Annotated in this window: 45 protein-coding genes, 2 tRNA genes and 1 pseudogene (1 of these 48 only partly in view); 7 read left to right on the top strand and 41 right to left on the bottom strand. The window is 70.7% G+C overall.

The window, feature by feature from the left end:
* Positions 1 to 119: 119 nt before the first annotated feature.
* The 4 genes from hemW to lepA form a co-directional block, all read right to left on the bottom strand.
* Positions 120 to 1,352 carry a radical SAM family heme chaperone HemW gene (gene hemW, locus U9R90_RS28265; RefSeq protein ID WP_411059507.1) on the bottom strand — a complete coding sequence of 411 codons (1,233 nt, stop codon included), beginning with the start codon at positions 1,350 to 1,352 and terminating at the stop codon, positions 120 to 122.
* Between the two features lie 109 nt (positions 1,353 to 1,461).
* Entirely contained in the window at positions 1,462 to 3,492 is a 2,031-nt protein-coding gene (locus U9R90_RS28270) for a SpoIIE family protein phosphatase (RefSeq protein WP_411059508.1), read from the bottom strand.
* A 209-nt stretch (positions 3,493 to 3,701) separates the two neighbouring features.
* Positions 3,702 to 5,591 (bottom strand): AMP-dependent synthetase/ligase, encoded by a 1,890-nt coding sequence (locus tag U9R90_RS28275; RefSeq protein WP_411059509.1) that lies wholly within the window; start codon positions 5,589 to 5,591, stop codon positions 3,702 to 3,704.
* 204 nt (positions 5,592 to 5,795) lie between these two features.
* Positions 5,796 to 7,661 (bottom strand): translation elongation factor 4, encoded by a 1,866-nt coding sequence (gene lepA, locus U9R90_RS28280; protein WP_411059510.1) that lies wholly within the window; start codon positions 7,659 to 7,661, stop codon positions 5,796 to 5,798.
* 204 nt (positions 7,662 to 7,865) lie between these two features.
* Here lepA and rpsT point away from each other — a divergent pair, with 204 nt between their 5' ends.
* Positions 7,866 to 8,132 (top strand): 30S ribosomal protein S20, encoded by a 267-nt coding sequence (gene rpsT, locus U9R90_RS28285; protein WP_411059511.1) that lies wholly within the window; start codon positions 7,866 to 7,868, stop codon positions 8,130 to 8,132.
* A 1,069-nt stretch (positions 8,133 to 9,201) separates the two neighbouring features.
* Here the strand turns inward: rpsT and U9R90_RS28290 are convergent.
* From U9R90_RS28290 to U9R90_RS28305, 4 genes are all read right to left on the bottom strand, one after another.
* Entirely contained in the window at positions 9,202 to 10,047 is an 846-nt protein-coding gene (locus U9R90_RS28290; RefSeq protein WP_411059512.1) for a DegV family protein, read from the bottom strand.
* 76 nt (positions 10,048 to 10,123) lie between these two features.
* Positions 10,124 to 10,972, bottom strand: a complete 849-nt coding sequence (locus tag U9R90_RS28295) for a hypothetical protein (protein WP_411059513.1) — start codon at positions 10,970 to 10,972, stop codon at positions 10,124 to 10,126.
* Positions 10,973 to 11,142: 170 nt separating this feature from the next.
* A complete protein-coding gene (gene leuS, locus U9R90_RS28300; protein ID WP_411059514.1) occupies positions 11,143 to 13,998 on the bottom strand; it encodes a leucine--tRNA ligase in 2,856 nt (951 codons plus the stop codon).
* 377 nt (positions 13,999 to 14,375) lie between these two features.
* The gene (locus tag U9R90_RS28305) at positions 14,376 to 14,831 is read right to left on the bottom strand and encodes a pyridoxamine 5'-phosphate oxidase family protein (protein WP_411059515.1); all 456 of its coding nucleotides are present in this window, start codon (positions 14,829 to 14,831) and stop codon (positions 14,376 to 14,378) included.
* A gap of 126 nt (positions 14,832 to 14,957) precedes the next feature.
* Between U9R90_RS28305 and U9R90_RS28310 the strand changes: the two genes are divergently transcribed.
* Positions 14,958 to 15,743 carry an arylamine N-acetyltransferase family protein gene (locus U9R90_RS28310; RefSeq protein ID WP_411059516.1) on the top strand — a complete coding sequence of 262 codons (786 nt, stop codon included), beginning with the start codon at positions 14,958 to 14,960 and terminating at the stop codon, positions 15,741 to 15,743.
* Positions 15,744 to 17,013: 1,270 nt separating this feature from the next.
* Here the strand turns inward: U9R90_RS28310 and U9R90_RS28315 are convergent.
* From U9R90_RS28315 to U9R90_RS28330, 4 genes are all read right to left on the bottom strand, one after another.
* A tRNA-Ala gene (locus tag U9R90_RS28315) sits at positions 17,014 to 17,086 on the bottom strand.
* Between the two features lie 144 nt (positions 17,087 to 17,230).
* Positions 17,231 to 17,464: a hypothetical protein gene (locus tag U9R90_RS28320; RefSeq protein ID WP_411059517.1), complete on the bottom strand. Its 234-nt coding sequence runs from the start codon at positions 17,462 to 17,464 to the stop codon at positions 17,231 to 17,233.
* A gap of 3 nt (positions 17,465 to 17,467) precedes the next feature.
* Positions 17,468 to 17,644: a hypothetical protein gene (locus tag U9R90_RS28325; RefSeq protein ID WP_411059518.1), complete on the bottom strand. Its 177-nt coding sequence runs from the start codon at positions 17,642 to 17,644 to the stop codon at positions 17,468 to 17,470.
* Positions 17,645 to 17,727: 83 nt separating this feature from the next.
* Positions 17,728 to 19,131, bottom strand: a complete 1,404-nt coding sequence (locus U9R90_RS28330) for an MFS transporter (protein ID WP_411059519.1) — start codon at positions 19,129 to 19,131, stop codon at positions 17,728 to 17,730.
* A 219-nt stretch (positions 19,132 to 19,350) separates the two neighbouring features.
* On the opposite strand from U9R90_RS28330, the gene U9R90_RS28335 reads away from it, so the two are divergent.
* The gene (locus U9R90_RS28335; RefSeq protein ID WP_411059520.1) at positions 19,351 to 20,301 is read left to right on the top strand and encodes a helix-turn-helix transcriptional regulator; all 951 of its coding nucleotides are present in this window, start codon (positions 19,351 to 19,353) and stop codon (positions 20,299 to 20,301) included.
* Here U9R90_RS28335 and U9R90_RS28340 read toward each other — a convergent pair.
* From U9R90_RS28340 to U9R90_RS28365, 6 genes are all read right to left on the bottom strand, one after another.
* Positions 20,283 to 20,355: transfer RNA gene (locus U9R90_RS28340), tRNA-Ala, on the bottom strand. The two genes, U9R90_RS28335 and U9R90_RS28340, sit on opposite strands and share 19 nt — an antisense overlap.
* Before the next feature lie 164 nt (positions 20,356 to 20,519).
* Positions 20,520 to 21,179, bottom strand: a complete 660-nt coding sequence (locus U9R90_RS28345; protein ID WP_411059521.1) for a histidine phosphatase family protein — start codon at positions 21,177 to 21,179, stop codon at positions 20,520 to 20,522.
* Complete coding sequence (gene rsfS, locus U9R90_RS28350) at positions 21,176 to 21,619, bottom strand: ribosome silencing factor (protein WP_411059522.1); 444 nt, start codon at positions 21,617 to 21,619, stop codon at positions 21,176 to 21,178. Before rsfS ends, U9R90_RS28345 begins: the two co-directional genes overlap by 4 nt.
* A 176-nt stretch (positions 21,620 to 21,795) precedes the next feature.
* The gene (locus U9R90_RS28355; RefSeq protein WP_411059523.1) at positions 21,796 to 23,499 is read right to left on the bottom strand and encodes an LCP family protein; all 1,704 of its coding nucleotides are present in this window, start codon (positions 23,497 to 23,499) and stop codon (positions 21,796 to 21,798) included.
* Positions 23,500 to 23,515: 16 nt separating this feature from the next.
* Positions 23,516 to 24,151: a nicotinate-nucleotide adenylyltransferase gene (gene nadD / locus U9R90_RS28360; RefSeq protein WP_411059524.1), complete on the bottom strand. Its 636-nt coding sequence runs from the start codon at positions 24,149 to 24,151 to the stop codon at positions 23,516 to 23,518.
* A gap of 112 nt (positions 24,152 to 24,263) precedes the next feature.
* Positions 24,264 to 24,413 carry a hypothetical protein gene (locus tag U9R90_RS28365; protein ID WP_411059525.1) on the bottom strand — a complete coding sequence of 50 codons (150 nt, stop codon included), beginning with the start codon at positions 24,411 to 24,413 and terminating at the stop codon, positions 24,264 to 24,266.
* Between the two features lie 210 nt (positions 24,414 to 24,623).
* On the opposite strand from U9R90_RS28365, the gene U9R90_RS28370 reads away from it, so the two are divergent.
* Complete coding sequence (locus U9R90_RS28370) at positions 24,624 to 25,694, top strand: M48 family metallopeptidase (protein WP_411059526.1); 1,071 nt, start codon at positions 24,624 to 24,626, stop codon at positions 25,692 to 25,694.
* A 30-nt stretch (positions 25,695 to 25,724) separates the two neighbouring features.
* Here the strand turns inward: U9R90_RS28370 and U9R90_RS28375 are convergent, their stop codons facing one another.
* The 5 genes from U9R90_RS28375 to proB all read right to left on the bottom strand — a co-directional run bounded on the left by U9R90_RS28375 (position 25,725) and on the right by proB (position 30,805).
* Positions 25,725 to 26,816, bottom strand: coding sequence for a hypothetical protein (locus tag U9R90_RS28375; RefSeq protein ID WP_411059527.1), 1,092 nt, complete (start codon positions 26,814 to 26,816; stop codon positions 25,725 to 25,727).
* A gap of 166 nt (positions 26,817 to 26,982) precedes the next feature.
* On the bottom strand, positions 26,983 to 27,606 hold the full coding sequence (locus tag U9R90_RS28380) for a hypothetical protein (protein WP_411059528.1): 624 nt from the start codon (positions 27,604 to 27,606) through the stop codon (positions 26,983 to 26,985).
* Between the two features lie 69 nt (positions 27,607 to 27,675).
* The gene (locus U9R90_RS28385; RefSeq protein WP_411059529.1) at positions 27,676 to 28,968 is read right to left on the bottom strand and encodes a glutamate-5-semialdehyde dehydrogenase; all 1,293 of its coding nucleotides are present in this window, start codon (positions 28,966 to 28,968) and stop codon (positions 27,676 to 27,678) included.
* Positions 28,969 to 29,065: 97 nt separating this feature from the next.
* A complete protein-coding gene (locus U9R90_RS28390; protein ID WP_411059530.1) occupies positions 29,066 to 29,545 on the bottom strand; it encodes a hypothetical protein in 480 nt (159 codons plus the stop codon).
* A gap of 132 nt (positions 29,546 to 29,677) precedes the next feature.
* The gene (gene proB / locus U9R90_RS28395; protein WP_411059531.1) at positions 29,678 to 30,805 is read right to left on the bottom strand and encodes a glutamate 5-kinase; all 1,128 of its coding nucleotides are present in this window, start codon (positions 30,803 to 30,805) and stop codon (positions 29,678 to 29,680) included.
* Between the two features lie 301 nt (positions 30,806 to 31,106).
* On the opposite strand from proB, the gene U9R90_RS28400 reads away from it, so the two are divergent.
* Positions 31,107 to 33,218 carry a hypothetical protein gene (locus tag U9R90_RS28400; protein ID WP_411059532.1) on the top strand — a complete coding sequence of 704 codons (2,112 nt, stop codon included), beginning with the start codon at positions 31,107 to 31,109 and terminating at the stop codon, positions 33,216 to 33,218.
* Positions 33,219 to 33,394: 176 nt separating this feature from the next.
* On the opposite strand, the gene obgE is transcribed toward U9R90_RS28400, so the two are convergent.
* The 17 genes and pseudogenes from obgE to folC all read right to left on the bottom strand — a co-directional run bounded on the left by obgE (position 33,395) and on the right by folC (position 55,688).
* Positions 33,395 to 34,831, bottom strand: a complete 1,437-nt coding sequence (obgE, locus tag U9R90_RS28405; protein WP_411059533.1) for a GTPase ObgE — start codon at positions 34,829 to 34,831, stop codon at positions 33,395 to 33,397.
* A gap of 117 nt (positions 34,832 to 34,948) precedes the next feature.
* Positions 34,949 to 35,206 (bottom strand): 50S ribosomal protein L27, encoded by a 258-nt coding sequence (gene rpmA, locus U9R90_RS28410; protein WP_411059534.1) that lies wholly within the window; start codon positions 35,204 to 35,206, stop codon positions 34,949 to 34,951.
* A 14-nt stretch (positions 35,207 to 35,220) separates the two neighbouring features.
* On the bottom strand, positions 35,221 to 35,541 hold the full coding sequence (gene rplU, locus U9R90_RS28415; protein ID WP_128555456.1) for a 50S ribosomal protein L21: 321 nt from the start codon (positions 35,539 to 35,541) through the stop codon (positions 35,221 to 35,223).
* Positions 35,542 to 35,809: 268 nt separating this feature from the next.
* Positions 35,810 to 40,270 (bottom strand): Rne/Rng family ribonuclease, encoded by a 4,461-nt coding sequence (locus tag U9R90_RS28420; protein ID WP_411059535.1) that lies wholly within the window; start codon positions 40,268 to 40,270, stop codon positions 35,810 to 35,812.
* Between the two features lie 228 nt (positions 40,271 to 40,498).
* Positions 40,499 to 41,266 (bottom strand): TIGR03936 family radical SAM-associated protein, encoded by a 768-nt coding sequence (locus U9R90_RS28425; protein ID WP_411059536.1) that lies wholly within the window; start codon positions 41,264 to 41,266, stop codon positions 40,499 to 40,501.
* Between the two features lie 46 nt (positions 41,267 to 41,312).
* A pseudogene (locus U9R90_RS28430) lies at positions 41,313 to 42,388 on the bottom strand (hypothetical protein).
* Between the two features lie 21 nt (positions 42,389 to 42,409).
* Positions 42,410 to 42,946, bottom strand: a complete 537-nt coding sequence (locus tag U9R90_RS28435; RefSeq protein WP_411059537.1) for a GNAT family N-acetyltransferase — start codon at positions 42,944 to 42,946, stop codon at positions 42,410 to 42,412.
* Positions 42,947 to 42,990: 44 nt separating this feature from the next.
* Positions 42,991 to 44,916, bottom strand: a complete 1,926-nt coding sequence (locus U9R90_RS28440; protein ID WP_411059538.1) for a TIGR03960 family B12-binding radical SAM protein — start codon at positions 44,914 to 44,916, stop codon at positions 42,991 to 42,993.
* Between the two features lie 38 nt (positions 44,917 to 44,954).
* Positions 44,955 to 46,535, bottom strand: a complete 1,581-nt coding sequence (locus U9R90_RS28445) for a CHAD domain-containing protein (RefSeq protein ID WP_411059539.1) — start codon at positions 46,533 to 46,535, stop codon at positions 44,955 to 44,957.
* A 53-nt stretch (positions 46,536 to 46,588) separates the two neighbouring features.
* Positions 46,589 to 47,782, bottom strand: a complete 1,194-nt coding sequence (gene rodA / locus U9R90_RS28450) for a rod shape-determining protein RodA (RefSeq protein WP_411059540.1) — start codon at positions 47,780 to 47,782, stop codon at positions 46,589 to 46,591.
* Positions 47,782 to 50,019, bottom strand: coding sequence for a penicillin-binding protein 2 (mrdA, locus tag U9R90_RS28455; RefSeq protein ID WP_411059541.1), 2,238 nt, complete (start codon positions 50,017 to 50,019; stop codon positions 47,782 to 47,784). Before mrdA ends, rodA begins: the two co-directional genes overlap by 1 nt.
* A gap of 51 nt (positions 50,020 to 50,070) precedes the next feature.
* On the bottom strand, positions 50,071 to 50,742 hold the full coding sequence (gene mreD / locus U9R90_RS28460; RefSeq protein ID WP_411059542.1) for a rod shape-determining protein MreD: 672 nt from the start codon (positions 50,740 to 50,742) through the stop codon (positions 50,071 to 50,073).
* A 6-nt stretch (positions 50,743 to 50,748) separates the two neighbouring features.
* Positions 50,749 to 51,690, bottom strand: coding sequence for a rod shape-determining protein MreC (gene mreC, locus U9R90_RS28465; protein WP_411059543.1), 942 nt, complete (start codon positions 51,688 to 51,690; stop codon positions 50,749 to 50,751).
* 199 nt (positions 51,691 to 51,889) lie between these two features.
* Positions 51,890 to 52,909: a rod shape-determining protein gene (locus U9R90_RS28470; protein ID WP_052580008.1), complete on the bottom strand. Its 1,020-nt coding sequence runs from the start codon at positions 52,907 to 52,909 to the stop codon at positions 51,890 to 51,892.
* Positions 52,910 to 53,274: 365 nt separating this feature from the next.
* Positions 53,275 to 53,688 carry a nucleoside-diphosphate kinase gene (gene ndk / locus U9R90_RS28475; RefSeq protein WP_411059544.1) on the bottom strand — a complete coding sequence of 138 codons (414 nt, stop codon included), beginning with the start codon at positions 53,686 to 53,688 and terminating at the stop codon, positions 53,275 to 53,277.
* A 119-nt stretch (positions 53,689 to 53,807) separates the two neighbouring features.
* Positions 53,808 to 54,161 (bottom strand): DUF4233 domain-containing protein, encoded by a 354-nt coding sequence (locus U9R90_RS28480; protein WP_411059545.1) that lies wholly within the window; start codon positions 54,159 to 54,161, stop codon positions 53,808 to 53,810.
* Between the two features lie 6 nt (positions 54,162 to 54,167).
* Positions 54,168 to 55,688 carry a bifunctional tetrahydrofolate synthase/dihydrofolate synthase gene (gene folC, locus U9R90_RS28485; RefSeq protein WP_411059546.1) on the bottom strand — a complete coding sequence of 507 codons (1,521 nt, stop codon included), beginning with the start codon at positions 55,686 to 55,688 and terminating at the stop codon, positions 54,168 to 54,170.
* 101 nt (positions 55,689 to 55,789) lie between these two features.
* Between folC and U9R90_RS28490 the strand changes: the two genes are divergently transcribed.
* Both U9R90_RS28490 and U9R90_RS28495 read left to right on the top strand, forming a co-directional pair.
* Positions 55,790 to 56,797, top strand: a complete 1,008-nt coding sequence (locus U9R90_RS28490; protein ID WP_411059547.1) for a rod shape-determining protein — start codon at positions 55,790 to 55,792, stop codon at positions 56,795 to 56,797.
* A gap of 96 nt (positions 56,798 to 56,893) precedes the next feature.
* On the top strand, positions 56,894 to 57,508 hold the full coding sequence (locus U9R90_RS28495; protein WP_411059548.1) for a hypothetical protein: 615 nt from the start codon (positions 56,894 to 56,896) through the stop codon (positions 57,506 to 57,508).
* Positions 57,509 to 57,594: 86 nt separating this feature from the next.
* Here U9R90_RS28495 and U9R90_RS28500 read toward each other — a convergent pair whose 3' ends face one another.
* On the bottom strand, positions 57,595 to 57,671 hold the end of the coding sequence (locus U9R90_RS28500; protein WP_411059549.1) for a valine--tRNA ligase. 2,551 nt of this gene lie beyond the right edge of the window; 77 of the gene's 2,628 nt are visible here — the last part of the coding sequence; the start codon falls outside the window, past its right edge; the stop codon is at positions 57,595 to 57,597.

Raw genomic sequence — 57,671 nt, forward strand, 5'->3', positions numbered from 1 at the left:
GCCGGCCGGGCTGATTTATCAGCCCGGCCGGCGTTTGAGGCCATCTTTTCGCCGTCCGCAGGACTTTCGGGAAGGGGCGGGGTGGGGGATCAATCCCTGACCGCCACCCACCACGACCGTCAGTCGACCAGGTCCCGGACCACCGCATCCGCGAGCAGCCGCCCCTTCAGCGTGAGGACCGCGCGCCCCGCGTCGTAGGCCGTCGGCTCAAGGAGACCCTCCGCGAGCCGACGCCGAGCCGCCGCCAACCCCTCCGCCCGCAGCAGCGACAACGGACACCCCTCCCGAAGCCGCAGCTCAAGCAGCACCCGCTCCACCCGCCGGTCCTCATCCGACAGCACCTCACGCCCGGCCCCCGGCGACCGCCCCTCCGCCAGCGCCTGCGCGTACGCACCCGGATGCTTGACGTTCCACCACCGCACCCCGCCCACATGGCTGTGCGCCCCGGGACCCGCGCCCCACCAGTCGGCCCCGCGCCAGTACAGCTCGTTGTGCAGGCAGCGCCCGGCATCGGTGGTGGCCCAGTTGGACACCTCGTACCAGGAGAAGCCCGCCCGCGACAGCGTCTCGTCGGCGATGAGGTAGCGGTCCGCGTGGACGTCGTCGTCGGTCATCGGGACCTCGCCGCGTCGGATTCGGCGGGCCAGCTGGGTGCCCTCCTCCACGATGAGGGCGTACGCGGACACATGGTCGGGCCCGGCGCCGATCGCCGCGTCCAGGGACGCCCGCCAGTCGTCGTCCGACTCCCCCGGTGTGCCGTAGATCAGGTCCAGGTTCACATGCGAGAAGCCGGCCGCGCGCGCCTCCGCGACGCAGGCCTCGGGCCGCCCGGGTGTGTGCGTGCGGTCCAGGACCTTCAGTACGTGCTGCCGGGCGCTCTGCATCCCGAAGGAGATCCGGTTGAAGCCGCCGGCGCGCAGCTCGGCGAGGTAGGCGGGGTCGACCGACTCGGGGTTGGCCTCCGTCGTCACCTCGGCGTCGTCCGCGAGCCCGAACTCGTCGCGGATCGCGCCGAGCGCCGTGACCAGGTCGGACGCGGCGAGCAGCGTCGGCGTACCGCCGCCGACGAAGACGGTCCGCACCGGGCGCGGGTCGTCGCCCAGGATCTTGCGGGCGAGGCGGATCTCCTCGACGAGGATCGAGGCGTAGTTGTCGCGCGAGGCGAGCGCACCACCGGTGCCGCGCAGCTCGCTCGCGGTGTAGGTGTTGAAGTCGCAGTAGCCGCAGCGGGTCGCGCAGTACGGAACGTGCAGATAGAACCCGAGGGGCCGCTCGGCAGCGCCGGTCAGCGCGGATGCGGGCAGCGACCCGTCGTCGGGCACGGGTTCACCATCAGGCAGTACGGAGGGCATGACCCCATTGTCCGGTACGACGACGAACCCCGTCGCCAGGCCGCCGCTACCCCAGCCCGCCGCTTCTCCGGTCCGCCGCTACCCCGGTCCGCCGCTACCTGGCCCGCCGCTACCTGGCCCGCAGCACCAGCAGCGCCAGATCGTCGTCCGGCGGCTCGTCGGAGAACTCGTACACCAGGCTCCTGATCCGCTCGGCGACCAGCGGCGCGCTCAGCCCCGCGCAGCCGCCGAGCGCGGTGACCAGGCCGTCGCCGTCGTCGAACTGGCGGCGTCCCGAGCGCCGCTCGGTGACGCCGTCGGTGACGCAGAGCAGGGTCTCGCCGGGCGCCAGGACGAAGGACTCGCTGGTGTACGCCGCGTCCTCCAGGACGCCGAGCAGCACCTGCGGCTCGGCCACGGCCCGTACGCCGCCGCCGGGCCCGAGGAGCAGCGGCAGCGGGTGCCCGGCGCTGGCGAGGGTGCAGCGTACGCCGTCGTCGGACGGCACCAGCTCGCCGTAGAGCAGGGAGAGGAAGCGGGTCGGGGAGCCGTCGTCGTGCAGTCCTTCGATGCCCGCGGCGGCGACCGCGCGGGCGGCGGACTCGGTGGCCTCCAGGGCGTCGTCGAGCAGCAGTTCGTTGAGGCGGTCCATGACGTCGGCGGCGCGGTAGCCCTCGCGGGCGAGCAGGCGCAGCCAGGGGCGGGCGAGGCCCGTGACGACGGCCGCTTCGGGGCCGCTGCCGCAGACGTCGCCGAGCGCGAAGCACCAGCGGCCGTCGCCCGCGGGGAAGATGTCGTAGAAGTCACCGCCCGCGAGGCCCTTGTCGCGGGGTTCGTAGACGACCGCCGTCTCGATGCCGGGCACTTCGGCTACGGCGCTGGGCAGCAGACCGCGCTGCAGTACGCGGCTGATGGTGGCCTGCCGGGTGTACTGGCGGGCGGCACCGATCGCCAGGGCGACGCGGCGGCTGAAGTCCTCCAGGAGTGCGGTGTCCTCGTCCGGGAAGCGCGCCAGTCCGGTGCGTCCGATGAGCAGGGTGCCGAGTCGGCGGCCGCCCGCGACCAGGGGGCTGAGGAGTGCCGTGCCGGTGGGCTCGCCGGTTCCGTAGGCGGGCCAGGGGACGGGGATGGATCCGGCGTGCGGCGGTCCTGTGAGGTGCGGCGGGTCCTTGTCCAGGGCGCGGCTCAGCTCCTCGATGCGGCTCTCGCTGCCGTGCCAGACGCGGGCGAGGCGGGGCTGCCTGGTGGGACCCGCCGAGGTTATGCCGGCGCGTGCGCTGTCGTCGTCCAGCCATACGGCGCACCAGTCGGCTAACCGCGGCACCAGGAGCTGCCCGGCGAGCACGGCGACCAGCTCTTCGTCGAGCTGTCCCGCGAGCAGGTCGGACGCCTCGGCGAGGAAGGTGAGGGCGGCGCTGTCGCCCCAGCCGCTGGGGGCCGTGTCGAGCCTGGGGGCCGTATCGGGCCTGGGGGCCGAGTCCGCGCCGGGGGCCGGGTCCGGGATCCCCGTGCTCCACGATCCGCATCCGCGCGCGAGGGCCTGCTCACCGGCGTACGACTCGATCTGCCGGGCGGCCGGGGTGCCGTCCACGGGCAGCCGGGCCCAGACGGTCTTGGACCCGGTGCGGTAGGTGATGCCCCACGCCTCACTGAGGCAGGCGACGAGGTGCAGGCCGCGGCCGTGGTCGGCGGTGGCGGCGGACGGCTCGGGCGCGGCGAACGGCTCGGGCACGGCGGCCTGGCCGCGCACGGCGCGGGCGGGGTGGTGGTCCCGTACCTCGATGACCAGGGCCGCGGCGTCGTCGGCGGGCGGCTCCGGGTCGTCGCTGGGCGGCTCCAGTCGGCAGTCGACGTCGACGGGGGTGCCCGCGTGCACCACGGCGTTGGTGACCAGTTCGCTGACGACGACCACCGCGTCGTCGACGAGCCGCTCGCTGATCCGGTCCGCCGCGAGCAGGTCGTGCTCACGCCAGCCCGCGAGGGCCGCCCGTACGAACCGGCGGGCGGCGCCCGCGGCGAGCGGGTTGCCCGGCAGCGAGGTGTTCGCCGCCGCGCGCACGCCAAAGGGACGTGCGGGTGACGAGGACGGGTGACCGGCGGTCTCCCGTTGTCGTGGAATGGGCCCCACTCTGCAAGCTCCTGAGCACTCCGGCGTATACATCTCAGGCGACCAGGACAGAGTGACAGATTGGACCCGCCCAAAAGCACCGAGTCACCAAAGTGGACCGTTCCGAGCGGCAACAACGGCATGATGGGCGGGAAAACAATCACTTACGGACATCGGGCTCCCCGGCCGGGGAACTGTCGGCGGAGCGGCGGCGCGGACGCGACCAAGGTAGGCCTCGCGCCCGCGCCGGGTGCCAGGGCTTGTCAGTCCTCGCGCGCGCCCGCGTACATCTCGTCGATCAGCGAGCGGTACTCGCGCTCGACGACCGGGCGCTTCAGCTTCAGGCTGGGCGTCAGTTCGCCGTGCTCCACGTCGAGGTCACGCGGCAGCAGCCGGAACTTCTTGATCGTCTGCCAGCGCTGCAGCCCCTCGTTGAGCCGCCGCACATAGCCGTCGACCATCGCGACCGTCTCCTGAGCGGCCACCACGTCGGCGTACGTCTTGGCACCAAGGCCCTGTTCCTCGGCCCACGCCATGATCGACGCCTCGTCGAGGGCGATCAGCGCGGTGCAGAAGTTCCGGTCCGCGCCGTGCACCAGGATGTTGGAGACGAACGGACAGACGGCCTTGAACTGCCCTTCGACCTCGGCCGGGGCGATGTACTTGCCGCCGGAGGTCTTGATCAGGTCCTTCTTCCGGTCGGTGATCCGCAGATAGCCGTCCGCGGACAGCTCGCCGATGTCGCCGGTGTGGAACCAGCCGTCCGACTCCAGGACCTCCGCGGTCTTCTCGGGCAGCCCGTGGTAGCCCTGCATGATGCCGGGGCCGCGCAGCAGGATCTCGCCGTCGTCGGCGATCCGCACCTCGCAGCCGGGCAGCGGCTTGCCGACCGTGCCGGTGCGGTAGGCCTCGCCCGGGTTGACGAAGGAGGCGGCGCTGGACTCGGTGAGCCCGTACCCCTCCAGGATGTGGATACCGGCGCCGGCGAAGAAGTAGCCGATGTCCGGGGAGAGCGCGGCGGACCCGGAGACCGCGGCCCGCAGCCGCCCGCCGAACGCGTCGCGCAGCTTGCCGTAGACGAGGGTGTCGGCGACCTTGTGCTTGGCGGCGAGCCCGAAGGGCACCGAGGCCGATCCGGTGCGGCGGAAGTTCTCCTGCGAGGCCTTGGCGTACTCGCGGGCCACTTCGGCGGCCCACTTGAAGATCTTGTACTTGGCGCCGCCACCGGCCCGCGCCTTGGCCGCCACGCCGTTGTATACCTTCTCGAAGATGCGGGGCACGGCCGCCATGTAGGTCGGCTGGACCACCGGCAGATTCTCGATGATCTTGTCGATCCGGCCGTCCACGGCGGTGACGTGGCCGATCTCGATCTGGCCCGAGGTGAGCACCTTGCCGAAGACGTGCGCGAGCGGCAGCCAGAGGTACTGCACGTCGTCGGGTCCGAGCAGCCCGGTCGCGGCGATCGCCTTCGCCATGTACGACCAGTTGTCGTGCGGCAGCCGTATGCCCTTCGGCTTGCCGGTGGTGCCGGAGGTGTAGATCAGCGTGGCGAGCTGCTCCTTGCTGATCGCCGCGATCCGCTCCTTGACGGCGTCCTCGTGCTTCTCCAGATAGGCCGCGCCGCGCGCCTCCAGCTCGGCCAGCGAGAGCACCCAGCCCTCCGGGTCGCCGTCGGCCGCCTGCGCGTCCGCCTCGTCGATCACCACGACGTGCCGGATGTCGGGCAGCTCGGCGCGGGCCTCCCGGGCCTTGGCCAGCTGCGCGGCGTCCTCGGCGATCAGCACCTTGCTGTCGGAGTCGGCGAGGATGTACGCGGACTCCTCGGTGTTGGTCGAGGGGTAGACGGTGGTGGTGGCCGCGCCCGCGCACAGGATGCCGAGGTCGGCGAGGATCCACTCGACCCGGGTGTTGGAGGCGAGGGCGACCCGCTCCTCCGGGTTGACGCCGAGGTCGATGAGTCCGGCCGCGATGGCGTAGACCCGCTCGGCCGCCTGTGCCCAGCTCAGCGACTTCCAGTCGTCCGGGCCCTGGCCCGATGCCGGCGGCACCGGATAGCGGTAGGCCTCCCCGTCCGGTGTGGCCGCGACCCGCTCCTGGAACAGGGTGGCGACGCTGGGCGGTCGGTTCTCGATCAAGGTCTGCGTGTCGCTCACAACATCCTCCGGGCCCGCGACAGTCCAGTTGACTGCGGCCACTTGTTTAACTGGCGAGTAACCTTCGAGCAGTGATCAGGGTAGAGCGCGTTCGCCTGGTGCGTAAGAGGCTGCGACCTGTCACTTTCTACAGACCCCGGATAGCCGACGGGCCCGCCACGCGTCAGCGCGGCGGGCCCATCGCAGATGGATCAAGCAAGCAGGCTACTTCTTCTTGGAGGCACTCTCGTCGCTGGAGAGCACCGCGATGAAGGCCTCCTGCGGAACCTCCACGGAACCGACCATCTTCATCCGCTTCTTGCCCTCCTTCTGCTTCTCCAGGAGCTTCCGCTTACGGGAGATGTCGCCGCCGTAGCACTTGGCGAGGACGTCCTTGCGGATGGCCCGGATGGTCTCGCGGGCGATGACCCGGGAGCCGATCGCCGCCTGCACCGGCACCTCGAAGGCCTGCCGCGGGATGAGCTCCCTGAGCTTGGCGACCAGCCGCACTCCGTAGGCGTACGCCTGGTCCTTGTGGGTGACAGCGGAGAACGCGTCGACCTTGTCGCCGTGCAGCAGGATGTCGACCTTGACCAACGACGCGCTCTGCTCGCCGGTGGGCTCGTAGTCGAGCGAGGCATACCCCCGCGTCTTCGACTTCAACTGGTCGAAGAAGTCGAAGACGATCTCCGCGAGCGGCAGCGTGTAGCGGATCTCGACACGGTCCTCGGAGAGGTAGTCCATGCCGAGCAGCACACCGCGGCGCCCCTGGCAGAGCTCCATGATCGAGCCGATGAACTCGGACGGAGCGAGAATGGTCGCCCGTACGACCGGCTCGTAGACCTGATCGATCTTGCCCTCGGGGAACTCGCTCGGGTTGGTGACGGTGTGCTCGGTCCCGTCCTCCATGATCACGCGATAGACCACGTTCGGGGCGGTGGCGATCAGGTCGAGCCCGAACTCCCGCTCCAGCCGCTCCCGGATGACATCCAGGTGCAGCAGCCCCAGGAACCCGACACGGAAGCCGAAGCCGAGGGCCGCGGAGGTCTCCGGCTCGTAGACCAGCGCGGCGTCGTTCAGCTGGAGCTTGTCCAGGGCCTCGCGCAGGTCCGGGTACTCCGACCCGTCCAGCGGGTAGAGCCCCGAGAACACCATGGGCTTCGGGTCCTTGTAACCGCCCAGGGCCTCGGTCGCGCCCTTGTTCAGGGAGGTGATGGTGTCACCGACCTTGGACTGACGGACGTCCTTGACGCCGGTGATGATGTAGCCGACCTCGCCAACGCCGATGCCGTCAGCGGGGGTCATCTCCGGGGACGAGACACCGATCTCGAGCAGCTCGTGGGTGGCGCCGGTGGACATCATCCTGATGCGCTCGCGCTTGTTGAGCTTGCCGTCGACGACCCGGACGTACGTCACGACGCCGCGGTACGAGTCATAGACCGAGTCGAAGATCATCGCGCGGGCCGGGGCGTCCGCGACGCCGACCGGTGCCGGGACGTCCTTGACCACGCGGTCGAGCAGGGCGTCCACGCCCACACCGGTCTTGGCCGAGACCTTCAGCACGTCCTCCGGCTGGCAGCCGATGAGGTTGGCGAGCTCCTCGGAGAACTTCTCCGGCTGGGCGGCCGGCAGGTCGATCTTGTTGAGCACCGGGATGATCGTGAGGTCGTTCTCCATCGCCAGGTACAGGTTGGCGAGGGTCTGGGCCTCGATCCCCTGGGCGGCGTCGACCAGGAGGACCGTGCCCTCACAGGCCGCGAGAGAGCGGGACACCTCGTACGTGAAGTCCACGTGCCCAGGGGTGTCGATCATGTTGAGGATATGGGTCTTGCCCTGATCCTCGCCCTCGTTCGGCGCCCAGGGCAGCCGTACCGCCTGGGACTTGATGGTGATGCCGCGCTCGCGCTCGATATCCATTCGGTCGAGGTACTGAGCGCGCATCTGCCGCTGCTCGACCACACCGGTCAGCTGGAGCATCCGGTCGGCGAGCGTGGACTTGCCGTGGTCGATGTGCGCGATGATGCAGAAGTTGCGGATCAGCGCCGGGTCTGTACGGCTCGGCTCGGGCACGTGGGTAGGGGTCGCGGGCACGCAGGGTCCTGATTCTTGAGAACGTCTGCAGCTCTCTGCAGCCTCGGGTCGGATCGTTACGTAGCTTCCATCGTCCCATGAGTGGCGGCCGGTGGTCGGTTTGGGCCGGTGCGAGCGCTGCTGGTAATCTGGGCAGCTGTGCCTCGTAGCCCTCTCAAGCGACGAGGTACCCATCAAGATCATCGAACCTGTAAAGGCTCTTTCGTGGCGAACATCAAGTCCCAGATCAAGCGGAACAAGACGAACGAGAAGGCGCGCCTGCGCAACAAGGCCGTCAAGTCCTCGCTCAAGACCGCTGTCCGCAAGGCCCGTGAGGCTGCCGCCGGCGGTGACGTCGAGAAGGCCACCACGGCCCTCCGCGACGCCAACCGCGCGCTCGACAAGGCCGTCTCCAAGGGTGTCATCCACAAGAACCAGGCCGCCAACAAGAAGTCGGCGCTGGCCTCCAAGGTTGCCTCCCTCCAGGGCTGAGCACGCTCGTGATGTAACCGCCGGAACGGACCAAGCGGGCCCTCTCATCCGCTCCTGACCGGCACCCCGGTCCGCACACGATCTGCGTTCGCCACGCGGGTGCGGCCAGCTCAAACCAAAGCCCCGCCGGGCGTCCTTCCCCAGGACGCCCGGCGGGGCTTCTGGCGTTCACACCAGGCACGGAGCAGGCCGGGCCCGGCCGAAGGGGACACAACAGGGCGGGCACGCCCCGCCCACCCGCAGGCGCGCGACGCCGACCCAAGGGGCGCAGGCCCCCACCCACCGGCGGGCGGGATGCCGACCGGAGGGAAAGGGACCGGGCGCGGCCCCACCCACCCGCGGTCGCAATGCCGACCGGAGGGGACGGGACCGGGCGGGGCCCCACCCACCCGCGGTCGCAATGCCGACCGGAGGGGACGGGGCGGGGGCGCGTCCGCCCCCACCGGGCGNCCACCAACCACCTCCCCACCCGAAGCGAGCACCTCGCCACCACGCCCACCAACCACCTCCCCACCCGAAGCGAGCACCTCGCCACCACGCCCACCAACCACCTCCCCACCCGAAGCGAGCACCTCGCCACCACGCCCACCAACCACCTCCCCACCCGAAGCGAGCACCTCGCCACCACGCCCACCAACCACCTCTCCACCCGAACCGCGCTCGCCGGAAACCAGCCCGGGTCCCGCTCCGCTGCGCGCGGGGCCTCCCCACGCAGGGGAAGAAGGCGAGGACGGTCCGGCGGTCGCGGCCGCGACCGCGGCTGTAGACGTGGCCGTAGCCTCCGGCCGGGTCTGGTCGAACAACGCCTCCGCGCGCAGGCGGAGGCGCTCAGCCGTGGCCCGCCTGCGTCGGGTGCCGGTCCGAGCGGCGCGGGAAGGACGGTGTCGGGCCCGGCCGTCCGAGGTCGGGGGACGGCCGGGGCCACTCGTTGCGTCAGAAGATCGAAGAGCCATGCCGCGACGCTAGACGCCCCGCCCAGAGCGCAATGATCTTGCTCAATTTCCGTGGATCACTCGGCAGTTGTGGAAAACCGCGTCACCCACACGAGCCACAGATCACCACAGCCACCTCACCGAGGCGAAACCACCACACCCAGCAACCCCGGCCCCGTATGCGCCCCGATCACCGCACCCACCTCGCTGACATGCAGCTCCGCCAGCCCCGGCACCCGCTCCCCGAGCCGGTCCGCGAGCGCGGACGCCCGCTCCTGGGCCGCCAGATGGTGCACCGCGATATCGACCGGGCTCGATCCGGCACGCTCGACGGCGATCTCCTCAAGCCGGGCGATCGCCTTGGACGCCGTACGCACCTTCTCCAGCGGCTCGATCCGGCCGCCGTTCAGTTCGAGCAGCGGCTTCACCGCGAGCGCGGAGCCCAGCAGCGCCTGCGCCGCCCCGATCCGCCCGCCCCGGCGCAGGTAGTCGAGCGTGTCCACATAGAAGTACGCGGAGGTGGACGCGGCCCGCTTCTCGGCCGCCGCGACCGCCTCGTCCACGGTGCCCCCCGCTTCCACGGTCTCCGCAGCGGCCAGCGCGCAGAAACCGAGGGCCATCGCGATCATGCCGGTGTCCACGACCCGTACCGGCACGGGAGCGTCTTTCGCGGCCAGCACGGCCGCGTCGTACGTCCCGGAGAGCTCCGACGACAGATGCAGTGAGATGACGCTGTCGGCCCCGGCTTCGGCAGCCGCGCGATAGGTCTCGGCGAAGACCTCGGGGCTGGGCCGCGAGGTCGTGACGGGGCGGCGCTTCTGCAGCGCCTGGGCGAGCGAGCGGGCCGAGATCTCGGTCCCCTCCTCCATCGCCTGGCCGTCCACGATCACGGTCAGGGGCACCGCCGTGATGCCGTGCCGCTCCATCGCCCGCTGCGGCAGGTAGGCCGTTGAATCAGTGATGATCGCGACATGGCGGGACATGAGCTGGAGATTACCCGCCAGCGCGCCCCGGCGGCAGTCCGACCCCGCCCACGCATGATCGCCTAACCGAGAGCGATCAGGTAGTGCTCTCGGGGCGGGGGTTCTTCTGCCACGGGTACGGGGTGACCGGCCGGCCCGGCTCGATCGCCTGCGGCCCCGCCTCCTCCTCGGCGGGCGGCGGGTCCGGCCAGCTCTGATCGGCACCGACGGCACCGTCGACCAGGGTCGGTTCGGGCCACGCCCTTCCCGCGGACGGCGAAGCGGAGGACGACGACGCAGAAGAGGACGACGCAGCGGGCGACGAAGCGGCAGACGACGACTCCGCGCCCCCGGCGGCGGATCCAGCGGCGGGCGCCGATGCCGACGGCTCCTCACCCGGCTCCGTCGTCCAGTGCCGCAGCGCCCCCGACTCCACCTCTATCTGCCGCCCCAGCGAGTCCAGATCATCGTCCGCGAACCTGCGGGCCCGGTCGCGCGCGGCCCACCGCAGCGAGTCGGCCGCCTCCGTGATCCGCTTCGTACGGGCCCGCAGCTCGGGCAGCCGCTCGCCGAGCCGCGTCTTGTCCGGTTCGCGCTCCAGCCCCCGCAGTTCGTCGTCCAGCTCGTGGCCGTGCTCGCTCAGCCGCTCGAAGAGGTTCAGCGACTCCTGAAGCGTGGGGTCATCGGCGACTGCGGCGCCCAGCGAGTCCTGGGTGGCCCGCATCGAGGTACGCAACCGCAGCCGCAGCTGTGCGAGCTCGCCCGCGGCGCCCACCTGCGTAAAGGTCTTCGCCCTGAGCGTCGAGTCCTCGACACTGCGGCGGGCCTGCGTCAGCGTGCGGTCCACGCCGCGCTTGGCCGCCTTCACCGCCTTGACCGTCACGAAGACCCCAAGCGCCACGAAGAGCACAAAGAGCATCGCCAGTACGACGATCACTGCATCCACGACGGCTCCTTGGGAGGGGCTGGACGGTCACTTCCACGGTAAACGCTGACGGGCAGGCCGAAGGTTCCTTCGAACCCCCAACCTGCCCGTAGGGGAAAGCCCGTATGCCCGTCACGGACGACGGACCGGCACCCCGGGTCACACAGGTACGCGGCCACGCGGCCACACGGCTACGCCGGGACGATGTTCACCAGCTTCGGCGCCCGGACGATCACCTTGCGGATGCCCGCACCGTCCAGCGCGGCCACCACCTTCTCGTCGGCCAGCGCCACCTGCTCCAGCTCCGCGTCCGCGATCGACGGGGAGACCTCCAGGCGCGCCTTGACCTTGCCCTTGACCTGTACGACACAGGTCACGGTCTCGTCCACGACGTACGCCGGGTCGGCCACCGGGAAGTCCTGGTGCACCACCGATTCGGTGTGACCCAGCCTGCGCCACAGCTCCTCGGCGACATGCGGGGCCAGCGGCGCGATCAGCAGCACCAGCCGCTCCGCGACCGAGCGCGACACCGGGCCGCCGGTCTTGGTCAGGTGGTTGTTCAGCTCGGTGATCTTGGCGATGGCGGTGTTGAAGCGCAGGCCCTCCAGGTCCTGGCGGACCCCGTCGATCGCCTTGTGCAGCGCGCGCAGTGTCGGCTCGTCCGGCTCGGTGTCCGCCACCGTGACCTCGCCCGTCGCCTCGTCGACGACATTGCGCCACAGCCGCTGCAGCAGCCGGTACTGGCCCACCACCGCGCGTGTGTCCCACGGCCGGGAGACGTCCAGCGGGCCCATGGCCATCTCGTACAGCCGCAGCGTGTCCGCGCCGTATTCGGTGCAGATCTCGTCCGGCGTGACGGCGTTCTTCAGGGACTTGCCCATCTTGCCCAGCTCGCGCTTGACCGGCTCGCCCTCGAAGAAGTACTTCCCGTCGCGCTCCTCGACCTCGGCGGCCGGGACCGGGAAGCCGCGGCTGTCCCGGTAGACGTACGCCTGGATCATGCCCTGGTTGTACAGCTTGTGGAACGGCTCGGCCGACGAGATGTGACCCAGGTCGAACAGCACCTTGGACCAGAAGCGCGCGTACAGCAGGTGCAGTACGGCGTGCTCGGCGCCGCCCACATACAGGTCCACGCCACCGGTCGGCTGGCCCTCGCGCGGGCCCATCCAGTACTGCTCGATGGCCGGGTCGACCAGCTTGGAGTCGTTGTGCGGGTCCAGGTAGCGCAGCTCGTACCAGCACGAACCCGCCCAGTTGGGCATGGTGTTGGTCTCGCGGCGGTAGGACTTCACTCCATCGCCCAGATCCAGCTGGACGTTGACCCAGTCCTCGTTCCGGGACAGCGGGGTCTCCGGCGAGGTGTCCGCGTCGTCCGGGTCGAAGGTGCGCGGCGAGTAGTCCTCGACCTCGGGCAGCTCCAGGGGCAGCATCGAGTCGGGCAGCGAGTGGGCGACGCCGTCCTCGTCGTAGACGATCGGGAAGGGCTCGCCCCAGTAGCGCTGGCGGCTGAACAGCCAGTCACGCAGCCGGAAGTTGATGGTTCCTTCGCCGATGCCCTGGGCGATCAGCCACTCGGTGATCTTCGCCTTGGCCTCGGTGACGCCCAGACCGTCCAGCGAGATCTCGTCGTTGGACGAGTTGATCGCCGGGCCCTGTCCGGTGAACGCCTCGCCCTCCCAGTCCTCGGGCGGCTGGACGGTGCGGACGATCGGCAGCTCGAACGCCTCGGCGAACTCCCAGTCGCGCTCGTCCTGTCCGGGGACCGCCATGATCGCGCCCGTGCCGTAGCCCATCAGCACGTAGTCGGCGACGAAGACGGGGATCCGGGCGCCGGTGACCGGGTTCAGCGCGTAGGTGCCGCTGAAGACACCGGTCTTGTCCTTGTGCTCGGTCTGACGCTCGACGTCGCTCTTCGCCTGGGCCTGCTTGCGGTACGCGGCGACGGCGTCGGCCGGGGTGGCGGCACCGCCGGTCCATGCCTCCTTGACGCCCTCGGGCCATTCGGCGGGCAGGATCGAGTCGATCAGGCCGTGCTCGGGCGCCAGTACCATGTACGTCGCGCCGAACAGCGTGTCGGGGCGCGTGGTGAAGACGGTGACCTGAGCGTCGGAGTGGCCGTCGACGGCGAAGTTGACGCGGGCGCCCTCGGAGCGGCCGATCCAGTTGCGCTGCTGCAGCTTGATGGCCTCGGGCCAGTCCAGCGCGTCCAGGTCGTCGATCAGCCGGTCCGCGTAGGCGGTGATCCGCATGTTCCACTGGCGCAGCTTGGCCTTGAAGACCGGGAAGTTGCCGCGCTCGGAGCGGCCGTCCGCGGTCACCTCCTCGTTCGCCAGTACGGTGCCCAGGCCCGGGCACCAGTTGACGGGGGCGTCGGAGGCGTAGGCCAGGCGGTACGTGCCCAGGACCTCGGCGCGCTCCAGGGCGCTCAGTTCGCTCCACGCGCGCGTGGAGTCGGGTACCGGGCGCTCACCGCTCTCGAACTGGGCGACCAGCTCGTCGATCGGGCGGGCCGTCTTCGCCTGGTCGTCGTACCAGGAGTTGAAGATCCGCAGGAAGATCCACTGGGTCCACTTGTAGTAGTCCGGGTCGATCGTCGCGAAGCTGCGGCGCTTGTCGTGGCCCAGGCCCAGGCGGCGCAGCTGGTCCTTCATGTTGACCATGTTGGCCTCGGTGGAGGCCCGCGGGTGGGTTCCGGTCTGCACGGCGTACTGCTCGGCGGGCAGGCCGAAGGCGTCGAAGCCCAGGGTGTGCAGGACGTTGTGCCCGGTCATCCGCTGGAAGCGGGCGGTGACGTCGGTGGCGATATAGCCCAGCGGGTGACCGACGTGCAGGCCCGCGCCCGAGGGGTACGGGAACATGTCCATGATGAACTTCTTGGGCCGGGCGACGACCGCCGGGTCGCCGGCCAGGTCGCCGGAGGGGTTCGGCGCCTCATAGGTGCCTTCGGCGTCCCAGAAGTCCTGCCAGCGTGCCTCGATATCGGCGGCCATGGCGGCCGTGTAGCGGTGCGGCGCTGCTACCTCGGCAGCGGAATTCGTCTCGCTCATGATCCTTAAGGCTCCATCGATCGTCTCTGCCGGCGGATTCGGCTGCAGGGTCAGCCGAAACGAAAAATCCCCTCGCACAGGAGGGGACGCCGCGCCGATTCCGGCCACGAATTCTCAGTGGCCGGGACTGATCAGCGCGGCTCGCTAAGCAGAAGGCGTACGGCACGCATGGCGTCAGGGTACCGCAGCGCTCACGCCGGCCGCATCGAGGTCGCGGCCATTCACACGCGCGTGGCGGGCCGCGACCTCGATGCGAAGGAGTCCACGGCCGACATCAGAGAGCCCTGAGCGACACCAAGGAGTCCACGACCGACACCAGGCCGACATCAAGGAGTCCACAACCGACACCGGGGAGTCCACGACCGACACCCTGGAGGTCAGCCGAGCCAGGCCCCGTCCCGCATGACCACCCGCCCGGCCAGTTCGTTCTCCTCCCGCCACGTCTTGACCACCCGGGGCACGACCCGCAGATAGACCCAGGCCTGCCGGTCGCGCGGGTCGAAGCCGGTCTTGTGGGCGAAGGCGTCCGCGGACGCCGCGGGCAGTTCGGCGCCCTCGACCGCCGTCGCCGTCCCCTCCACCAGAACGACGTCCCGGGTGTGACCGAGCGAGAGCATCACGGGGCCGCCAGGGGTGAGGTTCCGGGCCGTGGCGTTGACACGCTTGGTACTCATCAGCAGCGCGCCGTCGTCCCAGACGAACGACAGCGGGACGAGCACGGGGGCGCCACCCTCCGAGGCCGTGGCGACCCATACATCGGCGTCCTTCTCCAATCGCTCGCGCACATCCTGAATCCGCTGCTCCCGGCCGCGGGCCGGCTCCCAGTTCGTCATGGGAGTGGACGCTAGCCGCGGGCGACCCCGGCACGGATCAGGCCGCGGACCTAGGTCCGCGGTCCCGGGACACGGGGGACCAGAGGCTGTGGCCCCGACACGGACCGACACACGAGACTGAGCCCCATGGACCCCACAAGCATGGCCGGATACCTGGAACGGATCGGTGCCGAGCGTCCCGCGCGCCCCACCGCCGACGCCCTGCGCGACCTCCATCTGCGGCATCTGCGGACCGTCCCCTTCGAGAACCTCTCCATCCATCTCGACGAGGACGTGGTGCTCGACGAGAAGGCCCTGGTGGCCAAGGTCGTCGAGGCCCGCCGCGGCGGCTTCTGCTACGAACTGAACGGCGCCTTCGGGGCGTTGCTCACCGCCCTGGGGTTCGGGGTGTCCCTGCTCCAGGCCAGGGTGTACGACAGCACCGGGCACCCGGGCATCCCGTACGACCACATGGCACTCAGGGTCGAGACGGCGGAGGGCGGCCCCTGGCTGGCCGACGTCGGCTTCGGCGCCCATTCCCACTACCCGCTGGCCCTGGACGACCGTACGGACCAGCAGGACCCCGGCGGGACGTTCCGGCTCACCGACGCCCCCTGGGGCGACCTGGACGTCAGTCTGGACGGCAGACCGCAGTACCTCCTGGACCTGCGCCCGCGCGAGCTCGGCGACTTCGCGGCCGGGGCCTGGTACCACCGCACGTCACCCGCGTCCCACTTCACCCGGTCGCTGGTCTGCTCGCGGCTCACCGAGCGGGGCCGGGTCACCCTCAGTGGGCGCACCCTCAAGACCACGGAGGGCGCGGACCGACACACGTCCGAAATCGCCACTGACAAGGACCTGTTGGCCACCTACCGTGACCACTTCGGAATCACTCTTGACCGTTTGCCTAATGAGCCGAGCGCACACTCGTAACAGCGGTTACTCGGCGTACCGGCCTCTATTGGGGCAACAAAGATCACCGATGACCACTAGATAACAACGCAATAACTCAAACCCCATACCGGCTGGTATCCGGCGACTTAGCATGCGGCACAGCGGGACCGCTTTGCCGAACCATTCGGAGTCGCCCCCATGAACCTTCCGCACACCCTCCACACCCTCAGTCCCCGTCGTTCGCTCTCTTCCTGGTCCGCACCAAGCGGGCCGGTCCGGGGGGTGCTGAGCGCGGCCGTGCTGCTGCTCATACCCCTGGTCGTCCTGGCCGGAAGTGACGGCTTCCGCGAAGGCCTCGACTTCGCCACCGGTGTCCTGTCCCTGGTCTCCCTCACGGCCTCCGTCGCGTGGGGCCTGGTCGCGGCCGACCGGCTGTTCCTCACCCCGCGGCAACGGCTGCTCGCGCAGGCCGTGCACCGCGCGTTGGGGGTCGCCGCAGTCGGCTTCCTTCTGTTGCACGCCACGGTCAAACTCGTCCTCGGCCATGTGTCGCTCGTCGGCGCGCTGATCCCCTTCGGGATGGGCGTACGCGGCACCAACGGCCTCATCGGCTTCGGTTCGCTCGCCGGTCTGCTGATGATCACCGTCGGCGTCACCGGCGCCCTGCGCAGCGCCTTCGCCTCCCCCGCCAAGATCGCCGGCCGCTGGCGGGCGCTGCACATGCTGGCCTACCCGGCCTGGTGCGCCGCACTGGTGCACGGCCTGTACGCGGGCCGCGAGGCCAAGCCCTGGGTCGTGACCATGTACTGCCTGTGCCTGGTCGCGGTCGCCGGGGCGATCGCGCTGCGCTCCGCGCCGGGACCGGTCAAGCGCCGGGTCGCCGACGGAGTGCTCGCCCTGCTCGCCCGGCCCGACCTGGGCGCACCCGACGCCTCGGCCGCGGCGGCGGCCCAGCGCGAGCCGGCGCCACGGGTCGCCCCGCTGCCGGGCATGGACGCCGCTGCCGACACGGGCCCTACGCCCCGGCTGCCACGGCAGCGGCAGCGGATGTCGGCCCCCGCTCCCCCGCTGTACGAGGCCAGGACCCCCTCGTTCGACGACCCGGTCGAACCTCTGGACCGCCCGGGTAGCGGTACCGGCCCCGGGATGGCGGCCGCGTACCGCGCACTGTCGACGGCGCCCGCCGACCGCTGGCCATCGCCGTCGCCCCCACCCCCCGCCGAGGCCTTCCGCGCCGCNAACGCACAAGACGGGACACACAAGAGTGGGCCGCCCGGATCGGGCGGCCCACTCTTGTGTGGATCTTCTGTGGAGCTAAGGAGAATTGAACTCCTGACCTCCTGCATGCCATGCAGGCGCTCTACCAACTGAGCTATAGCCCCTTGCGGTGTGTCGCCCCCGGGGGCTTCCCCTCGGCGACGTCGACAACATTAACGGTCCACCCGGCCATCCACCAAATCGGTTTTCCGTCTGGGAGCTCACTGCCCGGACGAGTCTGGGAGCTCACTGCCCGGACGAGCGCTCCCTCACGCGGTGGCGAAGGAATAGAAGCGCTTGAGCGTGCAGTGCTCGTCCAGGAGCCGTCCGTAGATCGGCTCGCCCTCGAGCTCGCGGTAGGTCTCGATCGGGTCGCCTTTTATGATCAGCGCCCGCGCGCACTCCTCGCACCAGTACTGGTACTCGGGGTTGACCGGCTCCATGTCACGGACGATGGGCGTGCCACTGCCGCACCAGTCGCAGGTCCTCCTGTGTGCACCCATCGATCAGCTCCAGCTGTGGCCGCAGGCCGTGCACACGTAGGAGATCCCGCCGTTGTCGCCCAGTACCTGGGCGACGTGGACGGAACCGCAGGACGGGCAGTTCAGGACAGCGGGGTCGTGGCCTCGCATCTCGGCCGCGTCGAGCAGGTCGTCGACCTGCTCGAGCTTGCTCGCGGGCATCACGCCTCTCCCTCCCACCGGGCCAGTTCGTACAGCCGAGTCCCCTCGCGACTGTCCGATTCTGTCACGGTCACACGGATGGGTCAGCGGCGTACGCGTACCAGTCCGGACACGGCGGCCGCCGCGGCGGTGATGGCCAGCGCGAATGAGCAGATCAGCAGCGCATCCGCGTGCGCCTGCGCTGCTGTTGTGACATCCGCCGCCCCACCCGCGTCGTCCAGCCGGTTGAGGAACAGGGTGCCGAACGCGGCCACTCCGACGACCTGGCCGAGCTGCGTCACGGTCGCGAGCAGTCCGCTGGCGTCCGCGGCGTCCTCCTGGCTGACCGTCGCCAGCGCCCCGGTGAGCGTGGGACTGAAGCCGAGCGCGAGCCCCGCGCCGACGCCCACCATGGCGACGTACATCGCCAGGCCGCCGTCGCCCGTCCAGAATCCGCCCGCCTCGCCGCCGCGCAGCGTCAGCCCGACCGCTGCGAGCGATACGGCGGCCACGACGAACCCGCCGGGGATCAGCACCCCGCGCAGCCGTTCGGGCCAGCGCCGCCAGGTCAGTCCGACCACGCCGAAGGCCGTCGCGCTGGCCACGAAGGTGAGGCCGGTGCGCAGCGCGCTGTGGCCGAGGCCGCTTTGGAAGTGCAGGGCCATCGTGAAGAGATAGCCCGCGTTGACGGCCATGGCCAGCAGGATGCGGGTGGCGGCGCGGCCGATTCCGGGGGCGCGCAGCACCCGTGGCGCGATGAGGGGTGTGCCGCCGCGGCGGGCCAGCCGCGCCTCGTACGCAACAAAGGCCGCGAAGAGCACGGCACTTGACCCCAGCGAGAGCAGCGACCACAGCGGCCAGTCCTGTTCCTGCCCGAGCACCAGCGGCACCGTGCAGAGCGAGACGGCCGCACCGAGCAGCACCAGGCCCGGCAGGTCGAAGCCGCGGGCGCGCTGCCCGGCGGTGCCGGAGTCACGCGGCAGCAGCCGGGCGCCAACGACCAGCAGCGCCAGGCCGATCGGCACGTTCACCAGGAAGACCGGGCGCCAGCCGCTGCCGAACAGATCTGCACTGACCAGCACCCCGCCGACCACCTGCCCGGCCGCCGCGCCGACCGCGAGGACCGCAGAGTACGCGCTGAGCGCCCGCACCCGCCCCTCGCCGGTGAACGTCCGCTGGATCAGGCTGAGCACCTGAGGGATCATCACCGCCGAACCCGCGCCCTGGATCAGCCGGAAGGCGATCAACTGGCCGGTGTCCTGGCTGAGCCCGCATCCCAGCGACGCGACCGTGAAGAGCGCCAGACCGGCCAGATGGACGCGGCGGTGGCCGAACCGCTCGCCGAGCCGCGCACCGGTGATCAGCAGCACCGCGTACGCGACGGTGTAGCCGGCGACCACCAGCTGCAACCCGGCGCCGGACGCGTTCAGTTCGGTGCGGATGGTGGGGGCGGCGACATTGACGATGAAGACATCGAGTACGGCCATGAACTGGGCGGCGAGCAGCACCGCGAGCAGCCGTCCGGGCCGCCGCGGGGCGGCGCGCTCGCCGCTGGGTCCTCTGCCGTGACCGCCGCTGTCACGGCCGTTGTCAGTGCCACCGGTTTTACTGGGGGCTGTAGTTGGCGTTGTCATGCGATGAGCCTGGCGGCGCGCGGATACGGGTAACGAGAGCCCGCTGATACGGGTACTGACAGCACCTGGCAGCGGATGTCCGGGGCCCGGACCATGGGGGATGTGACGACGATGGCCACCAGCACCCAGCGCCGACGGCTCGAGCTGGCCGCGTTCCTGCGCAGCCGACGGGCCCGGGTGACGCCCGAGGACGTCGGGATGCCGCCCGGCCTGCGCCGCCGCACCCCCGGGCTGCGGCGCGAGGAGGTCGCCCAGCTCTCCGGCGTCGGCATCACCTGGTACACCTGGCTGGAGCAGGGCCGCCCGATCAACGCCTCCGCGCAGGTGCTGGACGCCGTAGCGCGTACCCTGCGGCTCGACCGGCCCGAGCGGGAGCACCTCTACAACCTCGCCGAAGTGCCGTACACACCCGACGGCGCGGGCCCGCAGGAGGGTCCGCAGGATGTGGGCCCCGAGATCCAGGGCATCATCGACGCCCTGGACCCGCTTCCGGCGGTGGTCTACAACGGCCGTTTCGACATCCTCGCCACCAACCCGGGCTACCGCGCCCTGTTCTCCATGCCGCACCCGGTCGACCGGGGTGTGCCCAACGCGCTGTGGACGCTGTTCACCGTCCCGGAGCCCAGCTGCCCGCTGGTCTTCAGGGAGGCGGAGCTGCCGGTGATGGTGGCGACCGTGCGCGGCGCGTACGGACGGCATGTCGGGGAGCCCGTCTGGGAGTCGTTCATACGCCGCCTCTCCGCGGCCAGCCCGCTCTTCGCCCAGCTGTGGGAGAGCGGCGACGTCGTCCCGCCCGGCTCGCGGGTGAAGACGTTCTGGCACCAGGCCGTGGGCGAGATACGGATGACGTCGGTGTCGCTGTCGATCAACGGCATGCCGGAGTGCCGGATCGTCACCTACACCCCGGACGACGACATCAGCCGGCAGCGCGCCGAGGCGCTGCGCGCCCACCTGCCCACAACGCAGGAATCCCGCCCGATCGAAGTGATCGGACGGGATTCCCGAAGCCGGGTGTACCGGGATTGTGGAGCTAAGGAGAATTGAACTCCTGACCTCCTGCATGCCATGCAGGCGCTCTACCAACTGAGCTATAGCCCCAACTCCTGACCTCCTGCATGCCATGCAGGCGCTCTACCAACTGAGCTATAGCCCCGGGTGTTCTTCCCGCTCGGCGGGCGAACAAGAAGAACTTTAGCCCGTGACCTGCCAGAAAGTGAAATCCGGGTCCGGTCAGGGCCGGCCGGTCCGACAGGTCCCAGGGTTCAGTCGTCGTCGCCGAGCACCGGCTCCGGCAGCGTGCCCGCGTTGTGCTCCAGGAGGCGCCAGCCGCGGGCGCCCTCGCCGAGCACGGACCAGCAGCAGTTGGAGAGCCCGCCAAGGCTTTCCCAGGAGTGCGAGTCCAGGCCGAGCAGCCGCCCGATCGTGGTGCGGATCGTGCCGCCGTGGCTGACCACGACCAGCGTGCCGCCTTCGGGCAGCTTGTCGGCGTGCCGCAGCACTACGGGGGCGGCCCGGTCGGCGACCTCGGTCTCCAGCTCACCGCCACCGCGGCGCACCGGCTCGCCGCGCTTCCACGCCGCGTACTGCTCGCCGAACCGCGCGATGATCTCGTCGTGCGTGAGGCCCTGCCACTGACCGGCGTAGGTCTCGCGCAGGCTGTCGTCGTAGCTGATGTCCAGGCCGGTGAGGGCGCCGAGCTCCTGGGCCGTGGCGGCGGCCCGCTTCAGGTCGGAGGCGACGATGGCGTCCGGACGCAGCGAGGCGAGCAGCCGGGCGGCCCGACGGGCCTGCCCGAGACCCTCCTCGGTCAGCTCGATGTCCGTACTGCCCTGGAAGCGGCGCTCCAGGTTCCAGGACGTCTGGCCGTGCCGCCACAGGATGACGCGGCGGTCACGGCGCGCGTCGCCCACCGCACCGCTCACCGGAAGTCCCCGGCCGGCTCGTCGACGTCGGCAGCTGCCTCCTTGGCGTGTTGTTCGGCCTTGCCGCGGGTGGCTTTGGCGTCGGCCGGCAGCTCCAGCTCGGGGCAGTCCTTCCAGAGGCGCTCAAGGGCGTAGAAGACCCGCTCCTCGCTGTGCTGGACGTGCACCACGATGTCGACGTAGTCGAGCAGGATCCAGCGGGCGTCGCGGTCGCCCTCCCGGCGCACCGGCTTGGCGCCGAGCTCCTTGTTGAGTCGCTCCTCGATCTCGTCGACGATCGACTTGACCTGGCGGTCGTTGGGCGCGGAGGCCAGCAGGAAGGCGTCCGTGATCGCCAGGACGTCGCTGACGTCGTAGGCGATGATGTCGTGCGCGAGCTTGTCGGCGGCCGCCTGCGCGGCAACGTTGATGAGCTCGGTGGAGCGGTCCGTCGCGGTCACTACGAGGCTTTCTTTAGACGGTCATTCGGATGGCGCGGGGCGCACGGCAGAGCCGTGCGTGATGCTGCCCCGCATCAAGCAGTACCTCAAGGGTCTCACGGACCGCCGACAGCACCCCAAACGTTTACTCGGTCCCCCCGCCGAGGGCCCGGCCCCGGCCCGTCCCGGAGCGCGTACTACCCGGCCTCGTAGTCCGCGCCCAGGACGACCGCGATGTCCGCGTTCGCCGCGACCTTGCCCTTCTTGGCCGCACTCGCCGACAGGCCCAGCGTCTTGGCGACCTCGACCGCCTCGGCCTTGCGGCCGGCGTCCTCGTACGTGACCTGGGTGGTCGACGAGGCGTCCGCGCGACCGGAGACGACCGTGTAGCCGCCGTTGACCAGGGAGACCCTGGCGCTCTCCACGGCCTGCTTGTCGCCGGAGACCTTCACCCGGACCGCCGCGCCCTGCTCAGGGGCCTTGACCGTGCCGCCCAGGACCTCCTTGACCACCGTGTCGGTGGCCTTCGCGGTCAGCGTGCCGTCCTCCTGGACCGGCAGCACCCGGGTGTCGTACGCGCCTTCCTTGGCGTGCTCGGCGAGCTTGGCCAGCGAGGCGCCCAGGTCCTTCTCGGACAGCGACGGGTCCAGGATCTGGGCGAGCGTCTTGACCGTCAGGGTGGCGTCCTTCGGGTCGGTCGACATCTTGCGCAGCACACCCCGCAGGACCGCGCCGAACCGCTCCAGCTGTGCCGCCTCGGCCTCGTCCGGCGCGCGGTAGGTGGCGTACGCGACCGCCATCGGGCCGCTCAGGGTCTGCTGCTCACCCTTGCTGACGAGCGGGGACTGGCCCTTCTTCTTCGCCTTGGGGTCGGGGACGTCGGTGTTCGTGTCGATCTCGATGTTGCCGACGAGCTCGACGAGGTTGTTCAGATACGGGGTGTCGAGCCGCCAGCTGCCCTCGATCCGGGTGCCGAGCAGCGCGTCGATCGCCTCGCGGGTCCCGGCCGTGCCGTCCTCGTCGACGGACTTGCCCAGCGTGGTCGTGGTGGAACCGTCGTCGCTCGTCACGGCCAGCGAGTTGGGCAGCAGCACGGTGGTGCCCTGCCCGGTGGTGGTGTTGTCGACGAGCAGGGCCGTGGAGGTGCCGCCCTCTTTGGTGTTGTGCAGATGGACGACGAGCACATCGCGCTTCTGCGGGCCGCTCGCCGCGGCCGGGTCGTTCGAGCCGCCGGACATTCCGGGCAGCTTGCCCGTCTGCCAGAGGTAGCCGACGCCTCCGGTGAGCGCCAGCGCGAGCACCACCAGCAGCGCGACCATCCGGTTGCGGCCGCGGCGCTTGGCCTCCTCGCGCCGCTCGCTGCGGCTCTCGGTGAACTTCAGCCAGTCGATGACGTCTTCGGAGCCGTCGTCCGGCTCCTCGATGAAGGCGAACATCTCGGTGCGGTAGTCGCGGTCGGGCCGCCGACCGGACTGCTCCGGCTCGTGCCTCCGCTGCGGCTCCGGATCTGGCTCTGGCTGGTGCTGCTGAGGGACCCAGGCGGTCTGCTGCTGAGTCTGCTGCGATTGCTGGGTCTGATGGGCCTGCTGAGCCTGTTGCTGCGTCTGCTGCGTCTGCTGCGTCTGCTGCTGGGGCGCGTACGGGTCGTAGCCCTGGACCGGCTGCTGCTGCCCGCTGTCGGTGGTGGCGGCGTAGGGGTCGTAGCCGTACCCCTGCTGCTGCGGAACCTGCTGTGAGGCGTGGGGCGGCTGGGAGGCGTAGGGGTCGTACTGCTGGGGCGCCTGCGCCTGCTGCCAGGCGACCTGCTGGTACACCGGCCGGCCGTACTCGTCGTACCCGACGATCTCGTACTGCTGACCCTCCTGCTGACCCGCGTAAGGGTCGTACTGTCGGTCGTTCACCGGTGCCCCTCTCGGCTCACTCGCCGCGGTACAGCTCGCGCTTGTCGATGTACCGCACCACACCGTCCGGCACCAGGTACCAGACCGGCTCACCCTTGGCGACCCGCGCCCGGCAGTCCGTCGAGGAGATCGCCAGAGCCGGGACCTCCACCAGCGAGACCCCGCCTTCCGGAAGGCCAGGGTCCGCCAGCGTATGCCCAGGGCGGGTGACACCGATGAAGTGAGCGAGGGAAAACGTCTCTTCGGCGTCCTGCCAGGTGAGGATCTGCCCCAGCGCGTCCGCCCCGGTGATGAAGAACAGGTCCGCGTCCGGGTTCAGCTCGCGCAGTTCGCGCAGAGTGTCCTTGGTGTACGTGAGGCCGCCGCGGTCGATGTCGATGCGGCTGACCGAGAACTGGGGGTTCTCGGCGGTGGCGATGACCGTCATCAGATAGCGGTCCTCGGCCGGGGAGACCGTCTCGTGGGTCTTCTGCCACGGCTGCCCGGTCGGTACGAACACCACCTCGTCCAGGTGGAACTGGGCGGCCACCTCACTGGCGGCCACCAGGTGGCCGTGGTGGATCGGGTCGAACGTTCCGCCCATGACACCGAGGCGGCGCTTGTGCGCGCCGCTGTCGTCCGCCGGGCCGGTAGGCATGTCCTGCTCTCCCATGCGTGCAGACCCTACCGGCCCGGTCGACCGGGCCGGCCCCGCGGTTCCTCGGCGCCGTGCCCGGCGGCTCGGAGTCCCGGACTACGGGCCTCGGAGTCCCGGACCGCGGGCCTCAGCGGTCCCGGTTGAAGCGTGTGGTGATCCAGAGCAGCAGGAGCAGCGCGATGAACGCACCGCCGCCGGTGAGCAAGGGGCTGGGGCCTGAACCTCCCTCGGAGGCGAGGGGGGTCAGCTGAGCTGCGGTGCTGTGCAGGATGCTCATCGTCGGCAGGACCTATCCGGGTGGGTACGGGCTTGAGGCTTCTGGCACATCGTAAGCGGGGGCCTGCCGCGTCCTCACGCCGACTCAGGCGTACGCGCACCCAGGACCCGCCCGGAACCGGAACCCTGCCCGTAGGCTGGACGTTCCATCGGGGGGCGAGAACACTCGCACAGCGCGGGACCCACGCGCGGAGACTTTGGGGGCTGTCATATGACCGAGAACACCGAAAGCCAAGACAACCTGCCGGGTCGCCGGCGTCGGCGCTTCGAGGGGATCTCCTCACGGGCGTACGAACACCCGGCGGACCGCTCGGCCCTGGTGGCCCTGCGCAAGCTCACCGGCTTCGACACCGTCTTCAAGGCACTCAGCGGCCTGCTGCCCGAGCGCAGCCTGCGGCTGCTCTTCCTCTCGGACTCGGTGCGGGTGAGCGACGACCAGTTCGCGCATCTGTACGCGATGCTGCGGGACGCCTGCTACATCCTGGACCTGGAGAAGGTCCCGCCGATGTACGTCAACCAGGACCCCAATCCGAACGCGATGTGCATCGGCCTGGACGAGCCGATCATCGTCGTCACCACCGGCCTGGTGGAGCTCCTCGACGAGGAGGAGATGCGCGCGGTCATCGGCCACGAGGTGGGCCACGCCCTCTCCGGCCACGCCGTGTACCGCACGATCCTGCTCTTCCTCACCAACCTCGCGCTCCGGGTCGCCTGGATTCCGCTGGGGAACATCGCGATCATGGCGATCGTGACGGCGCTGCGCGAGTGGTTCCGCAAGTCCGAGTTCTCCGCGGACCGTGCCGGGCTGCTGGTCGGCCAGGACCTGAAGGCCTCGATGCGCGGCCTGATGAAGCTCGCGGGCGGCAACCACCTCCACGAGATGAACGTGGACGCGTTCCTGAAGCAGGCCGAGGAGTACGAGGCCGGGGGCGACCTACGCGACTCCGTACTCAAGATCCTGAACGTCCTGCCGCGTACCCACCCCTTCGCCGCGGTCCGCGCGGCCGAGCTGAAGAAGTGGTCCGAGACCCGCGACTACCAGCGGATCATGGACGGTCACTACCCACGGCGCGACGAGGACCAGGACACCTCGGTCACGGACTCCTTCCGGCAGTCCGCGAGCCACTACGCCGACGACGTCCGCACCAGCAAGGACCCGCTGATGAAGCTGGTCTCGGACATCGCGGGCGGCGCCGGGGACCTGGGCGGGAAGCTCCGCGACAGCTTCCGGGGGTCAGGAGGCCGCGACGGGCAGAGCGACGCGCCCGGCAAGGACAGCTAGCAGCAGGCGGCCAGAGCCAGAGGCCGGGGGTCAGGCAGCCGGTGAGGGCTGTGCGGATGCGGGAAGCGCTCCGCACAGCGCCGGCGTCCCGTCCGTCGCGTACGGATCGGTGCCCGCCGGGCCCCCCGCCTCGGCCCGCTGGCCCGCGAACAGCGGCCGCAGCCGCTCCGTCGGGTCCGTGGGGTCCATGGGACAGGCCATCGGCCCGGCCTGGACATCGGAGGTCAGCAGCTCCGCCCGGCGCAGCCGCAGATCGTCCGAGTCGAAGCGGAAGCGCAGCTCCCGCCGGACGGTGAACAGCGAGGCGCGATCGTCGCCGCCGACCGGCTTCAGCGCGTAGACGAAGGTGTGCGCGGAGGTCACCTCAAGAGCCTCCGGGCCCAGATCCGCGATCCGCATCCGCCCCTGGACCCGCACCTGCGTGTCGGCCAGCGCCGTCCGCTCGGGGTCGAAGCGCACCAGCCAGCCGGTGGCCGCGTGCCGCCCGTCCGCGGCCGGACTCGCCAGGCTCCTGTCGAACTGGTCGAACTGGTCCGAGTCCAGCAGGATCCGCACCGGCCGCACCGCGTCACCGGTGAGCACGTCCGGGTCGAGCGAGGACTCCACCAGGTAGTCCTTGACGGTGGTCAGCGCCGTCATCACCTGGCTCTCCGAGAAGTTCGCGGTGCTGTGCGCGGCGGGCAGCCCGATGCCGGCCGCGCCGGTCTTGAACTCCGCGGCGGGCGAGCGTGCGAAGAGCTCGTCGGCCTGGTCGGCGCCGGGTACCGGGCCCTGCGGGACGAGCGGGACGACCGTCATCCGCAGTGGTTCGGCGGGCCGCGCGACCGGCTTTGGCTCTGACTGTCTGAGTCCCATGAAGAGCGCGGTGCCGAAGGCGAGGGCGATCAGTACGGCGAGGACCGTCACCTGGACGCGCAGCCGCCTGCCGACGGACCGGCCGGGCCGTCCGGCGAGCCGGCGTACCGCGGGCGCGTGTTCGGTGATCCGCTCCTGTGCCGAGAACTCCTGCAGCCGGGCAGCTCGGACGAAGGACTCGTCGAAGACGGTGGATCGGTACTCTTCCTCGCCACCACCGGGGACGCCTTCGGGTGTGCCCTCAGGTGGGTCTCCAGGCCCGGTCATACCTTCAGAGTAGGTCGGCGCGGCCGAAGGTAAACTCCCTGGTACACGACAACTTTTGACAGAGCATCACACTTTGCGCCAACGAGCCGCGCGAGTGCGACGACAGGCCCGGGACCGTCCGTCACGAGGTCCTAGGACCGTAGGTCACGGTGTCCCAGGACGTCCGTCACGGTGTACGCGGCTCCGCGGAGACCGGTGGCTGCCGGTAGTCGGCGGAGGCCGACGGCGAGTTCTCCACCCCACTGGTCGCGGGCGGCGGCACCCGGTCCCGGTTCCCCGACGAGGCACCCCGGTAGACCGCCGTGAACGCCAGCGCGACCATCCCGATCCCCATCAGCACGGCGAGCACCCAGGCGACCGTCCGGTGCCAGCGGGCGCGCCCCAGACGACCCCGGTCGTCCTCCACGACATCCGGGTCATAGCCCTCGTAGAGCTCCGAGCCATGGCCGTACCCGGCGTGCTGATCACCGCGGGAGTCCGTGCCGTAGCCGCCGTGCTGGCGGTCGTACGCGTCGTACCCCTCGTAGCCGTCGTATCCCTCGTGGAAGTCGTCCGTCTCGTCGTCGGGTCCCGGCCGACGGGAGCGGGCCCGGTGTGCCTCGGCCTCCGCGCGCGCCTCAGCGGCGGCGAGCAGCCGCTCGACAGCGCTGGGTTCGTGGACCTGCGCGGACCGCACGAAGTCCTCGTCAAAGACCACGGAGGCGAACTCTTCGTCCGCGCCCCCGCGGTCGTGGCTGTCGTCGGGCTCTCCGCCGTCAGAAAACGGCGTACCCCCCACGTCCTCCGGCACGCAACCAGAGTAGACCTGGGGGGTCGGTTTGGGCAGTCCGTACGGAAATCCGGCCCTACGGAAATCCGGTCAGCGGGTGTGGCCGTCGCCGGTGACGATGTACTTCGTCGAGGTCAGCTCGGGCAGCCCCATCGGGCCCCGGGCGTGCAGCTTCTGCGTGGAGATGCCGATCTCGGCGCCGAAGCCGAACTGGCCGCCGTCCGTGAAGCGCGTCGAGGCGTTCACCGCGACGGTGGTGGAATCCACCAACTGGGTGAAGCGGCGGGCGGCCTGCTGCGAGGTGGTGACGATCGCCTCGGTGTGCCCCGAGGTCCACAGCCGGATGTGCTCCACGGCCGCGTCCAGCGAGTCGACGACGGCCGCGGCGATGTCGTACGAGAGGTACTCGGTCTCCCAGTCCTCGGTGGTCGCGGGCACCACGGTCGCCTTGGAGCCGTCGGCGTACGCGGCCACCCGCTCGTCCGCGTGCACGGTGACCCCGGCCTCGGCGAGCGCGTCCAGCGCACGCGGCACGAAGGCGTCCGCGATGTCCCGGTGGACCAGCAGTGTCTCGGCGGCGTTGCACACGCTGGGCCGCTGCGCCTTGGAGTTGACCAGGATGCGTACGGCCATGTCCAGGTCGGCCTGGGCGTCCACGTAGACATGGCAGTTACCGGTTCCGGTCTCGATCACCGGGACGGTGGACTCCTCGACGACGGTCCGGATCAGCGAGGCACCCCCGCGCGGGATCAGCACGTCGACCAGGCCGCGGGCGCGCATCAGCTCCCGTACGGAGTCCCGGCTCTCGCCGGGGACGAGCTGGATGGCGTCGGCGGGCAGCCCGGCCCCGCCGACGGCGTCCCGCAGCACCCGCACCAGCGCGGTGTTGGAGTGGTACGCGGAGGACGAGCCGCGCAGCAGCACGGCGTTGCCCGACTTCAGGCAGAGGGCCGCGGCGTCCACGGTCACGTTGGGCCGGGCCTCGTAGATGATCCCGACGACGCCCAGCGGGACGCGGACCTGTCGCAGGTCGATGCCGTTGGGCAGGGTCGAGCCGCGGACGACCTCGCCGACCGGGTCGGGCAGCGCCACCACGTCACGTACGTCGGAGGCGATCGCTCTGACCCGCTCCGGGGTGAGCGTGAGCCGGTCGACGATCGACTCGCTGGTGCCGGCTTCCCGGGCCTTGGCGATGTCCTGCGCGTTCGCCTCGACGATCTCCTTGGTCCGCACCTCGAGCGCGTCGGCGATCGCCAGCAGGGCGTCGTCCTTGGCGGCACGTGGCAGCGGCGCGATCTGGGCGGCGGCGCCGCGGGCGCGGTAGGCGGCCTGGGCGACGGCCGACATGTCGTCGTACGGGGAGAGCGAGGAGGGCACAGTCATGCTCGCAGGGTAATGGGGCCGGGCGGGGCGTCCAGCACGCATCCCGCACTCCGAGACGCGACGTTCCGGGACACGACCGGACTCGCTCGCGCCCGGCTCAGAACGGGTGTACGCCGACGGGGGCGGCCGGCGGCGGCCCATAGCCCTCCGCGACGCGCTGGTGGTACGTGTCGCGGTCGATGACCTCCAGGCCCACGATCTCCCACGGCGGCAGCTGCGCGCTCTGCCGGTGCTCGCCCCACAGCCGCAGCGCGACCGCCGCGGCGTCGTGCAGGTCCCTGGCCTCTTCCCAGTAGCGGATCTCCGCGTGGTCGTCGGCGTACCGGCTGGTCAGCAGAAACGGGTGGTCGTGGGCGAGCTGTTCCAGGCCGCGCCGGATCTCCGGCAACGGCGCCGGTGGCCCCGAGACGCTCAGCGTGACGTGCCAGAGCCGGGGCTGGCGCTCACCATTGGCTTTGCTCTCGTCGCTGGGCCCTTCGTCCATGTCTCCGTCCGCGTAGCCCGCTCCCGCCGCGACGCTCGTCAGTGCCCGCTCAGCGGAGCCTCGCCCCGCCGTCCCGGGGCGCACTCGTCTCACCAGCGGCCTCCTGATCTGCGTACGTGATGCCGAACTCCCCGCTTCAAAGTTGACCAGCTAGGGCCGGTCCGCGTGACCGTTTTCCGGAAGGTCCCTCACTTAGGGCACCCGAAGCGCGCTTTTTCGGCCTGCCTACGCGGGTAGGAGCACCAGATCGTCCCGGTGTACGACCTCGCGTTCGTACGCGGGGCCCAGCTCCGCGGCCAGTTCCCGGGTCGAGCGCCCGATCAGCTGGGGGATCTCCTTGGCGTCGAAGTTGACGAGCCCGCGCGCCACCGCGCGCCCCGTCGCGTCGCGCAGCTCCACCGGGTCACCCGCGGCGAACTCGCCCTCGACGGCCTGGATGCCCGCGGGCAGCAGCGAGGTGCGCCGCTGGACCACCGCGCGCACCGCCCCGTCGTCGAGGGTGAGGGCACCCTGCGGCGTCGAGGCGTGCTGCAGCCAGAGCAGCCGGTCGGCGGAGCGCCGCCCGGTCTGGTGGAAGTGGGTGCCGGTGGGCCGCCCGGCGAGTGCGTCGGCGGCGTGCACGGCCGAGGTGAGCACCACCGGGATGCCCGCGGCCGCGGCGATCGAGGCGGCCTCGACCTTGGTGGCCATGCCGCCGGTGCCGACGCCCGCCTTGCCCGCGCTGCCGATCTTGACGTGCGCTATGTCGGCGGGCCCGCGCACCTCCTCGATCCGCGAGGTGCCGGGCTTGGCCGGGTCGCCGTCGTAGAGCCCGTCCACGTCCGAGAGCAGGATCAGCAGGTCGGCGCGTACGAGATGGGCGACGAGCGCGGCGAGGCGGTCGTTGTCGCCGAACCTGATCTCGTCCGTCGCCACGGTGTCGTTCTCGTTGACGACCGGCAGCGCGCCCATGGCGAACAGCTGGTCCAGAGTCTGTGAGGCGTTGCGGTGGTGGGCGCGGCGGGCCATGTCGTCGCTGGTCAGCAGCACCTGCCCGACGCGTACGCCGTAGCGCGCGAAGGACGCGGTGTAGCGCGCGACCAGGAGGCCCTGCCCCACGCTCGCCGCGGCCTGCTGCCGGGCCAGGTCCCGGGGCCGGCGGCGCAGCCCGAGCGGCGCGAGACCGGCGGCGATGGCGCCCGACGAGACGAGCACGATCTCCTTCTCGCCGCCGCTGCGCACCTTGGCCAGCACGTCCACCAGGGCGTCGACACGGTCCGCGTCCAGACCCCCCGTCGCGGTGGTCAGCGACGACGAGCCGATCTTGACCACAATCCGACGGGCATCCGTCACACTCTGCCTTGCGCCTGACACTCCACGACCCCACTGGTTCCGGCCTGCTTCTGCCGATCCTTCTGATCCCTGGCAGTGCCCGCAAATCTACGCGAGAGCGGGCGGACGGCGCCGCCGCGTTTCGCTGGCTGGGAAGACTCCACCGCGGACAGCCCTAAGCCTTCCAGGGTTCATCGCATTTATCCCTTTATGGGGTGATTGATCTCACGGCAGATTGCTCCGACGGCACCTGGAGTCATACGGTCAGGGGTCAGACTTCCCCCACTTGTGGGCCCGACCCCCGTCGCCGCGCCCCTCAATCCCTCAGCAGGAGCCCAAGCCCGTGCCCTCTGCCGGACTCGCCCCCCGCCGCGTCGGACAGCTCCTCTCGCTGTCCGCGCTGTTCGCGTTCTTCACGGCCCAACTCGTCGGCGCCCTGATCCCGAACGTGCCACTGCTCGTCGTGGCATCCGCCGGTGGTCTCGCCCTCGAGCTGTTCCTGCAGTACAAGAGCCCCGGACTGATCGCCGTACTCGGCAAGATCCGCTTCGATGTCACGGTCCGCCAGTTGCTGCGCGACGCGCTGATCCTGATCGGCCTGTTCAACAACGACGACATCGGCGCCCCGGTCGAGTCCCCGCTCACCGTGGCACTGCTCGCCTTCTACGGGCTGCACTTCGCCTGCCAGGCGGCCGCGGTACTGGTCCGCCGCACCCGCCAGCTCCCGTTCGTCACCCGGAACATCGACGCGTCCGCGCTGCGGCTGACCGACGCGCCGCCACGCATCCTGGCCCGCCGCACGAGCCACCGGCTGCTGACCTTCGCGGTCCCCGCCACCATCGGCCTGCTGCTCACCGCGGTCACCGCGGACCTGGCCTGGGGCGGCGTCGGCGTCGGCCTGTCGCTCGTGCTGATGGGCGGCGGCGGCCTCTACCTGGCCACCTGGCTGCTGCCGAAGAAGCGCGCGGTGGGCGAGCAGCAGGCACTGCGCTGGCTGGACGCCTGGCTGGCCGACTACCAGCCGACCGTCGCCATGTACTTCTCCGGCGGCACCACCTCCGCGTACCAGGCGAACATGTGGCTGTCCACGCTGTCCGAGCTGGACGGCAAGCCGCTGATCGTGCTGCGTGAGCGCTTCATGGTGCAGAAGATCGCCGCCACCGACGTCCCGGTGGTGTGCATCCCCAGGGTCGCGAACATGTACGCCCTGGAGAACTCCACGCTGCGGATGATGCTGCACCCGGCCAACGCCGCGAAGACCTCGCAGGTGCTGCGCATCCCCTCCGTCAAGCACGCCTTCATCAACCACGGCGAAAGCGACAAGCTCTCCTCCTGCAACCCCTACGCCAAGGCGTACGACGAGGTGTGGGTGGCCGGACCCGCGGCCCGCGACCGCTACCAGCTCGCCGACATCGGCGTCGACGACCACGACGTCGTCGAGGTCGGGCGCCCCCAGCTGTCCCCGATCCGGGCCTACGCGGGCCCGCCCACCGGTGCGTACAAGACCGTCCTGTACGCGCCCACCTGGGAGGGCTGGGACGGCAACCCCGGCAACACCTCGGTGATCCTGGCCGGCGAGAACATCGTCCGGCACCTGCTGGCCGACGACTCGGTACGGCTGCTCTACAAGCCGCACCCGATGACCGGTTCGCAGGACCCGCGCGCCGGGGCGGCCGACGAGCGCATCCGCGCGATGATCCGCGAGGCCAACACCCTGCGCTCGGGCGCCCGTCCGGGCCCCGAGGCCGCCCAGGAGCTCGCCCGGCGCAGCGCCGAGCTCGACCGGCTCACCAGCACGGCCTTCCGGCGCAGCGCCGACGAGATGGAGCGGATGCGGCTGCAGGGCGCCCCGGACAGCGACCGCGAGGCGGCCGTGGCCGAGGCGACGGCGGCCTGGGAGGCCGCCTACTGGGCGTCGTTCCCCGAGTGGGAGCACCAGATCGTCGTCGGCGCCCGCCCGGCGATCTTCACCTGCTTCAACCAGGCCGACCTGCTGATCAGCGATGTCTCCAGCGTCGTGTCCGACTGGCTGTACAGCGAGAAGCCGTACGCCGTCGCCAACACCGCCGGGATGAGCGAGGCGGAGTTCCGCAACGGCTTCCCGACGGTGTCCGCGGCCACCATCCTCACCCCGGCCGCGGACGGCGTACCGGCGCTCCTTGAGGCCGTCGCCAACCCGGAGCTCGATCCCTTCGCCGAGGCGCGCGCCGCGCTCAAGGAGCACCTCCTGGGCCCCTCGGACCCGCCGTCCATCGACCGCTTCAACGACGCGGTCCGCGCCCTGTGCACCAAGGCCGACGAGCGCCGGGTACGGATGGACGCGCGGCTCGCCACGGAGATCCCGGGCCAGCGCGAAGAGGCCTCCCGCGAAGAGGCCTCCGACGACAGCGAGCCCGAGTCGGGCGAGGCGAACGACATGTCCGACGCGAACGACACCGAAGAGGTCAACGCGTAGGACCACACCCTACGTTCGTACGCGGAAGGGCCCCCGGAACAACTCCGGGGGCCCTTCCGCGTGTTCGCCCAGGCTTCACGTCGGCGGCCACAGGCTGCCGCCGCTCCTCGTCCAACTCGTCCGACACGACGGCGCCCCGGAACTGGCTCAGGTCCGGGGCGCTGCTGTCACACCTGTCAGAACGGCTTGAACTCGTCGTACGCCTGCTGGGCCTCGTCCCGCTCGGCCTGCTTCTCCCTGCGGCGGGTGGTCGCCGGGCGCGGGGCGTCCAGGCGGTGGTCCTCGCCGCGACGGCCGAGCATCTCGGCGCCGGCCAGCACGGTCGGCTCCCAGTCGAAGACGACCGCGTTGTCCTCGGGGCCGATCGCCACGCCGTCGCCCGAGCGGGCTCCGGCCTTCATCAGCGCATCCTCGACACCGAGGCGGTTGAGCCGGTCGGCGAGATAGCCGACGGCCTCGTCGTTGCTGAAGTCGGTCTGGCGCACCCAGCGCTCCGGCTTCTCGCCGCGTACCCGGAAGACGCCGTCCGCCTCGGCGGTGACCGTGAAGCCGGAGTCGTCCACGGCCTTCGGGCGGATGACGATCCGGGTCGCCTCCTCCTTGGGCTTGGCGGCACGGGCCGCGGCGATCACCTCGGCGAGGGCGAAGGACAGCTCCTTCAGGCCGATGTGCGCCACCGCGGACACCTCGAAGACGCGGTAGCCACGGGCCTCCAGGTCCGGCCGGACCATCTCGGCGAGGTCCTTGCCGTCCGGTACGTCGATCTTGTTGAGGACGACGATACGGGGACGGTCGTCGAGGCCGCCGTACTGCGCCAGCTCGGCCTCGATCATGTCGAGGTCGGAGAGCGGGTCGCGCTCGGTCTCCAGGGTCGCGGTGTCCAGTACGTGCACCAGGACACTGCAGCGCTCGACATGGCGCAGGAACTCCAGGCCCAGGCCCTTGCCCTGGCTGGCGCCCGGGATCAGACCCGGTACGTCGGCGATGGTGTACACGGTCGAACCGGCCGTCACCACACCGAGGTTGGGGACCAGGGTGGTGAACGGGTAGTCAGCGATCTTCGGCTTGGCGGCGCTCATGACCGAGATCAGCGACGACTTGCCGGCGCTCGGGTAACCGACGAGGGCCACGTCGGCGACCGTCTTCAGCTCCAGGACGATCTCGCCGGCCTGCCCGGGCACACCGAGCAGCGCGAAGCCGGGCGCCTTGCGGCGGGCCGAGGCCAGCGCGGCGTTGCCGAGACCGCCGCGGCCGCCCTGCGCGGCGACGTACGAAGTGCCCTGGCCGACCAGGTCGGCCAGCACATTGCCCTGCTTGTCCAGGACGACGGTGCCGTCCGGGACGGTCAGCACCAGGTCCTGGCCGTCCTTGCCGGAGCGGTGGGCGCCCGCGCCCGGCTGGCCGTTGGTGGCCTTGCGGTAGGGGCTGTGGTGATAGTCGAGGAGCGTGGTCACCGACTGGTCGACCACCAGGGTGACATCGCCGCCACGGCCGCCGTTTCCGCCGTCCGGGCCGCCGAGCGGCTTGAACTTCTCCCGGTGAACGGAGGCACAGCCGTGACCTCCGCTACCCGCGGCGATATGCAGCTCGACGCGGTCCACGAAGCTGGTCATGGGGTGCCTCCAGAATTACGTACGGAATGTCTTACTCGTAACACGCGAAAGGCGGACCCGCTTCCCTCAAGGGGAAGTGAGGTCCGCCTCCGCTGAATTCGCTCTAAGGAACCGAGATTACTCGGCGACCGGAACGATGTTCACGACCTTGCGGCCACGGTGGGTACCGAACTCCACCGCACCGGGGGCCAGCGCGAACAGCGTGTCGTCCTTGCCACGGCCGACCTCGTTGCCCGGGTGGAAGTGGGTGCCACGCTGGCGGACGATGATCTCACCGGCGTTGACGAGCTGACCGCCGAAGCGCTTCACGCCGAGCCGCTGAGCATTGGAGTCGCGACCGTTCCGAGTGGACGATGCGCCCTTCTTGTGTGCCATGTCTCCTCAGTCCCTTACTTCGCAGCCGTGGGGATCTCAGTGACCTTGATCGCCGTGTACTGCTGGCGGTGGCCCTGACGACGGCGGTAGCCGGTCTTGTTCTTGTAGCGAAGGATGTCGATCTTCGCGCCCTTGTGGTGGTCCACGATCTCAGCCTGGACCTTGATGCCGGCCAGCACCCACGGGTCGCTGGTCACGGACTCGCCGTCAACAACGAGCAGGGTAGAGAGCTCTACCGTGTCGCCAACCTGGGCGGTGGAAATCTTGTCAACCTCAACGATGTCGCCGACAGCAACCTTGTGCTGGCGACCACCGCTGCGCACGATGGCGTACACGCGGGTCTCTCTTTCGCTCGGAACGGAACCTCTGATGCCAGCCGCTCACACGGGCCCCAAGGGGCACCGATGATCCGGATTGGACGAGCGGCCTCTCCCGCGCGAACACGGGAGGGAGATGCTCAGAGGGTTGGCGTACTAACAGACGCCGACGGTCAAGATTACGGGTCCTGGCCCGAAAGGGTCAAACCAGCCCCTCGGCCGGGCCCCAGGACCGTCCTCCGGCGCCGGTCAGTGGACCGGGGCCGGAGGACGGGAAGACCGGCTGTCAGGCCTCGTCGGCCGGTGCGGAGACGGAGGGCAGCGTCTGCTGCTCCGCCGCCGCGGTCTTCTTGGCCGCCGTCTTCTTGGTGGCGGCCTTCTTGGCCGTCGTCTTCTTCGCCGCGGTCTTGGCCGCGGTCTTCTTGGCCGTCGCCGTCTTCTTGGTGGCGGCCTTCTTGGCGGTGGCCTTCTTCGCCGACTTGCGCGCGGCCTTCTTGGCCGGGGCGGCCTCGTCGGTCGCGGCTTCCTCGGTCGCGGCTTCCTCGGTCGCGGCTTCCTCGGTCACGGCTTCCTCGGTCACGGGAGCCTCGGCCGTCGCGGGAGCCTCGGCGGTGTCACTCGACACCGAGGGGACCACCACCACGGCAGCTTCCTCCGACGCGGTCGGCGCGGCGGCCTTGCGGACGGCGCGCCTGCGCGGCCGCGGCGGGGCCGCGTCCTGGCTGACCTCGGCGACGGGCTCGGCCACGGGCTCCGCGACCGGCTCGGCGGCCTCGGGCACGGCAGGGGTCTCGACCGGAGTCTCGACCGGCGCCTCGATGACGGTCACCGGCTCGGCGGACGCCTTGGGCGACCCGGCGGGCGCGGACGCCTTACGGGCGACCCGACGGCGGCCACGACCCTTGGGAGCCGCTTCCTCGGCAGCCTCGGGGGCCTCAGCGACCTCGGGGGCCTCCGGGGCCTGAGGTGCCTCGACCGCGCTCTCAGCCACCACAGCGGCCTGCTCCGGAGCCTCGACCACGGCCACCGGCTCAGCGGCCGCCTTCGGCGCACCAGCAGGCGCGGACGCCTTACGGGACCGGCGACGGGTGGCGCGCGGCGCCGCCTCCTCGACAGCGCTCTCGGCAGGCTCCGCGACCGGGGCCTCAACCGGGGTCTCGACCGGAGCCTCGGCCTTCGGCGCCTCAGCGGGGACATACGGCTCAGCCGACGCCTTCGCGGGACCGGCCGGAGCCGTCGCCTTGCGGCTGGCCCGGCGCCGGGAGCGGCCACGGCCCGCCGCGGCCTCCGCCTCGGCCGGGCTGCTGTACAGCTCCTCGTCCGGAACGAACTCGGGCTCCGGCAGCTTCGCGGGCGCCGCGGCCTCGGCCGCCACCTCCGCCTCGGTCTCCGCCTGCGCGGGGGCCGCTTCCAGCTGCTCGGGCGCCTGCTCGCCGCCGCGACCGCGCTTCTTGGAGCGCTTGCCGCCACCGCCGCCACCGGCCGTGGTCGGCTGCTCCATGTGCACGATGACGCCGCGGCCGTTGCAGTGCACGCAGGACTCGGAGAAGGACTCGAGCAGCCCCTGGCCGACCCGCTTACGCGTCATCTGGACCAGGCCGAGCGAGGTGACCTCGGCGACCTGGTGCTTGGTACGGTCCCGGCCCAGGCACTCGAGCAGGCGACGCATCACCAGGTCACGGTTGGACTCCAGGACCATGTCGATGAAGTCGATGACGACGATGCCGCCCAGGTCGCGCAGCCGCAGCTGGCGCACGATCTCCTCGGCCGCCTCCAGGTTGTTCCTGGTGACGGTCTCCTCGAGGTTGCCGCCCTGACCGGTGAACTTGCCGGTGTTGACGTCGACCACGATCATCGCCTCGGTCTTGTCGATCACCAGCGAGCCGCCGCTGGGCAGCCAGACCTTGCGGTCCAGCGCCTTCATCAGCTGTTCGTCGATGCGGTACGTCGCGAAGACGTCGACCTCGCTGGTCCACTTGGACAGCCGGTCCACCAGGTCGGGCGCGACATGGTCGACGTAGCCGTGGATGGTGTCCCAGGCCTCGGCGCCGCTGACGATGACCTTGGAGAAGTCCTCGTTGAAGATGTCGCGGACCACCCGGACGGTCATGTCCGGCTCGCCGTAGAGCAGGCTCGGCGAGCTCGTGGAGGCCTGCTTCGACTTCTTCTGGATGTCCTCCCACTGCGCCTGCAGCCGCTCGACGTCACGGCGCAGCTCGTCCTCGCTCGCGCCCTCGGCGGCGGTGCGCACGATGACGCCCGCGTCCTCGGGGACGATCTTCTTGAGGATGGTCTTCAGCCGGGCCCGCTCGGTGTCCGGGAGCTTGCGGCTGATGCCGGTCATCGAGCCCTCGGGCACGTACACGAGGTAGCGGCCGGGGAGGGATACCTGGCTGGTCAGCCGGGCGCCCTTGTGGCCGATCGGATCCTTGGTGACCTGCACGAGCACGGACTGGCCGGACTTGAGCGCGGACTCGATACGGCGCGGCCCGTTGGCCATGCCGAGCGCCTCGAAGTTGACCTCGCCCGCGTACAGGACGGCGTTGCGGCCCTTGCCGATGTCGATGAAGGCGGCCTCCATCGACGGCAGGACGTTCTGCACCTTGCCCAGGTAGACGTTGCCGACGTACGACGTCGCCTGCTCCTTGTTGACGTAGTGCTCGACGAGCACGTTGTCCTCAAGGACGCCGATCTGGGTGCGCTCGCCGCTCTGCCGGACGACCATCACGCGCTCGACGGCCTCGCGGCGGGCGAGGAACTCGGCCTCGGTGATGATCGGCACCCGGCGGCGGCCCTGCTCGCGGCCCTCGCGGCGGCGCTGCTTCTTGGCCTCCAGGCGGGTCGAGCCCTTGATGGACTGCACCTCGTCGGAGGGCGCCTCCCGGTGGTCTTCCTTCTTGCGCGGCTCACGGACCTTGACGACCGTGCGCTCCGGGTCGCCGTCGCCCGGCTGCGCGTCGGAGGCCGAGTCGCCCGCGCGACGGCGGCGGCGACGGCGGCGCCGGCTGCTGCTGGAACCGCCGGCCTCCCCGCGCTCGGCGCGCTCGTCCTCGGCGTCCTCCTCAGCCTGCTCGGCGGTGTCCTCGGCGTCCTGCTCGGCCTGCTCGGCGGCCACCTGCTCGGCGTCCTCGGCGGCGTCGCTCTCGGCGGACTCGCCACGACGGCGGCGACGGCCACCACGGCGACGGCGACGGCCCTGCCGCTCGCCCTGCGCCTCGGCGTCCTCGGCTTCGGCGGCCTCTTCGGCCTCCTCATCGGACTCGGCGGACTCAGCGGACTCCTGCGGCGCCTCGGCCACGGGAGCGGCGGCCACCGGCTCGGCGGCCTGCTCGCCGCGACGGCGGCGGCGACGGCTGCGGCCCACGGGCTCCTCCGGCGCGACCTCCTCGGGCGCGGCTTCCTCGTCCTCGTCCTCGGGCTCGACGGACTCCGCGGCAGCGGCGGCCGCGGCGCTCTCCGGCGTCTGGAACATCGGCTCGGTGAACACCGGCGCCTGGAACATGGCGACAGCCGGGCGCTTGGGGCGGCGGCGCGAACCCGCGGCCTCCTCCTCGGCCTCCGGTTCCGGCGCCGACTCCGGCTCCGGCTCGGCTCCGCCGACGGTCCCGACCGGCGCGGTGAAGATCTCGGCGGCCTTACGGGTCGCACGGCGACGGCCCCGGCGCGGTCCCGCGTCAGCCGCGGGCTCCTCGGCGGGGGCCTCGGGCTGCGCGGCCTCGGGCTCGGCTTCGGTTTCGGGCTGCGCGGGGGCTCCGGCGGGGGCGGTCACCTTACGGGTCGCACGACGACGCGTACGGCCACGCGGCGCGGCCTCATCGGCGGCAGCCTCCGGGGACTCGTCCCGCGCGGCACCGGCGACGGCCGACTCGTTCTCAGCGGCGGCCACGGCAGGCTCCTCGGTCTCGGACTGCGCGGGCGCCCCGGCGGGGGCGGTCACCTTACGGGTCGCACGACGACGCGTACGCCCACGCGGCGCGGCCTCGTCGGCGGGAGTCTCGGCGGCAGGCACCTCGACCGCTTCCGCGGCACTGTCGGCCGCGTCGTTTCCAGCGGCGGCCACAGCGGGCTCCTCGGTCTGGGTCTCGGTCTGCGCGGGCGCCCCTGCGGGGGCGGTGACCTTACGGGTCGCACGACGACGCGTACGCCCACGGGGCGCGGCCTCGTCGGCGGGGGCTTCGGGGGCCGTGGCCTCAGCGGCGGGCGCGTCGGCGGCGGCCGGGGCGTCCTCGACCACGGGCTCGACCTGTCCGGGGGCACCGGCCGGGGCGGTCACCTTGCGGGTGGCGCGGCGGCGGGTGCGGCGCGGGGCCGCGTCGTCGGCGGTCTCGGCGGCAGCAGCCGTGTCGGCGTCGCTCTCCCCGGCGGCCTCGGGCTTGACGGCGGCGGGTGCTTCGGCTGCCGCGTCGGCGGCCTTCGGCGCACCGGCGGGCGCGGCCGCACGGCGCGTCGCACGACGGCGGGGTCGCGGCGCGGCCTCTTCGGCGGCAGGCGTGTCAGCGACGACGGCAGCTGCCACGTCGCCCACTACTTCCGCCACTTCTTCTACTTCTTCAACTGGGTCATCCGCGAGCGCGGAGGCGCTGGTGGGCGGTATGGCCGCGGCACCGGTGTCCGCGGCGGCCCCCACGGGCGGACCCGCGGGGCGGGACGCGGCTCGGCGGCGGCGTCGAGGCGGCAGTTTGTCGCCTGGGGTGGTGCGGTGACCCTCTGCTTCCCCGGTCACACCGGGGTCGTTCGGCTCGAGCATGCGGGCGGTTCTCCCGTCAGGCTCCCGGGCGCCGCGCCTGTCCGGTGACGTCCGCGGCCGGCGCGCGATGCGCGGGGCCGCCGTCCGGGGGCGCGGGCGCCGCACGGGAGCTCTCTGTGTCTTGTCTCGCCGGTTCCGTACGCGATGTACGCACGGCCTGGCGAAAGTCTCCTGGTCAGTGCGACCGTCCCTACGCGGAACCTTCCGGCACCTGCGCTGCCGCGGCGGTCAGTCCGCCGACCCCTGATGAGCGATGGGGGCGGCCGTGACTGCCTCGCGGTCGGGCGCGAGCGGGTCGGTCACCGTGCCGGTCTCTTCATCGAATAGCCCCTGCGCCAGCCTGGTCACCGCTGCGGGGACCGGCGGCGCCAGGTCGGCCACAGCTCGGAGACCGGACAGGACGTCGTCGGGTCGTACGGCAGGCGTCACGTGCCGAACAACCAGCCGCAGTATCGCACAGGGCCGGTCCCCCGGCCTATCAGCCTGTGGACGGAGTGCCTCGGGGGCGTGGGCCTCAAGGGTCGCCACCGCGGCACGCGCGTCGAAGGACCGCATGCCGTTCTTGGTGCGCCGCTCGACCTCTACGGTCTCGGCCGCGAGGAAGGCCGCGACGGCCTTCTCGGCATCCTCCGGGGCGACCCCGTCGAGCCTGAGCTCCCATACCGAGGCCTGCAGCCGGTCGGCGAGGCCCGAGGTACGGGCCTCGACGGAGTCGGTGACGTCCAGGCCGTCCGGCAGAGACTCGTTGAGCAGCTCCCGCAGCTGTGCGGGATCCCGCTGCGCGGTGAGAGCGATCTCCAGGTACTCGGCCTCGCTGCCGGTGCCGGTGGGTGCGGCATTGGCGTACGACACCTTGGGGTGCGGGGTGAAGCCCGCGGAGTACGCCATGGGGACCTCGGCGCGGCGCAGCGCCCGCTCAAAGGCGCGCTGGAAGTCGCGGTGGCTGGTGAACCGGAGGCGGCCGCGCTTGGTGTAGCGCAGGCGAATGCGCTGCACCGCGGGTGCGGGCGGCGGGCCTTCGGGCTGTCGCTTGCCCAGTGTCTTAGTCCTTCGTGAGCTTCGTCAGTGCTGTCGTACTGCTACCTAGAGTACGTGTATCGGCCAGGGCCGGTTCCCTTCGGGCCTCCGCCAGCCGCACCGGCTCCCGCTCGTCGTGCGCTGCCCCGAACAGCATCCGCCGGATGTCGGCCCTGGTCTGCCGCGCGCTCTCGCGGGCGGCGGTGATCGCCTGCCGCGCGGCGCGGCCCGCGTCCTGGCCGACCTGGCGCGCGAAGCGGCCCGCGTCCCTGGCGGCCTGCGCCAGGGGGCGCCAGACGGTGTCGCGTACCGCATGCCCCGCCGGGGTGAGCACGGCGGCGTACACCCACCGCGCCGGGTTCACGAAGAGCCACCGCAGCAGCCTTCCCAGCGCGCGCCCGACCGCGCGGGACACATGCCCGGCGATCCGCCACGCGTGCCCGAAGGCCTCCCCGACCTCCCGGGCCACGACCGCGATCCCCCGCCCGACGGGCACCAGCACCCACCGCCAGACGCACACGACGGGAAGCGTCACCGCCACCCCGAGCCATACGAGCCCGGTCCTGGCCCCGCGGCCCAGCCACCCGAGCCACGCGCCGATCACCCCGGCCAGCCACCCGAGCCCGGCCCCGGCCCCACGCGCCAGCCACGCCAGCCTGTGCCCGACAGGCGTCAACACCTTCCCGTACAACCACCCGGCAGGCACCACAACGAGATACCGAGCCAGCCACACCCCAACCGCACCGACCCCCCGCGCACCGGCCCAGGCCCCGCGGCCCAGCCACGCCAGCCCGGCACCGACGCCACGCACCGCCCAGGCGATCCCGTGCCCAACGGGTGTNCCCGGCCCAGCCACGCCAGCCCGCGCCCGACCCCCGTCACCGGCCCCACGACCAGCGTCCGCCAGCACCAGCCCGTAGCCCGCCCGAGCGGCCGCAACACCGTCCGCCGCAGCAGGAGACCACCGGCGACCAACAGGTCCCAGGCCATCCGGACCGGAACAACCAGCACCAGGACCACGATCCGCACCGGAATGCGGATGACAGTCGTCAGACACCCCCCACCCGCAGGCGGCTGACCAGGGCGCTTCTCAAGTTCCATAACCCACAAGACGCTTCAGCCTCACGAAAGGATGCGCCCCGTCCCCACCCAGTACCGCAACTTCCCACCGCGCTCGTCTTCCAGCACCCCACCGTTTGCCTCGATCGCCCTGCGGGAGCCGGTGTTGGTGGCGTCACAGGTGACCAGAACCCGTTCGAGCCCGAGGCCGCGGGCATACGGCAGGATGGCGCGCAGCATCGCGGTGGCGTGGCCCCGGCGACGGGCCGACGGCCGCACGCCGTATCCGATGTGACCACCGAAGTCGTGCAGTTGCGGGGTGAGTCGGTGGCGGAGCTGTATCCGCCCGAGGAAGGTGTCACCGTCGACGTACCAGTACCAGGTGGCGGGTACGAAGCCCGCGGGCCGACGGCCCTCTTCGAGCTCCTCCTCGCGAACCGCGGCGACATACCGCGCAAAGCCCTCCGGCTCCTGCCAGCTGGCGCCGTGCTCGGCGAGCTCCCGAGCCAGCGTGTCACCGGAGTCTTCGGCGGCGAACTCCTTCATCGCCTCAAGGAAGGAGACGCGGAGTCGGACATCGGGCGCTACGAGCCGGGGCATCGCGCCATTGTGCGGGAGTACCCCGTACTCCCGCACCACGTACGCTACTTGACCACCGTCAGCGGCAGGAGCTTCTTGCCCGTCGGGCCGATCTGGATATCGAGGTCGAGCTGAGGACACACCCCACAGTCGAAGCACGGCGTCCAGCGGCAGTCCTCGACCTCGGTCTCGTCGAGTGCGTCCTGCCAGTCCTCCCAGAGCCAGTCCTTGTCCAGGCCGGAGTCCAGGTGGTCCCAGGGGAGGACTTCCTCGTACGAGCGCTCGCGGGTGGTGTACCAGTCGACGTCCACGCCGAACTGCGGCAGCGTCTTCTCGGCACACTCGATCCAGCGGTCGTAGCTGAAGTGCTCGCGCCAGCCGTCGAAGCGGCCGCCGTCCTCGTACACGGCGCGGATGACCGAGGCGACGCGGCGGTCGCCGCGGGAGAGGAGGCCCTCGATGATGCCGGGCTTGCCGTCGTGGTAGCGGAAGCCGATGGAGCGGCCGTACTTCTTGTCGCCGCGGATCTTGTCGCGGAGCTTGGCCAGACGGGCGTCGGTCTCCTCGGAGGAGAGCTGCGGGGCCCACTGGAAGGGGGTGTGCGGCTTGGGGACGAAGCCGCCGATCGAGACCGTGCAGCGGATGTCGTTCTTGCCGGAGACCTCGCGGCCCTTCTGGATGACCTTGGTCGCCATGTCGGCGATCTGCAGGACGTCGTCGTCGGTCTCGGTGGGCAGGCCGCACATGAAGTACAGCTTCACCTGGCGCCAGCCGTTGCCGTACGCGGTCGACACGGTCCGGATCAGGTCCTCTTCGGAGACCATCTTGTTGATGACCTTGCGCATCCGCTCGGAGCCGCCCTCGGGAGCGAAGGTCAGTCCGGAGCGGCGGCCGTTGCGGGTCAGTTCGTTGGCGAGGTCGACGTTGAAGGCGTCCACGCGGGTGGAGGGCAGCGAGAGGCCGATCTTGTCGTCCTCGTAGCGGTCCGCCAGGCCCTTGGCGACGTCGGCGATCTCGGAGTGGTCCGCCGAGGAGAGGGAGAGCAGGCCCACCTCTTCGAAGCCGGTCGCCTTCAGGCCCTTGTCGACCATGTCGCCGATGCCGGTGATCGAACGCTCGCGCACCGGACGCGTGATCATGCCCGCCTGGCAGAAGCGGCAGCCGCGCGTGCAGCCTCGGAAGATCTCCACCGACATGCGCTCGTGCACGGTCTCCGCGAGCGGGACCAGCGGCTGCTTGGGGTAGGGCCACTCGTCGAGGTCCATGACGGTGTGCTTGGAGACCCGCCACGGGACGCCGGACTTGTTGGGTACGACGCGGCCGATGCGGCCGTCGGGGAGGTACTCGACGTCGTAGAAGCCGGGGACGTACACGCCGCCCGTCTTGGCGAGGCGGAAGAGGACCTCCTCGCGGCCGCCGGGGCGGCCCTCGGCCTTCCAGGCGCGGATGATCTCGGTGATCTCCAGCACGGCCTGCTCGCCGTCGCCGATCACCGCGCAGTCGATGAAGTCCGCGATCGTCTCGGGGTTGAAGGCGGCGTGGCCTCCGGCGAGCACGATCGGGTCGTCCAGGCCGCGGTCCTTGGCCTCCAGCGGGATGCCCGCGAGGTCCAGGGCGGTGAGCATGTTGGTGTAGCCGAGCTCGGTGGAGAAGGAGAGCCCGAAGACGTCGAAGGCCTTGACCGGACGGTGGCTGTCCACCGTGAACTGCGGCACCTGGTGCTCGCGCATCAGTTCTTCGAGGTCGGGCCAGACGCTGTAGGTGCGCTCGGCGAGCACGCCCTCGCGCTCGTTGAGGACCTCGTACAGGATCATGACGCCCTGGTTGGGCAGTCCGACCTCGTACGCGTCCGGGTACATGAGCGCCCAGCGGACGTCGCAGCTCTCCCACGGCTTGACGGTGGAGTTGAGCTCTCCGCCCACGTACTGGATGGGCTTCTGCACATGCGGGAGCAGAGCCTCGAGCTGAGGAAAGACGGACTCGACAGGCATCGCGAACCTTCATGAGCTGGCAGGGGTGACCCTCAAGACTAACGCGATTTGCGAACCCTCCGGCCCGCTCGAAGATCGTCTGCGTACTCGGGGTGCCGGCCGGGGCTTTTGGCCGGGAGATCGCGTTCGTACGCGGCGGCCTTCTGCTCCTCGCGGCCGTACAGCACTCCGTACGTGAAGGAGCTCTCGCCCGCCGCGTGCGCCTGGGTGGCGAGGTCGCGCAGGGCTCCGCGGACCATGACGCTGTCCTGGTGCTCGCCGAGCAGGTTCTGCAGGTCCTTCATATAGCGCACCAGGTTCTTGGCGGGCTTGCCCAGCGCGGGGACCGCCGCCTCGGCCGCGTACCGGGTGCGCTTGGCCTTCTTGCGGGCCTCGTGCATCGCGCGGTCGCGGTCTTCGGTGGCAGGCGGGGCGTCCAGGGCGTCCTGGACGTGTGTGGAGAGGCGCTTGTAGTCGCGGAGTACGGCCTTGGGGATGGCCTTGGTGGGCGGCTTCGCGGCAGCGGGGAGCAGCGGGGGTGCGTCGAGCAGGGCGTCCAGGGTGTCCAGGAGCGCGAGGTAGCGCTTGCCGTCGAGTACGGCGATCAGGTGGCGGCGTGAGCCGGAGCGGCGGGCGGCCGACCAGGTGCGCAGGCGGCCGCGCACGGGGCCGGTCACCAGGGTTCTGGGCAGTTCGGCCAGGCCCTGCTGGATGCGTTCGGTGAGCACTTCGCGGTCCCGGTCGACGCCGAGCTCGGCGGCCAGCCACTTGAGCTCCACGCCGATGGGGTCGGTGACGGCGCGGTCGATGACCTTGCGGTACGAGCGGAAGGCGCTGCGCATACGGCGGGTCGCGACCCGCATCTGGTGCACGGAGTCGGGCAGGTCGCGGCGGGCGGCGGGGTCGAGTTCGACGATGGCGTCGCGCTGGGTGCGGAGGTAGGCGAGTACGTGGTCTCCGGCGGTCGGGGTCCCGTCGGAGGACTTGGACGCGGTCTTGGACTTGGTCTTGGTCCCGGTCTCGGCTCCTTCCGGCGCCGTGTCCGCCAGTGCTCTGGCCAGCTTCGACGCCGAGCCCGATGGACGCAGGCCCGCCTTGCGGAGTTTCTTCTCGACCTTGTCCAGAAGCGCCGGGTCCCCTTCGTCGGCCAGCTCGACCTCGATCTCGGTCCACTCCGATGTGCCGCCGCCCTCGGTGAGCCGCTCCGCGCGCACCGCGTCCACGCTGACCTCGGCCAGCAGGGCGCCGTCCGCGTCCACGAGGTGGCGTACGTCGCGGGCGGAGGCCAGCCGGACCACGGGGAGCAGCTCCGCGTCCCTCGCTCTGGCCCGTACGAGCCCGGCGAGCGCGCGCGGCACGGTGGCGGAGAGCGGGGCGCGGATCTCGTCCCGTACGCCTTCGGAGACCGGGAGTTTCAGGTGCCAGCCCGCGTCGTCGCCTCCGGTGCGACGGCGCAGGGTGCGGTTCGCCGCGGCGAGTCTGAGGTCGGCCGTGTCGTAGTAGGTCGCGTCGAGTTCGGCGACGCCCTTGTCGATGACGGCCGACACTCCGGCGACCTTGGTCAGATCGGGTAGGCCGGCGCCTTCGGCTACTGCGGAACCCTCGTACTTTCGCTCGATCTCGCGCTTTGTCTCCGCCATGAACCGAATTTAGTCGCGAAACGGCGTGATGGGCAGACCCCCGGGGGGCCGCGCTACGCCGACAGCGGGCGCTGGATCTTTATCGACTGCAGCAGGCCGATGGCGATCCACACCGCGAACATCGCCGTTCCGCCGTACGACACGAAGGGCAGCGGCAGTCCGGAGACCGGCATGATGCCGAGGGCCATCCCGATGTTCTGGAAGGTCTGGAAGGCGAACCAGGCGATGATCCCGGCGGCCACGATGGTGCTGTAGAGCTCGGTCGTGGCGCGGGCGATGCGGCAGGCGCGCCACAGCACCACGCCGAACAGCAGGATGATCAGGCCCGCGCCGAGGAAGCCGAGCTCTTCGCCCGCGACGGTGAAGACGAAGTCGGTCTGCTGTTCCGGGACGAACTGGCCCGTGGTCTGGCTGCCCTGGAAGAGGCCGGTGCCGGTCAGGCCGCCGGAGCCGATGGCGATGCGCGCCTGGTTGGTGTTGTAGCCGACGCCCGAGGGGTCGAGTGCGGGGTTGGCGAAGGCCGCGAAGCGGTTGATCTGGTACTCGTCGAGTACGCCGAGCTGCCAGATGGCGACGGCACCGGCCGCTCCCGCGCCGAGCAGTCCGAGCACCCAGCGGTTGGAGGCTCCCGAGCCGAGCAGGACGCCGAGCACGACCACCGCGAGCACCATGACCGTGCCGAGGTCCGGCATCAGCATGATGACCACGATCGGTACCAGGGCCAGCGCCAGGGCCTGGGCGACGGTGCGGTGGTCGGGGTAGGTGCGGTCGCCCGCGTCGACCCGGGCGGCGAGCAGCATCGCCATCCCCAGGATCACCGTGATCTTGACGAACTCCGACGGCTGGAGCGAGAACCCGCCGATCACCAGCCAGGAGCGGGCGCCGTTGATGGTGGCGCCCAGCGGGGTGAGGACCAGCAGCATCAGGAAGACCGAGAGGCCGTAGAGCACGGGCAGCGCGGTGCGCAGCGCCCGGTGCCCGATCCAGATGGTGCCGATCATCAGGGCGATGCCGATGCCGGTGTTCATGGCGTGCCGGGTGAGGAAGTAGTACGGGTCGCCCTGGTTGAGCTCGGTGCGGTTGCGGGTGGCCGAGTAGACCAGGACCGTGCCGATCAGGGAGAGGGCGAGCGCGGAGACCAGCAGTGGCCAGTCGAGCCTGCGGGTGACGGAGTCGCGGGCCAGCAGTTTGGACCAGGTGCCGCGGTCGGGTCCGTACCCGGATACGGAGAAGGTATTGCCGGTCATCAGGGCTGCCTCCCGACCGCGGGGACGCCTGCGGGGGGTGCTCCGGCGGGGGCGCCGCCGGTTCCCTGGGGTCCGGCCGTGAACACTTCCTCTTCCCCTGCCGGGTCGGCCTCCGCCTCCGCCTCCTTGGCGGGGTCGTACGGCTTGACCTTGGGTGCGTCGATCGAGCCATCCGAGTCGATCTTGGGCAGGCTCTTCCGGGGCGCCGGCAGCAGGGCCTTCTTGAGGTTCTGCTTGCCGTTCTCGTCGACGCCGTACATGGCCTCGTAGATGTTGCGGACGGCCGGTCCGGACGCGCCGGAGCCGGTGCCCGCCTGGGAGATCGTCATGACGACCGTGAAGTCTTCGGTGTAGGTGGCGAGCCAGGAGGTGGTCTGCTTGCCGTAGACCTGGGCGGTGCCGGTCTTGGCGTGCATGGGGATCTTGTCCTGTGGCCAGCCGCCGAAGCGCCAGGAGGCGGTGCCCCGGGTGGCGACGTCGCTCAGGGCCGCGTTCAGCTGCTTGACGGTCTTCTTGTCTATCGGCAGCTTGCCGTGCGACTTGGGCTTGATCTCGTTGACGTCCTTGCCGTCGGGGCTGATGACGGCCTTGCCGACGGTGGGGTCGTACAGGGTGCCGCCGTTGCTGATGGCCGAGTAGATGGTGGCCATCTGGATGGGTGTGACCAGGATGTCGCCCTGGCCGATGGCGTAGTTGATGCTGTCACCGGCGCGCAGCCGGTTGCCTTCGAGGCAGTTCTCGTAGGCGATCCGCTCGGCGTAGTCGCCGCGCTTCTTGCCCTGCTTGCACCAGGCGTCCTTGTTGGCCTCCCAGTAGTCCTTCTTCCACTGGCGGTCCGGGATGCGCCCGCTGACCTCGTTCGGCAGGTCGATGCCGGTCTCCTCGCCGAGTCCGAAGTCGCGTGCGGTCTTGTAGAACCAGTCGTTGGCGTTCTTCTTCGGCTTGTTGCCGCCGTCGCGCTGCCACTCCTTGTGGCCCAGCGCGTAGAAGACGGTGTTGCAGGAGACTTCGAGTGCCTGGCCGAGGTTGATCGGGCCGTGTCCCTTGGACTCGAAGTTGGCGAAGCTCTGGCCGCCGACGCTGTACGAGCTGGAGCAGTTGTAGCGGCCGTCGAAGGGGTAGCCGGCGCGGACGGCGGCGCTCGCGGACACCACCTTGAAGATGGAGCCGGGTGCGGCCTGGCCCTGGATGGCCCGGTTGAGCAGCGGGTAGTTGGCCTTCTTGCCGGTGAGTTTGGCGTAGTCCTTGCCGGAGATCCCGCCGACCCAGGCGTTGGGGTCGTAGTCGGGGTTGGAGGCCATGGCGACCACCCGGCCGGTCTTGGACTCCATGACGACCACGGCGCCCGAGTCCGCCTCGTACTTGCGGCCGGTGATCTTGTCGGTCTCGTTGCGGGCGGCCTTCATCGCCTCGTTGAGCTCGTACTCGGCGACCCGCTGGACCTGTGCGTCGATGCTGGTGACGACGTTGGAGCCGGGCCGGGCGGCGTCGCTCTGGGTCTGGCCCATGACGCGTCCGAGCTTGTCGACCTCGTAGGCGGTCACGCCCGCCTTGCCGCGCAGCTGCTTGTCGTAGGTGCGCTCCAGGCCCGAGCGGCCCACCTGGTCGGAGCGCAGGTAGGGGGACTCGCTGTCCTTGGCCGCCTGGATCTCCTCGTCCGTGACGGGCGAGAGGTAGCCGAGCACCTGGGCGGTGTTGGCGTCGCCGGGTGCGGTGTAGCGGCGTACGGCGGTGGGTTCGGCGGTGATGCCGGGGAAGTCCTCGGCGCGCTCGCGGATCTGCAGGGCCTGCTTGGGTGTCGCCTCGTCGGTGATCGGGATGGGCTGGTACGGGGAGCCGTTCCAGCAGGGCTGCGGGGTCTTGGCGTCGCAGAGGCGGACCTTGTCGGCGACGTCCTTCGGCTTCATGCCGAGGACGTCGGCGAGGCGGGTGAGGACCGCGTCGCCGTCGTCCTTCATCTTCATCAGTTTGGTACGGGACGCGGAGACGACCAGGCGGGTCTGGTTGTCGGCGAGCGGGACGCCGCGGGCGTCCAGGATGGAGCCGCGTACGGCGGGGGTGACGACCCGCTGGACGTGGTTGCCGCTGGCCTCGCTGGCGTACTCGTCGCCGTTGCGGATCTGCAGGTACCAGAGGCGGCCGCCGAGGGTGAGGAGCAGCGACAGGACCAGGATCTGGATCATGATGAGCCGGATCTGGACGCGGGGGGTCCTGCCGGTCTCGGGAATATTCGTCACGTCTGCCCCCTGGTCAGTCGTGGGTGTGGGTCGTCGGCCGGATCGTCGTCGTCACAGCCGCTTGACCCCCTTGATGCGTCCGGCGCGTGCCGCCTTGGTCTTGGCCATCTTGGTGCGCAGGCCGCCGCGCTGGCCGCCGATGCTCAGTCCGGTGCCGGTGGAGAGCCAGCCGGAGGAGACATCGCTGGCCTTGGTGTTGCCGTTCGTCTCGGCGAGCGGGTCGTTCTCGGCCCGTCTGGCCAGCGCCATCACGCCGGGGACGACGAACGGCGCGAGCAGCAGGTCGTAGAGGGCGGCGGTGAACAGCAGGTTGCCCAGGCCCACATGGCTGGCCGCGTCATCGCCGACGAGGGTGCCGACACCCGCGTAGAGCAGCGTGGCGCCGAGCGCGGCGCCGACCACGACGAACAGCGGTCCGGTGGCGGATCGGACCTGGCCCTTCTCCGGCTTCACCAGTCCTGCGAGGTAGCCGATGACGCAGAGCACCAGGGCGTAGCGGCCCGCGGCGTGCTCGGCGGGCGGGGCGAGGTCGGCGAGCAGTCCGGCGCCGAAGCCGATGAGGGCGCCGCTCACATGGCCGTACACCAGGGCGAGGCCGAGGACGGTGAGCAGCAGTAGATCGGGCACGGCGCCGGGCAGGTGCAGCCGGGCGAGGACGGTGACCTGGATGACGAGGGCGACGACGACCAGGGTGGTGGCCAGGAGCATCCGGTTGAAACGCATCAGCTGCTACTCCTGCTCGTATCCGTCGGCGGGCGCCTCTCCCGGCGGGCTGACCGTGACGGTCACGGTCGGGGTCGGCTTCGGCTTGGTCGGCTCCGGCAGGACCTTGTCGCGTGGGTCCTTGCGGGGCGCTTCGACGACGACGCCGACGACGTCCAGCTGGGTGAAGCTCACGTAGGGCTTCACATAGACGGTACGGGTGAGGTCGCCGCCCGAGGGGTCGACGCGGACGACCTCGCCGAGCGGGACGCCGGGCACGAACGGCTTGTCGGCCTGGGAGCCGAAGGTGACCATCCGGTCGCCCTTCTTGACCTTGGCCTTGCCGTTGAGCATCTGTACGGCGAGGTTGCGGTCGCCGCGTCCGGTGGCGAAGCCGAGTTCGTCGTTGCCTTCCATGCGGGTGCCGACGGTGAAGCCGGGGTCGCTGGCGAGCAGGACCGTGGAGGTGGTCGGGCCGACCGTGGTGACCCTGCCGACCAGGCCGTCGCCGTTCAGGACGGTCATATCGCGGGTGATGCCGTCGCCCGCTCCGGCGTCGATGGTGACGGTCCAGGAGAAGCCCTGGGCCGCCCCTATCGCGATGACCTCGGCGCCCTTGATCGCGTACTGGCCCGCGCCCGCCTTCTTGAGCATCTTGTCGAGCTGGCGGACCCGGCTGCGGTTGCGGTCGTCGCTGCCGAGCTTGGCCTTCAGGGCCGCGTTCTCGCGTTCGAGTGCGCTGATACGGCTGTGTCGGTCGCCGGAGTCACGGACGGCAGCTATGGCGTTGCCCACCGGATCGACGGCGCCGGCCACGCTGTTCTGCACGGGTCCGAAGACCGTCGCGGCGGCTCGGCGGGCACCGTCGACCGGAGACTCCTCGCCGCCTCTGATATCCACCGTGATCAGTGCGAACGCGATGGCGATCAGCAGCACCAGGAGCAACCGGCTCTCTCGTGTGTCCCTCACGTGCGGCGGCCGTGCCTTCCTCGTCGGAATGGGTAAGACGGTGTTTCCCGTATGAGGCTCGTGTGCCCGGTATCGGCCGGGTGTTGCCGGTAATCGGGTGAGTGTTACCTGTATGGGATGTGTGGTGCCCTCTATATCAACGATCCGCCGTACGGAAGGGCAGGCCCGTACGGCGGATGCGTGATCTTACTGTGCTGGATCACCGGCGCGGTGACGCGTCCAGCACCTGCTGCAGAGCCTCGAACTCCTCGACGCACTTGCCGGAGCCGAGGGCCACGGAGTCCAGCGGGTCCTCGGCGATGTGGATCGGCATGCCGGTCTCGCGGCGCAGCCGCTCGTCCAGGCCGCGCAGCAGGGCGCCGCCGCCGGTGAGCACGATGCCGCGGTCCATGACATCGCCGGAGAGTTCGGGCGGGCACTTGTCGAGGGTCGTCTTGACGGCGTCCACGATCGCGTTGACCGGCTCCTCGATGGCCTTGCGGACCTCCGCGGCGGAGATCACGACCGTCTTGGGCAGGCCGCTGACGAGGTCGCGGCCGCGGATCTCGGTGTGCTCGTCCTTGTCCATGTCGTACGCGGAACCGATGGTGATCTTGATCTGTTCGGCGGTGCGCTCGCCGAGGAGCAGCGAGTACTCCTTCTTGATGTGCTGGATGATCGCGTTGTCCAGCTCGTCGCCGGCGACGCGGATGGACTGCGCGGTGACGATCCCGCCGAGCGAGATCACGGCGACCTCGGTGGTGCCGCCGCCGATGTCCACCACCATGTTGCCGGTGGCCTCGTGGACCGGCAGCCCGGAGCCGATGGCCGCGGCCATGGGCTCCTCGATGATGTGCACCTGGCGGGCACCGGCCTGGGTGGAGGCCTCGATGACCGCGCGGCGCTCGACTCCGGTGATCCCGGAGGGGACACAGACGACCACCCGGGGCCGGGCGAGGTACCGGCGCTTGTGGATCTTGAGGATGAAGTAGCGGAGCATCCGCTCGGTGATCTCGAAGTCGGCGATGACGCCGTCCTTCAGAGGGCGGACCGCGACGATGTTGCCAGGGGTGCGGCCGATCATTTTCTTCGCCTCTGCGCCGACCGCGAGGATGCCACCGGTATTGGTGTTGATGGCCACCACGGACGGTTCGTTGAGTACGATTCCCCGGCCCCTGACGTACACCAGCGTGTTGGCGGTCCCGAGGTCGACAGCCATGTCACGGCCGATGAACGACATAGTGGTTCCCATCAGGAGCGTCTGGCCTTCCCATGGAGCGTCGATGGCTTGGTTAGGTCGGCGAGTTGGGTGTGGTGGGGTGAAGCCCCATCGTAGTCGCGCCCGGATGGACGCGACGTGAAGGGTCTTCGCCATTGTCAGCAGATGAATCGCCGTCCCGCTAATGGGGACGTGCCGATGGAAGGATGCGTTCCCCCAATCGGCTTGCATATGCCAAAGGGCGGCCGCCGCGTGGGCGGCCGCCCAGGTCATGGACCCCGCCGTGCTGACATGCCGTCAGGAAAAAGTTCCGGGGGCCCGTGCGGTGTCCGCCAGGCGAGACGGCGGCCAGCGACGGCGGCCGTCGGCGGCAGCCGTCACAAGGCTCAGAAGGAGCCGGGGAAGAAGATCTTCAGCTCACGCTCGGCGGACTCCTCGGAGTCCGACGCGTGGATCAGGTTCTCCCGGACGATCGTGCCGTAGTCGCCACGGATGGAGCCGGGCGCAGCGGCGATCGGGTCGGTCGGCCCGGCCAGCGCGCGTACGCCCTCGATGACCCGCTCGCCCTCGACGACCAGCGCGACGATCGGGCCGGACAGCATGAACTCGACCAGCGGCTCGTAGAAGGGGCGGCCGACGTGCTCGGCGTAGTGCGTCTCCAGGGTGGCCCGGTCCAGGGTGCGCAGCTCCAGCGCGGTGATGCGCCAGTCCGCCTTCCGCTCGATCCGGCCGATGATCTCCCCGACCAGACCGCGGCGTACGGTGTCGGGCTTCAGCAGGACGAGGGTGCGCTGGGTCATGTGCGGCTCCAACCGGTCTACATGCGATCTCGTGGGATTGAGCCGCACGATACCCGGACCCACTACAGGGGGTTACATCCGGCCTCCGACCAGGACGGCATGGAAGGTCTCAGACCGCCCTACGCACCCTCGCCCTGCTCCGCAGCCTGCGCCGCGAAGCGGGCCTTCGCCTCGTCGATCTTGCGGCCGAAGTGGACCGAGGCCCACCACAGGGCCGCGAAGCAGGCTCCGAGGAAGAACATCGTCGGGATGACGAAGCCGCTGGCGATCAGGGCGATCTGCAGTGCCCAGCCCAGCTGGATCCCGCCGGGCCGGGTGATCATTCCGCAGAGCAGCAGACACAGGACCATGGCGACCCCGCAGACCGTCCACACCGTGGAGGTGGCCAGGTCCGGCTCCTTCATCGCGACCAGGCCCGCGAAGCCGATGACGAAGATCTCGCCGATCAGTGTGGAGGCGCAGAGCGTACGCATCGAGGATCAGCCCTTCCCCAGGAGCAGCCGGGCCTCGCCGACCGTGATGACGGACCCGGTGACCAGGACGCCGCCACCGGTGTACTCGCCCTCTTCCTCCGCGAGCGTGATCGCGGCCTCCAGGGCGTCGTCCAAGCGCGGCTCGACCTGGACCCGGTCGTCGCCGAAGACCTCGACGGCGACCTGGGCCAGTTCGTCCACGTCCACCGCGCGGTGGCTGGTGTTCTGCGTGACGACGATCTCCGCGAAGATCGGCTCGAAGGCCTCAAGGAGCCCGCGTACGTCCTTGCCGTCGCTCACCCCGACCACCCCGACCAGTCGGCTGAAGTCGAAGACCTCGCTGATCGCGGCGGCCGTGGCGCGCGCCCCGGCGGGGTTGTGCGCGGCGTCCAGGAGGACGGTCGGGGACTTGCGCACGATCTCCAGGCGGCCCGGCGAGACCACCGTGGCGAAGGCCGAGCGGATCACCTCGACGTCCAGCGGTTCGCTGCGCTGCGCGCCGACCCCGAAGAACGCCTCGACCGCGGCGAGCGCCACCGCGGCGTTGTGCGCCTGGTGGGCGCCGTGCAGCGGCAGGAAGATCTCTGTGTACTCGAAGGCCGCACCGCCGAGCCCACGCAGCGTCAGCAGCTGGCCGCCCACCGCGATCTGCCGGGACACCACGCCGAACTCCATGCCCTCGCGGGCGACCGTGGCATTGGCCTCGACGGCCTTCTTGAGCAGCACCTGCGCGGCGTCCACCGGCTGCTGGGCCAGGATCACGGTGGCGTCCTGCTTGATGATCCCGGACTTCTCGACGGCAATCTCGGCGGGCGTGGAGCCGAGCCGGTCGGTGTGGTCCAGGTCGATCGGGGTGACCACGGCGACATCCGCGTCGATCACATTGGTGGCGTCCCAGCTGCCGCCCATGCCGACCTCGACGACCGCGACATCCACCGGGGCGTCCGCGAAGGCCGCGTACGCCATGCCGGTGAGCACCTCGAAGAAGGACAGCCGGTAGTCCTGCTGGGCGTCGACCAGCTCCACGTACGGCTTGATGTCCTCGTACGTCTCGACGAAGCGCTCGGCGCTGATCGGGACGCCGTCCAGGCTGATCCGCTCGGTGACCGACTGGACGTGCGGCGAGGTGTACCGCCCGGTGCGCAGCTCGAAGGCGCCGAGCAGCGCCTCGATCATGCGGGCCGTGGACGTCTTGCCGTTGGTGCCGGTGAGATGGATCGAGGGGTACGCGCGCTGCGGGTCGCCCAGCACGTCCATCAGCGCCTGAATACGGCTGACCGAGGGCTCCAGCTTGGTCTCACCCCACCGGGTGGCCAGCTCCGCCTCGACCGTCCGCAGCGCCTTGTCCACCTCCGGGTCCTCGGGCCGCGCCGGGATGCCGTCGCCCTGCGGCGGCCCCGCCTGGGTACGCAGGGTGCGGCTGCCGGCCTCGATCACCGCCAGGTCGGGGTCGCGCTGGGTCTCGGCCTCGACGATGCCCTCGAAGGGGTCGGGCTCGCTGCTGTCGTGCGGGGGGAGCTCACTCACGTAAGCCAGTCTACGGAGAAGGTGTGACAGGACCTTCGACCCGCCCTGTCCAGGACCTTCGACCACCCCTTTCCCGGAATAACCGGGCAGACTTGACGATCATGGACATAGGTATCGACCTCGGCACAGCCAACACCCTGCTCTACGCCCGCGGCCAGGGCATCGTGCTCAACGAACCGTCGGTGGTCGCCGTCCGCGAGGGCACCCGCACCGCGCTCGCCGTCGGCACAGAGGCCAAGGAGACCATCGGCCGCACCCCCGGCTCCATCACGGCCGTCCGCCCGCTGCGGGGCGGCGTGATCAGTGATTTCGAGGCCGCCGAGGAGATGATCCGGCACTTCGTGGCCCAGACGGTGCCGGGTCGGCGACCGCGCGTGCGCATGGTGGTCTGCGTGCCGAGCGGGATCACCCCGGTGGAGCGGCGGGCGATCGTGGAGGCCGCACAGCGCTCCGGCGCCCGCGCCGTCCATCTGATCGAGGAGCCGATGGCCGCGGCGATCGGCGCGGGCCTGCCGGTCTCCGAGCCGCGCGGCTCGATGGTCGTGGACGTGGGCGGCGGCACGTCGGAGGTCGCCGTGATCTCGCTCGGCGGCATCGTCACCGCCCGGTCGCTGCGGGTCGGCGGCGACAGCTTCGACACCGCGATCACCGACCACGTGCGCAAGGAGCACGCGCTGCTGATCGGCGAGCGCACCGCCGAGGACATCAAGGTCGCGATCGGGTCGGCCGGTCCGGTGCCCGGCGACGACACCTTCGAGGGGCGGACCTTCACGGTGCGCGGCCGGGAGAAGGCCGGCGGACTGCCCAAGACGGTCGACCTCACGGCCCGCGAGGTGCGCGCCGCGCTGCACGAGCCCGTCGAGGCGATCCTGTCCGCCGTACAGGCGACGCTGGAGGAGTGCCCGCCCGAGCTGTCCGGCGATGTGATGGAGCACGGCATCGTCGTCACAGGCGGCGGCGCGCTGCTGCCCGGGCTTGCCGCGCGGATGGCCGCGGCGACCGGCATTCCGGTGGTGGTGGCGGACGATCCGCTGGACTCGGTGGCGCTGGGGTGCGGGAAGTGCGTGGAGGACTTCGACTCGCTGCAGCGACTGATGTCGGCGGCGTAGGCCGGTGAACGGGTGACTGACCCGTTCCGGCGACCGTCCGCCGCGGTCGCGGCGCGGCCTCACCGGCTAACCAGACGATAAGGGTGCAATAGGGGCATGTTTTATGCCCAGAGCTCCAGCCGCCGTACGCGGCAGATGATCGTCGATGGCGCGGTCCTGTTGTGGGCCGCACTGTGGGCCGCGGTCGCAGTGACCGCGTACCGGCTCGCGCAGCTGCTCGCCCAGCCCGCCAAGGGTGCCGAGGGGAGCGGCTTCAGCGCGGAACTGACCGCGGCGGGCGCGACGGCCGCCAGGGTGCCGCTGGTCGGCGGCAAGCTCGACGCGACGCTGCGTACGGTCGCGGGCGCCGGGGACCGGTTCGCGACCGCGGGCGGCGGCAGTCAGCAGGCGGTGGACGCGCTCGCCGCGGCCGGAGCGGTCGCGCTGTTCGTCCTCCCGGTCGGTCTGGCGCTCGCCCTGTGGCTGCCGCGGCGGCTGCGCTGGACCCGGCAGGCGTCCGCGGCCCGGGACCTCGCCACCTCCGAGGACGGTCGGGAGCTGCTCGCGCTGCGCACGCTGATGCGTCCCCTGGACGAGGTCGCCCGTACCGCGACCGCCCTGCCGGACGCGACGCCGGGCAGCCTCGCGGAAGGCTGGCGCAACGGCGATCCGGAGACGCTGGACATGCTGGCGGACGCGGAGCTGTTCCGGCTGGGGCTGCGCTCGGCCTGACGCGACCGCGCACGCAACGGGCCCCGGAACCGACCTGGCGGATTCCGGGGCCCTGCGTCGTACGGGTCAGACGGGCATCGTACGGGTCAGGCAGGCGGGAGGCTGTCCAACTGCCCCTGGATACGGGCGATGTCGGCCTCGGCCTTGGCCAGCCGGCCGCGAA

The organism is Streptomyces sp. E11-3, from assembly GCF_046540415.1.
GTDB lineage: Bacteria > Actinomycetota > Actinomycetes > Streptomycetales > Streptomycetaceae > Streptomyces.

Bases quoted from the DNA above. Each gene is read 5' to 3' on its own strand.
- rpmA (WP_411059534.1), bottom strand. From the start codon at position 35,206: ATGGCACACAAGAAGGGCGCATCGTCCACTCGGAACGGTCGCGACTCC.
- U9R90_RS28365 (WP_411059525.1), bottom strand. From the start codon at position 24,413: ATGAGCATCCTGCACAGCACCGCAGCTCAGCTGACCCCCCTCGCCTCC.
- U9R90_RS28270 (WP_411059508.1), bottom strand. From the start codon at position 3,492: ATGTATACGCCGGAGTGCTCAGGAGCTTGCAGAGTGGGGCCCATTCCA.
- U9R90_RS28435 (WP_411059537.1), bottom strand. From the start codon at position 42,946: ATGCCCCGGCTCGTAGCGCCCGATGTCCGACTCCGCGTCTCCTTCCTT.
- U9R90_RS28305 (WP_411059515.1), bottom strand. From the start codon at position 14,831: ATGACGAACTGGGAGCCGGCCCGCGGCCGGGAGCAGCGGATTCAGGAT.
- mreD (WP_411059542.1), bottom strand. From the start codon at position 50,742: ATGCGTTTCAACCGGATGCTCCTGGCCACCACCCTGGTCGTCGTCGCC.
- U9R90_RS28440 (WP_411059538.1), bottom strand. From the start codon at position 44,916: ATGCCTGTCGAGTCCGTCTTTCCTCAGCTCGAGGCTCTGCTCCCGCAT.
- U9R90_RS28335 (WP_411059520.1), top strand. From the start codon at position 19,351: ATGGGGGATGTGACGACGATGGCCACCAGCACCCAGCGCCGACGGCTC.
- U9R90_RS28445 (WP_411059539.1), bottom strand. From the start codon at position 46,535: ATGGCGGAGACAAAGCGCGAGATCGAGCGAAAGTACGAGGGTTCCGCA.
- U9R90_RS28385 (WP_411059529.1), bottom strand. From the start codon at position 28,968: ATGACTGTGCCCTCCTCGCTCTCCCCGTACGACGACATGTCGGCCGTC.
- nadD (WP_411059524.1), bottom strand. From the start codon at position 24,151: ATGGGAGAGCAGGACATGCCTACCGGCCCGGCGGACGACAGCGGCGCG.
- U9R90_RS28290 (WP_411059512.1), bottom strand. From the start codon at position 10,047: ATGTCCCGCCATGTCGCGATCATCACTGATTCAACGGCCTACCTGCCG.
- U9R90_RS28375 (WP_411059527.1), bottom strand. From the start codon at position 26,816: ATGACCGGGCCTGGAGACCCACCTGAGGGCACACCCGAAGGCGTCCCC.
- U9R90_RS28480 (WP_411059545.1), bottom strand. From the start codon at position 54,161: ATGCGTACGCTCTGCGCCTCCACACTGATCGGCGAGATCTTCGTCATC.
- hemW (WP_411059507.1), bottom strand. From the start codon at position 1,352: ATGCCCTCCGTACTGCCTGATGGTGAACCCGTGCCCGACGACGGGTCG.
- U9R90_RS28420 (WP_411059535.1), bottom strand. From the start codon at position 40,270: ATGCTCGAGCCGAACGACCCCGGTGTGACCGGGGAAGCAGAGGGTCAC.
- rodA (WP_411059540.1), bottom strand. From the start codon at position 47,782: ATGACCGGCAATACCTTCTCCGTATCCGGGTACGGACCCGACCGCGGC.
- U9R90_RS28325 (WP_411059518.1), bottom strand. From the start codon at position 17,644: ATGCCCGCGAGCAAGCTCGAGCAGGTCGACGACCTGCTCGACGCGGCC.
- U9R90_RS28370 (WP_411059526.1), top strand. From the start codon at position 24,624: ATGACCGAGAACACCGAAAGCCAAGACAACCTGCCGGGTCGCCGGCGT.
- U9R90_RS28490 (WP_411059547.1), top strand. From the start codon at position 55,790: ATGGACATAGGTATCGACCTCGGCACAGCCAACACCCTGCTCTACGCC.
- U9R90_RS28495 (WP_411059548.1), top strand. From the start codon at position 56,894: ATGTTTTATGCCCAGAGCTCCAGCCGCCGTACGCGGCAGATGATCGTC.
- obgE (WP_411059533.1), bottom strand. From the start codon at position 34,831: ATGACCAGCTTCGTGGACCGCGTCGAGCTGCATATCGCCGCGGGTAGC.
- leuS (WP_411059514.1), bottom strand. From the start codon at position 13,998: ATGAGCGAGACGAATTCCGCTGCCGAGGTAGCAGCGCCGCACCGCTAC.
- U9R90_RS28470 (WP_052580008.1), bottom strand. From the start codon at position 52,909: ATGTCGTTCATCGGCCGTGACATGGCTGTCGACCTCGGGACCGCCAAC.
- ndk (WP_411059544.1), bottom strand. From the start codon at position 53,688: ATGACCCAGCGCACCCTCGTCCTGCTGAAGCCCGACACCGTACGCCGC.
- U9R90_RS28310 (WP_411059516.1), top strand. From the start codon at position 14,958: ATGGACCCCACAAGCATGGCCGGATACCTGGAACGGATCGGTGCCGAG.
- U9R90_RS28320 (WP_411059517.1), bottom strand. From the start codon at position 17,464: ATGGGTGCACACAGGAGGACCTGCGACTGGTGCGGCAGTGGCACGCCC.